Here is a 54,978-nt window from a genome sequence, read left to right as displayed (position 1 = left end):
GCCGGGGAGTGGTAGGTCGCCGCCGTTCAGGGCGTAGAGGCGATAAAGAGGGGCCGTCAGGGCGGTTCCCAGGCCGGTGGCCCCGAGGGAGGTGAGCCGGCCGTGCAGCGGCTGGCCCGAGCGGTGCGCGCCCACCACGGCGAGCACCACCCGCGCTTCGGGGGTGTGGGCGGGGAGCGTGGCCGGTCGAGCCTCCGGAGCGTTTGCGGCCGCCGGTTGAGCGTTCGGGTCGGAGCTGGCTGCCGGCTGAGTGTTCGGTACGGAGGTGGTCGTCGGCTGTGTGTCCGGGACGGGGATCGCGGGGCCGCCGGTCAGGGCGTGGAAGGCGGCGCCGAGACCGGCGAGGAGCCCGTCGGAGCCCGCCGGTCCCAGGAAGGTGACGCCGTGCGGGCGGCCGGTGGCCGTCGTCCCGGCGGGCACGGAGATCCCGGCGAGGTCGAGGAGGTTGGTGAAGGTGGTGTAGTGGCCGAGGATCGCGTTGCGCTCGATCGGGCTTTCGAGCATCTCCGCGACGGTGAAGGTGGTGGGCACGGTCGGGACCGCGAGGACGTCCATCGAGGCCCACGCCTCCCGGGTCTCCGCGTCCAGCGCGCGCAGGCGGTACAGCCCCTCGAAGGCGTCCACCGCGCTGAGCGCGCCGCCGCCGGACAGCACCTTCAGGGTGACCGGGTGGACCTCTCCGGGGTTGCGGGCCACGAAGTCGCCGACCGCGGCGAGCCGCTCGGCGAGCCACGGCCCCTCGTACAGCAACCGTCCCGCGGCGAGGAACGGGTCGAGGTCGACGGGGACGAGCGTTTGGCCGAGGCCGGTGAGCCGTTCCGCGGCCTCGGCGAAGGCCGTCTCGGCGGCGGTGTCGCCGAAGAACTCCGGGGCGCGCGGCACCCCGATCCGCAGGGAGTACGCGGAGGGCGGCACCGGACCGGGGACGGGAAGTGCCCGTGACCAGGGGTCGGCGGGTTCGAAGGTCGCGATGACCGACAGGACGGCCAGGCCGTCGGCGGCCAAGCGGGCGAAGACGCTCGGGCAGTCCAGCGACGCGCACGCGGGCACCACGCCGAGCGTGCTGACCAGGCCCCGGCTCGGCTTGACGCCGACGGTGCCGGTGAGCGCGGCGGGCACCCGTCCGGAGCCGGCCGTGTCGGTGCCGATCGCGAACGAGACCAGGTCCGCGGCCACCGCCACCGCGGAGCCCGAGCTGGACCCGCCGGAGATCAGGCCCGGCAGCAGCGGCGACTCGCACGCGCCGTACGGGCTGCGGGTGCCCGACAGGCCGGTGGCGAACTGGTCCAGGTTCGTCTTGCCGACGAGGAGGGCGCCGGCCGCGAGCAGCCGCTCCACCAGCGGCGCGTCGCGTTCCGGGACGTGGGAGTAGGCGGGGCAGGCCGCGGTGGTGGGCAGCCCGGCCACGTCCACGTTGTCCTTGACCGCGAACGGTACGCCGTAGAGCGGCGGGCGGGTGTCCGGGTCCGGCCAGCGGCGGGCCAGCCCGGCCGCGTCGCCGAGCAGGTCCGCCGCCGGGCGCAGGGTGATCCACACGTGGTCGTCACCGCGCGCCGCGATCCGCGCGAGCACCTCCCCGGCGACGTCGGCGGGGCGTGCCGTCCCGGAGCGGTAGAGGCGGGCGAGACTCCCCAGGTCCAGGCGAAGCGGACTGTCCATGCTGTTCAGGGTGGGATGCGGCATATGCCTTTCCTGTGGGTACGTGGTTCCGGTGCCTGACGGGCAGGCACCGGTGCGCGGGCCGGCTCACGAGGGACGGCGTACGGCGTGCCCCGCGAGCCGGTGCGGACCGGTGCCCGGCCGGTGCGGCCGTGCGGCCGGTTCGCGGGGCGGCGCTCACGAGGTGGCGGGGGCCGCCGACGGATCCGCGGTGGCCGGTCTCGCGGCGGCCGGCTCGGGTTCGCCGGCGGCGACCGGCGTCTCGTCCGACGGCTTGGGCTTGAGGAGGATGAAGGCGAGCAGGATCAGTCCCGCGAGGAGGTAGCCCAGGGAGACCTGGCCGTTGGCGTTCCACTCGACCCGTTCACCGTGGATCAGCCCGACGAAGGCGAGGGCCGCGCCGGCGAAGGCGTACCCGGCGGCCCACAGGAACGACCGGTCGATGACGAAGGCCGTGATCGAGCCGAGCACCAGGCCGGCGAGCACGGCGCCCCCGCCGAGCAGGGCCGTTCCCTCGTAGACCGTCCCGCTCCGCGCGATCGTGTCGTACCCGACCTCCCGCGCGCTGGTGCCCGCGGCGGCGAGCGCGTTGTCCATGTAGCCCTGCGCCCAGGAGGCGATGTTGGGGATGATCGCGATCACCACGGCCACCGCGTGCGCCTTCGGCACCGACTGGAAGGCCTGGGCGCCGATGAGCAGCCCGATGTAGAGCAGGATCGGCACGATCGCGGGCGTCGGCAGCACCGCGCCCAGCAGCGCGAACATGCCGAGGAAGCAGAACAGCGCGATCACGACGCCGCTCGCCATCGAGTAGCTCGTACGCCCGCCCGCGGACTTCCACCCCGGGTGGCCGATGTAGACGGCGGGCGGGAACGGCGAGCCCAGCATCGAGCCGACCACCGCGCCCGCGCCGTCGGCCAGCAGCACCGAGCGCAGGTTGTAGGAGTCGCCTGCGGCGGCGGCGCTCTCCACGTTGCTCATGCCCTCGGTGAAGTTGTAGATGCCGAGGGGGATCGCGGTGGCGAGCAGCGGCGAGACCTGGCCGAGCCCTTCGAGGAGGCGGTCGATGTTCAGCGACGGCAGGCTCACCGCGATGTTCTCGGCGGCGGCGCCCACGTCGGCGGGGTTCATGTAGCCGCCGATCCAGGCGATCGCGGTACCGGCCAGGAGCGCGGCGAGCCCGACGGGGATGTTGCCAGGCAGCCTCAGGTCGGTGAAGAAGCCGACCATGATGATCACCAGCACCGGCAGCGCGATCCAGGCCGCCTCCCACATCTGCGCGGCGGGCCGCATCGAGATGAAGGCGATCGAGATGCCCGCCAGGGTGCCGAGCATCGCCGCCCTGGGGGTGAGGCGGCGGATGTACGGGCCCACGAAGGCGCCGATCAGCACGATGACGCCGATGATGAAGCACCAGGCCAGCCCTGCCACCCAGGCCTGCAGGGGGTTCCTCGTGGCCAGGTAGGTCGGCAGCATGATCACGAACACGACGATGAACATGTGCGGGACGCTGGGGCCGTACGGCATCGCGCACACGTCGGTGCGGTTCTCGCGGCGTGCCAGCCGCCGGGCGAGGTAGGTGTAGTAGACGTTGCCGATCAGGAGCTGGATGCCCATCGCCGGGAGGATGACGCCGAAGACGTCGGAGCCGGGCAGGTGGACGACCCCGAGGCAGAGGCCGCTCAGCACCAGCACGTTGACCATCACGTTGAAGCCGAGGCCGAAGAAGGCGTTGGTGTCCCCGCCGACCCACCAGGGGAGTTCGAGTCGGGTGGGGCCGGTTGTCGTGGTCATCGGTCAGCTCCGCGTCTCGAGTGCCTTGAGATAGCCGCCGGAGGGGGCGACCCAGCCGAAGATGCCGCCCTGGGCGGCGATCATTTCGAGCCCGTACCGCTGGAACTCGGCGAAGTAGGAGCCCACGCAGTCGGACAGGACCAGGCACTCGTAACCCCGGTCGTTCGCCTCGCGGACGGTGGTGTGCACGCACACCTCGGTCGTGACGCCGGTGACGATCAGGCTGCGGATGTCCGCCGCCCGCAGGATCCGGTCCAGGCCGGTGGCGTGGAAGGAGCCCTTGCCGGGCTTGTCGACGACGAGCTCGCCCTCGGCGGGGGCGAGCTCGTCGATGATGTCGTGGCCGTACTCGCCGCGGATCAGGATCCGTCCCCCCGGACCCGGATCGCCGATGCGCAGCGAAGGCGCGCCGCGGTTGAGCTTGGCGGACGGGCAGTCGGACAGGTCGGGCAGGTGCCCCTCGCGGGTGTGGATGACGGTCATCCCCGCCGCGCGGGTGGCGGCCAGCACCTCCTGGAGCGGCGGGATGACCCGCCGCAGCATGGACACGTCGTTGCCCAAGGTCTCCCCGAAGCCCCCGGGCTCGACGAAGTCCCGTTGCATGTCGATGAGCAGCAGCGCTGTGTGTCGCGGGTCGAACCCGTATGCGTACGGCTCGGCCTCGACGAGAAGCGGATCGGACACGTTGACTCCGTTCCTCGGATCCTCCTTTTGTCGATTGTCGACAAGATTGTGTCGGCGGTTTTCCCGCCCGGTTACGCTTCTGTTAGCGGATCGGCTCGGAGCGTGAGGAGACCCCGGCCGGGACGGTCAGCCGATGTAGGTGCGCGCCCCGTGCCGGGACAGGGCCTCCAGCGCGGTGGCCGGGTCGCCGGAGGCGATGGCGTCGAAGAGCCGCCGGTGCCGCTCCACCCCCTCCGACGGGGCCCGCTGCTCGGCCTCCCTGCGCAGGTTCGCGGCCATGTAGAGCTGCAGCTTCAGGATGACGGGCTCGTACGCCATCAGCAGCTGGCGGTGGCCCGCCAGCGCGACGAGCGCGACGTGGAAGCGCCGGTGCGCCTCGTTCTCGCCGAGCGGGTCGTCCAGCCGCACAGCCGACGCCATACCCTCCAGGGCCTCGGCCAGCGCGGTCATGCCGTGCGCGTCGGGGAGCGGCAGCGCGGTCTCGACCGCGTAGCGTTCGAGCACGTCGCGCAGCCCGAACAGCTCGTCCACGTCCTCCCCGGTCAGCTCTGTGACGCGGGCTCCCCGCCGGGGGAGGTGCTCCACCAGCCCCTGCTGCCCGAGCGACCGCAGCGCCTCGCGCAGCGGTGCCCGGCTGATGCCGAACCGCTGGGTGAGCTGCTCCTCGATCAGCCGCTCGCCCGGCGCGAGGGCACCGGAGAGGATCTCGTGACGGAGCCGTCGCATCGAAAGCTCGACCAGGCTGGGGTGTCTCAGCTCCCCATCGGGTTCCACCCGTCCATCTCCCCTTGACTCTCGGCGTGTGGAACAAACTCTCTCAGAGATCGGCCGGATTCCCGCGCGCGGGACGGCGGCGCGACCGGGGACGCCGGTCGCGCGCTCGCCGGGGGTGTGTCACTCCCGCAGGGCTCTCAAAGCTCGGGCAGGGTCTGCCCGCTCGCCCAGTCGAGCAGGCGCGTCGCGCTCTGGAAGCGCCGGTCGGCGTTGGACTCGCCGAGGATGACGCCCACGAGGCGATGGCCGTCACGGTCGGCGGCGAACGACAGGCAGTATCCGGCGGCACGGGTGTAGCCGGTCTTCAGGCCCATGACCCCCGGCGTCTTGCCGAGCAGCTTGTTGGAGTTGGTCCAGGAGTGGGCCCGGTGCACCTTGGACTTCGCCACGACGTGGCGCCTGGTGGAGGCGATGGCCCGCAGCAGCGGGTCGCGGAGCGCGAGATCGGCCAGCTTCGCCTGGTCCAGGGCGGTGGAGTAACCGGGGCTCGGCTTCGGCAGGCCGTCGGCGTTGGCGTAACGGGTGTCGACCAGCCCCATCGAGCGGGCCGTGGCGTTCATCTTCGCCACGAACTTCGTGTCGCCGGGACCGTAGACGCGGGCCAGGGCGTGGGAGGCGTCCGCCCCGGAGGGGAGCATGACGGCGTAGAGCAGGTCCCTGACGGTCAGCCGCTCCCCGGCGCGCAGGGAGGCGTGGGTCGCGCCGTTCGCCGCCGCGTGCCGCACGTCCGCGGCCTGGATCGTGACGGTGTCGCCCAGTTTCGCCTGTCTGAGGACGACGTACGCCGTCATGACCTTGGTCAGGCTGGCCACCGGCATCCGCTTGCCCGCCTGCTTGCTCAGGTGGACCGTTCCCGTGCTCGCGTCGTAGAGGTACGCGGCCCGCCCCGGCACCGAGGGCACGGAGACGCGCCGCTCCGCGACGGGCGCGGCGGTGGCCGGGACTCGCACCGGAGACCTGTCGAACAGTGCCGGTGCCGGGGCCGTCGCGGCCGGTGCGGGCACCGGGGACACGGTGACCAGGGCGACCGCGGTGACCGCGGTGACCAGCGCGGCGCGGACTGTGAGGCGTGTTCCCCCGTGATGCATGCGAGCCATGCTGACAGAGGTCACCGTTGATATGCGGAAGTTGACGGTTTGGCTATGGAAAAGTTGACATCGGTGCCGTGGGGGGACGCGAAGGGATGATCGCGGCGATGCTCCCGCCCGACATATCCGGATATACGTTGACCTGCGGATCAGGCGGCGGTCAGTCTCTCCGCCTCGCGGCGGGCGGCGCGGCGGCGGCGCCAGCGGACGAACCCGACGACCGCCGCGACCGCCACCAGCGCGGCCAGGCCCGCCAGGAGCGGCGAGCGCGCGGCCAGCCCCAGCCAGCCCCAGATCACCGAGTACAGGCCGAACGAGGTCACCGGCACCCAGGTCAGGCAGCCGAGCGCGCTGGCCACGACGTACCAGGGATAGGAGATCCGCAGCACCCCGGCCACCCAGGGCAGCGTGTGGCGCAGCCCCGGCACCCAGAAGCAGGCGTAGACGGCGAGCGCGCCCCACTTCCTGACGACGTTCTCGACCCGGGTGATGTTCTCCTGGCCGATCCTGGCGCCCAGGCGCGAGGTGTAGAGCCTGGAGCCCAGGACGTGGCCGATCCAGTAGTAGGCCTGGAACGCGCCGAACAGGGCCACGCCGCCGACGATCACCCAGAGCCACAGGGGCATGCCCAGGAAGGACGCGGAGGCCGGGTCGGGGATGCCCGCCACAACAGGTCGCACTCTGAACATCACCACCACGGTCGTTCCCGTTACCTGACTTGATATTAGGGCAGGCTTACCTGCGCCGGCATGGCGGAGCCCCTCTGACGTCCCGGCTGCAAGCGGACGTCAACTCCAAGGCAAGAACCGTGGCGTACACCTTGGGAGTAACGAAGAAAGGTGTCTGTCATGAGTCCGCGTAGCAGTGTGGCGCCGGTGGTGGCGAGTGGGACCGCGAGCGCCGTCAAGCTGCTCATCGCCACCCTCGCCTTCGCCGGAGCCTACCTGGGGGTGGAGGCCACCTACGGCACCCCGGCCCCGGCCCCGACCGGCGCGGCGGCGCAGGCGCAGGCGCCGGTACGGACGGTGGAGCTGTCATCGCGGTCGATGCAGGCCACCGAGCAGGTCCCGGCCGCCACCGAGCGCGTCCCGGCCGTCGCGGAGCGCGCCTCGGCCGTCACCGAGCGGGTCTCCGCCTCGGGCAGGCTTCCTGCCTCGGGTAAGGCTCCCGCCTCGGACGAGGTCACGGCCTCCGGTACCGTCCTCGCCTCCGGCACGGTCTCCGTCAGCGCGATCGACGCGCTCGGCCCCTGCGACAGGCCCTACCAGGTCCGCAGCGTCATCGACAACGACGACCCCCGGGCCACCGTCTCCTACGGCTGGCGCCTGGAGCGCTGGAGCCCGGGCACCCGCCGCTGGCAGGCCTACCTGGGCACCGGGTCCGGCTTCTCCGGCGGGAGCCAGACCGTCGAGTGGCAGCCCAGGGTCGTCAACAACCCCGGCTGGTACCGGGTCGTGCTGTCGGTCCCCGGCGACGCCCCGCTGCGCAGCGAGAAGTTCCTCGTCAGCTGCTGATCCACCGGCCCCCGGCCCTCCCGGGGTGACGCCACGAGAAGGCGCCGCCCCGGAGAAGCGTCACTCCCGGAAGGCGCCACCCCGGGGAAGCCACTCTCTGGAAATCACCCTCCGGAGAAGCACTCCCCGGAAATCACCCTCGAAGAAGCGCTCCTGGAAAGCGCACCCTCCGGGGAAGTACCTTCTGGAGAAGCGCCCCCGGAAAGCACCCTCCCGGAAAGCGCCCGGGGAAGTCTCAGCCGCCGAGGGAGCGCCGGGCCGCCTCCACCCACCGCTCCACGCCGACCCGTTCGGCCACCGCGAGGGCGTTCTCGTAGTGCGGCCTCACCGCGTCGGCGAAGCCCAGCCGCAGCGCCAGGTCGCCCAGGGTCAGGGCGACCGGCCAGAGGGCGACCACCCCGGTCCCGGCGCCCGCGATCCGGTCGGCGAACGGCTTCAGCGTGTCGTACGCCTCGATCATCCGCTCCCGGTCGTCCAGCAGCATGCCCGCCAGGGCCCGCCAGATCATCGCCAGCTCGTAGAGGAAGTCGGGCCGCACGGGCGTCTTCACCGCGATCACGGCCCTGGCGTCGCGGTGGTGGCCCGCCGAGGCGAGGGCCACCGCGTAGGCGTCGAGGGTCCACTTGGCCCCGCGCTGGTGCGCCTCGGCCAGCGGCTCGACCATCTCGGCGGCCTGCCCGTTCACCAGGTGCAGGCAGAACGTGGTGATCAGAGGCAGGTCCTGGCGGCCCTCCAGCATCCCGGCCTTGGCGGTGAGCCGGGCGGCGTCGCGGTAGGCGCGCTCGGCCCCGGCGAAGTCACCGGCGATCATCAGGCGCTGCCCGGCGTACCAGGCGACCACGGCGGCCGGCGCGGACAGGCCGTACTGCCTGGCCATCTTCTCGGCGGCGGCCACGTGCGCGTCGGCCTCGGCGAACGCGCCCGAGGCGGCCGCGCACTCCATCAGCACCAGGTGGGCGAGGGCCTGCACCGAGATCTGCCCGGTCGTCTTGCCGACCTCCAGCAGCTCCCTGCCGATGACCTCGCGCTCGCCCACCGGGGTGATGCCGTACGACTGGCGCAGCCGCCCGCTCAGCGCGGTCGCCAGCAGGGCGGGGTCACCGGAGCGCCGGGCCAGTTCCTCGGCCTCCAGCGAGGCCTGCTCGCCCCGGGGGGTGGCCGAGCCCTCCAGCTCCAGGGCGAGCGTGGCCAGCAGGCTCGCCCGCAGCGACTGCTCACCGGCTGGCAGCTCGACCAGCGCCTGCTCGGCGACGTCGACGATCTCCCAGGCGGTACGGGTGAAGTCACGGGCCATGCCCTTGTGCGGCACCGCCAGCGAGGCGGCCACCCGGGCGGTGAGCTCCAGGTTGCCCAGCGGCAGCGCCGCGTCCATCGCCTCGCGCCGCCGCCTGCGGGCCGCGGCCATGTCGCCGCAGAGCGCCAGCGCCTTGATCAGCCGCAGGGTGAGCAGCAGCCGCTCCCTGGTGCTGTCGGGCGTGTGGGTGATGCCCGACCTGTCGAAGGCGGCGATGGCCTGCTCCCACAGGGTGGCCGCCTCGCGGTGGGCGAAGCGCCGCTCGGCCTGCTCGGCGGCGAGCCCGGCGTAGTGCACAGTCTTGCCGGCGGTCTCGCTGGTGCCCGCCGAGTCGTAGTGGTGGGCCAGCGCGGCCACGTCGCCGGGGTTCCTGCGCTCGATCACCGAGGCCACCGCGGCGTGCAGCCGCGAGCGGCGCAGCCGGGAGGCGTCGGAGTACAGGGTGTCGCGGACCAGGTCGTGGTCGAAGCGGAGCATGCCGGGCCCCGGCTCGGTGACCAGGCCGGCGAGCAGCGCCGCCTCCACCGCGTCGACCACGGCCTCCTCGTCGCCCGAGACGTCGACCAGCACGTCCACGTCGACGTCGCGGCCGATCACCGCGGCCTGCAGCAGGATCTGCTGGGCGATCGTGGGCAGCCGGGAGATCCGCCTGCGCAGCACGTCGCGGACGCCGGAGGGCACGCCGGAGATCACCTCGGCGGCCGTCGCGCGGTCGCTCACCGCCTCGGCGTCGAGCAGGCGGACCGTCTCGCGGACGAAGAAGGGGTTGCCGCCGGTGCGCTCGACGATGCTGTTGACCGCGTCCTCGTCGACCTCGCGCACGCAGGTCGCCCTGACCAGCTCGGCCACCGCCTTGGTGTCGAGCCCGGTGAGGCCGACCCGGACCGGACCGAGCCTGGCCAGCGCGGCCAGCACGTCGGCCTGCTGTTCGCTCAGCTCGCTGTCGCGGCAGGTCACCACGAGCAGCACCCGGCTGGTGGCGAGCAGGCTCGGCAGCGCGCGCAGCAGCGCGAGCGTCTGGTCGTCGGCCCAGTGCAGGTCCTCCAGGGTGAGCAGGATCGGCGTCTCCTTGGCGACGGCGGCGAGGTAGCCGCCCACCGCCCGGTGCAGCCGGAATCCGCCGGAGGCCTGGTCGTCGTCGGGCTCGGGGGCCGCGTCGTCGAGGAGCGGGGCGAGCAGCGAGGCGTACTCGCCGGGCCCGGCCGCGTTCACCAGGGTGCGCAGGATCTCCACCCAGGCCCAGCCGGGAGGCGTGGCACTGCTGTCGGGGCAGGCGCCGGAGGAGATGCCCCACCCGTCGTCGGACAGCCGCCTGATGAGCTGGCGTACCAGCGTGGTCTTGCCCGCGCCCGCGTCGCCGCTGATGACCGCGACGGTGAAGCGGCCGGTCCTGGCCGCGGCGGTGGTGAGCCTGCCCAGTTCGGCGTCGCGGCCGACGAACGGCTCCGGCTCCAGCGGGGGCAGCTCCACCTGGGCCACCGTGGGCCTGGGCGGCCAGGTCTCCGCGGCCACCTGCTGGCGCTGCCTGGACGGCGGCGGGGTGGCGAGCTGCAGGCCGGGGTCCTGGGACAGGATGTCGGACTCCAGCTTGCGCAGCGCCGGGCCCGGGTCGATGCCCAGCTCGTCGGAGAGGATCGTGCGCGCCCGGCGCAGCGCCGCCAGCGCGTCGCCCTGCCGCCCGCAGCGGTACAGGCCCAGGGCGAGCAGCCGCCAGCCCTCCTCGCGCAGCGGGTGCTCGGTGGTCAGCGCCTCCAGATCGGGCACCGCCTCGGCGGGCATGCCCATCCGCAGGCCGCTGTTGGCGTGCCGCTCGCGGGCCACCAGGCGCAGCTCGGTGAGCCGGTTGACCTCGGCCTCGGCCCACGGCTGGTCGGCGAAGTCGGAGTACGGGGTGCCGCGCCACATGCCCAGGGCCTTCTCCAGGCGGGCCTGGGCGGAGGCGGGGTCGTCGCCCTCAAGGTGCTCCCCGGCGGTGCGGACCAGCGTCTCGAAGCGGAGCGCGTCGACCTGGTCGGGAGCGGCGCGCAGCGCGTAGCCCGAGGCCACGGTCACCAGCAGCCGGTTGGGCCCGCCGCGCGGACGGCCCGGCTCCAGCACCCTGCGCAGCCGGGAGATGTAGACCTGAAGGCCCGACTGGGCGCCCTTGGCCGCGTCGTCGTCCCACAGGTCGTACAGCAGGGAGTCGACGGGGACGACCTGCCCGCGCGCGACGAGCAGGCGTGCCAGGACCGCACGTTGACGAAGCCCGCCCAGGTCGAGCTCGTCATCACCGGAATGCGCCTCGACCGGGCCGAGAACTCGGAAAGCCACCATGTCAGCCGCCACGCTATGTGGGCCTTCCAATCGCATACAAGGTATTTCCCAATCTAGCGACTGATCGACTCCTTTTCAGGAGCCGATGCGGCGTTCTCGCGCCTGCGCAGGAACGTCCACGCACCCAGCGCCAGCCCGCCGAAGGGGATTTCGACAGTGTAGGTCCAGAACCCGAACAGCAGGGCGGCGGCGGTGGCGGAGTCCAGCGGAGCCCCGAAGAAGACCAGCGCGCCGATGGTTCCGGCCTCCATTATCCCCGTACCGCTGGGAGTCACCAAAGCCGTGGTCAGCACCCGGGACAGCGCGAAGGCGGCGATCGACTGCGCCAGGCCGGGATAGGCGCCGGTCGCGTGCAGGCAGACGACGAGGATGAGCCACTGGAAGCCGAGGAAGAAGACCATGCCCAGCGTCAGCCCGGCCCAGCGGCTCCGCACGATCTCGGAGGTGTCGGCCCGCAGTTTGGTCAGCGCCTCGGAGGCGGCGCGCTCGCCGGGACGGATCCGGCGGGGGAGCACACGGGCCAGGGCGTCGAGGCCGCGGCCCAGGACGCCGGCGGCGCGGTCCCAGTAGAGGGCGACGGTCACCACGGCGACCAGCACCAGGATGGACAGCACCCCCACCCAGCCCGCCCTGGTCACCGAGGGGCTGAGCGGCTGCCCGCTGAACAGCAGGGCCACGATGCCCGCCGCGGGCAGCAGGAACCGGAACAGGGTGTTCCAGATGCCGGTGGTCAGCGTGGAGACCACCACCGCCCGGGTCTGGAACCCCCAGCTCCTGGTCATCGCGAACGTCATCGCCACCCCGGCCGCGCCGCCGAAGGGGAGCAGGTTGCTCACCGCGCTGCCGCTCGCGTTCAGCGTCAGGGCCTGCAGGTGGGTCAGCCCGGGAAGGGAGGCGGTCAGCACGAACGTGTACGCGAGCAGGCTGAGCAGCCAGACGGCGGCCATCAGCGCGACCTCCCCGCCACCCAGCGCGGCGAACTGCGCGCCGATCTGCGCCCAGGAGACGTGCTTGCCCGTCAGCGCCGCCACGACCTGGGGCATGAAGAACACGAGCGTGGCGGCGAGTGCCAGGGACACCACCGACAGCCCGACCTGGAACAACCTGCTCTTCATGCGACCCGCCCGCTCCTCATCCGGCATCCCCGGTCAAGTCTGCCGGTCCCGTTCTCATCCTTTGGGAGGAACTTCGAAGGGGTGCCTCAGCCGGGATCCCAGGGGGGCGTCCCGGCGGACGTACCACTCGGTGCCGAAGACGAGGCGGTACAGGGGCTGAGGGATCTTGAGCATCACCCCGAGCGTGCGGGTGTCGGCCCCGGTGGCCTGGGAGGCGTGGGCGGCCATGCTCGCCCGCTTCTGGCGGGCGAAGCGCCGCACCGGGACCCGGTGGGTGATCACCTCGCCGGGGGAGTACGCCCGCTCGAAGGCCCGGATGTCGAGCTGCGGGTAGAACCTCCTGACGAGCCGCAGCCCCCGCAGCAGGGGGTCGCGGTTGACGGTGGCCTCCAGCACGATCGGGGTCCGCGCGATCTCGGCGGCCCGGCCGCCGACCCGGTGCACCTGGACGTGATCGGGGTGGCCGTAGCCGCCCGCCGGGTCGTAGGTCGTCAGCAGGTCGGCCCTCTCCTCGGTGAGGATGGCGGCGAGCCGCCGGGCGGCCTCCTCGGCGTCGGCGTCGATGAAGGCGTCGTCGGGCCGGTCGTCGGCGACCCCGCCGCCGGGCGCGAGCCCGGAGTCGCCGTAGCCGAGGTTCACCACGCGGGCGCAGCCGAGCGCCGCCGCCGATTCGTACAGCTCGGCCATGCGGGCGGCGCCCAGCGCCTCGCCGGGTTCGAGGTCGGCCTGGCCCCGCTCTCCCGAGGTCGCCACGACGAGCACCACCCGGTGCCCCTCGGAGGCGAGCATCGCCATGGTGCCCGCGGTCAGCAGGGCCTCGTCGTCGGGATGGGCATGGAAGAACACTGCTGTCTTGACGCTGCTGATCAGGCTCACTCCGTTCGCGCGACTCGGACGCGCCCTCGCGGGCACGCAGGCATGATCTCACGCGGGTCTACGCTGGCACGGTGAGGATCCTCCACATCAGTGACTGTTACCTGCCGCGTCTCGGCGGGATCGAGGTGCAGGTCGCCGATCTGATCCGGGCGCAGCGGGAGGCGGGCCACGAGGTCGAGGTGGCGACCGCGACCCCGGGGGAGAGCCTTCCCGGGGTGCGCAGGATCGTCGCGAGACTCCCCTTCGACCTGCCGGTCCACCCGTTCGGGACGGGCCACCTGCTCCGCCTGCTGAGAGCGCGGCGCCCCGACGTGGTGCACGTGCACACGGGCGCGGTGTCGCCGTTCGCCTGGATGGGCGTGCGGGCGGCGGCCCGCGCGGGCCTGCCCGTGGTCGTCACCGTGCACAGCATGTGGGACCCGGTCACGCGGGCGGTCTACCGGGGGTTGCGGCTGCTGTTCGGATGGCACCGCTGGGGGCTGGTGGGCACCGCGGTGAGCGAGGCCGCCGCCCTGCCGATCCGCGCGGTGGCCGGGCCCGGCGTGCCGGTGCACGTGGTCTCCAACGGCCTCGACCTCTCCGGCTGGCGCTCGGCGCCTCTTTCCCCGCCCCCTCCGCCGTCCCCCGCCGATTCTGTACGGCCCGAGCCGGTGCACGTCGTCGCGGTGGGACGGCTCGCGCCCCGCAAGCAGCCGGTCCGGTTGCTGAGGCTGCTGAGGGAGGCCCGAGCCCAGGTGCCGCGGGAGACGCCGATGCGGGCGACCGTCGTCGGCGACGGCCCGGCCCGGTCGCAGATGGAGCGCTACCTGAGGGCCAACGGCATGACCGGCTGGGTCTCGCTCCCCGGCCGCTACAGCCGCGAGCAGATCCGCGAGCTGCTCGTCTCGACGGACGTGTTCGTCGCCCCCGCGCCCCGCGAGTCCTTCGGGCTGGCGGCGCTGGAGGCGAGGGCGGCGGGCGTACCGGTGGTGGCGCGCGCGCAGAGCGGGGTGGCCGACTTCGTACGGCCGGGCAAGGAGGGGCTGCTCGGCGGGAGCTTCGACGAGCTGGTCGCGTCGGTGGCCAGGCTGGTCCGCGACCGCGAGCTGCGCGAGTCGATCGCGGCGAACAACCGGGAGACCGAGCCCGTCCGCAGCTCCTGGCCCGCGGTGCTCGAAGGCTTCGAACGCTGCTACGAGCAGGCCCGCGCCGCGCGGTCGAGGTGAGGCGGACGGTGCCGCGGCCAGGGGGGAGACGCGCGAGGCCCCTGCCGTGCGGTGGCAGGGGCCTCGATGGAACTCGGTGGAACTCGGTGGAACTCGGTGGAACTCGGTGGAGATGTTCGGTACGGCCGCCGCGCCGCACTGCCCCCCGCAGGCGGGGCGGCGGCCGTACCCGGAATGCCTCCTGTCACCAGGAGGCGCGAGTCCGGATGACGGGTTCGTCCAGGAGCGGGCGCCTAGGCGCAGGCCGCGGCGAGCTTGGTGCTCGCCTCCTGGACCTTCGTCGCCAGCGATCCCGCGGCCGCGGCGGCCGCGGCCGGATCGTTCGGGTCGATCTTGACCGACTCGAACGAGGTGGCGAGGTCGGTGAGGGCGGTGGCCACCTTGCCATCGGCCGTGCCCGCCAGCGCCTTGAGATCGGCGGCGAGCTTGGCGGTGGCGTCGTTGTACTTGTTGAGGTCACCGGCGCTCGCCGCCGCAGCGGTGGTGAAGTCGGCGAAGGGCTTCGACCAGGCGGCCTCGTTGCAGACCGCGCTGTTGGCGGACGACGCGCCGCAGGCGGCGGTCATCGATATGAGAGCGACTCCCGCGGCGGCGACGGCGAGGCGGCGGGGAGAGAGGGCGCGGAACATTTCTGCCTTTCCTTGCATTTCGTGACAGTTGGAACTGTAGGCAGGGTTCCTTGCGGATCACTTTCATGGCGCTTACAACAGTGGCTCGTGTGACCTGACGTGATTTCGCCCCCGCCGTGGGTAAGGGCGGGGTATGGCTGAGGCGATCGTCGATCCCGGTTCCGGTCAGCACTCGCTCAAGCGGGTCATCGGGCGCAAGGTCCTCCTTCTCTTCGTGGTGGGCGACATCCTCGGGGCGGGGATCTACGCCCTGGTGGGGAAAGTCTCCGGGCACGTCGGCGGAGCGCTGTGGGTGCCCTTCCTCGTGGCCTTCGTGCTGGCGGCGCTGACGGCGACCGCCTACGCCGAACTTGTCGGCAAATATCCGCAAGCAGCAGGCGCCGCACTTTATGCGAATAAAGCGTTCAATATTCCCTTCGTCACTTTTATCGTGGCGTTCGCGGTGCTGATGAGCGGGATCACCTCGGCGAGCGCGGCCGCGCGGGCCTTCGGCGGCGACTACCTCGGGGAGTTCGTCACGCTGCCGGTCGTCGTCGGCGCGTTCATCTTCCTCGGCCTGGTCGCGCTGGTGAACTTCGCCGGGATCTCCGAGTCCGTCAAGGTCAACGTGGTGCTGACGATCATCGAGGCGTTCGGCCTGCTGGTCGTCATCGCGATCGGGATCTTCGCCCTGCTCTCCGGTGACGGCGACCCGTCGCGGGCCCTGGAGTTCCACCCGGCCAACGGCGCCTTCCTCGGCGTCCTGGGCGGTACGGCCCTCGCCTTCTACGCGCTGCTCGGCTTCGAGGACTCGGTCAACCTCGCGGAGGAGACCAGGGACCCGCAGCGGGACTTCCCCCGCGCGCTCTTCGGCGGCCTGGCCATCGCGGCGATCATCTACCTGGCGGTCGCGTTCACGGCGACCATGCTGGTCGACACCAAGACGCTGACGAACTCGTCAGGCCCGCTGCTGGAGGTCGTCAAGGTCGCCGGGCTGGCGTTCCCGCCCAAGCTGTTCGCCCTGATCGCGCTGCTCGCGGTGGGCAACACCGCGCTGATCAACATGCTGATGGCCTCGCGCCTGGTCTACGGCATGGCGCGTGAGGGAATCGTGCCGCGGGTCTTCGCGGCGGTCCATCCGACGAGGTCCACCCCGTGGGTGGCCATCGTCTTCACCGTGGGTGTCGCGGCGGTGCTGGTCGCCACCGGCGACGTGGGCGGCCTGGCCGACACCACGGTGCTGTTGCTGCTGTGCGTCTTCACGCTGGTCAACGTGGCCGTGCTGATCCTCCGCAAGGACCGGGTGGAACACGATCACTTCCGGGCGCCGAGCTGGATGCCGGCCCTGGGGGCGGTGGTCTGTTTCGTCCTGGTGCTTCCGGTCACCGGCAGGAGCGTGGACGTCTACGTCCGCGCGGGAGTGCTGCTCGTGATCGGGGTGGCTCTCTGGTTCGTCAACCGGTTGTTCCTCTCAGAAGGGCAGCGCCCGTCCTGAGGGGGTACGGAGGTCCAGGGCGATGGGTTTCCGGGGCGGCCGGGGCTTTTGGAGGATAAGAACCTTTTTCATGTGATACTCCCTCTTTGTTGGAGTTTGAGAGAGACTACGTCACCTGACCGACTTTTTCACGGATTTTTTACCAAGCACGTGCAGGTCTGGGGTGGGATCAGGGGTCGTAGGGGTTACCAGAGTGTGCGGAGGTCTGACCTCTGGCGTCCCAGCCGTGTCATCGAGGGCTCTGTCATGGCGTTTGGGGGGTAATGGTGGGCCGTGTCCGCACAGTAAGCGGCCCGTGTTTCCGGCGAGGACACCGCGTGTTCCAAATCCGCGTCCTCGACGCCGCACACGGTACGGCGGGGCGGTTACGCGGCCGGGCGGAGACGCCGCCCGTGTCAGGTGTGCCGGCCGCGTCCGGCGTGCCTGCCGGGCTGAGGGCCGGGGGCGACCTCGGCGAGGCCGGGGCCGGGTCGGCGACCGGGTCAGCGGCGGAGCATGAAGGCCTTCTGGTCGTCGCCGACCCCCACCGAGCCCACCGCCCACAGCGTGCCGCCGCCCGGCACCCGGGTCAGGCCGGTGCCGCCGACGTCGTCGGTCTCGTCGTACTGCTGGGTGGAGGTGTAGGCGCGGAACAGCGGGCCGTACTCGCGGGACCAGGTGGTGCCGTCGAAGTGGAGGATGAGCACCTGTCCGGCGTGATCGGCGTCGACGCCGCTGATCCACAGGTCGCCGGGGCCGGAGGCGGTGACCCCGTGCAGGCTCCCCCGGGAGAGCGGCACCTCGACGTTCGTCCAGCGGGTCCCGTCCCAGCGCATGACGAGCGGTCGCGTCTCCGCCCGGGCGCCGGACCCGATCTCGCCCTCCGAAGGGGCCGACGGGGCCGATGGTGGCGCGATGATCTGCCCGACCGCCCACACCTCCGACGGCGACACCTGCCAGACCCCGCTGAGACGGCCGCCGGGGATCGGAGGCGTCTCCAGGCTCTCCCATGATCCGGCCGTGCCGTGCCAGACCAGCGGGGTCCGGGTCTCGCTCGTCCCCACCGCCCACACGTGCCCCTTCCCGGAGGTGATCGCCTCGAAGGCGCCCCCGGTGCTCAGCGCGTTGCGGAACTCGCCGCCCGCCCACTCCAGGACGACCGCGCCGGAGGGGCCGTTCGCGGCGAACCACGCGTCGCCGCCGCTCGTCGCGACGTCCGCCAGCCGGTAGTCCTCGGCCACCCCGAAGGGCCGGTGCGGGGCCCAGGCCCGCCCGTTCCAGTGCGCGGCGAACGCGCCCGGCCCGTTGCCGACCACCCACACGTCGTCGGGTCCGGCCGCGCCGACCCCCTCCAGGCGCTGGGCGCCTGCCTCCGCGCCCAGGGACACCTCCCGCCAGCGGCTCCCGTCCCAGCGGAGGACGGCGGGCGTGCCCTCCCGGTCCTCCGCGCTGTCCTGGTATCCGACGGCCCAGGCGTCACGGGGCCCGGTCGCCGCCACGTCGAGCAGCGCCGTGCCGCCCGGCAGCTTCGCGTCTCCCACGGCCGCCCACTCGGCGGACGCGGCGACCGCCCCGGTCGCCACCGGGCTCGCCGAGGGGCTCGGGGAGGCGGAATTCGGGGGGAGGGGGCTGTGCGAGGCCGTACCACCCGGCGCCGGGGTCGCCGGGAGCGCCGGGGTCGCCGGGGGCACCGGGGGCACGGCCGGAGCCGCGCCGCACGCGGCGATCAGGAGCGTTCCGACGACCAGGACCGCCACCGGGCGCGTTTCGACCATGTCACCATTGTTCCGCATGCCTTCGTCGTCCGGCCGTGCTCGCGATGATTAGAACCGCCTGGCTGGGGCACCGGGGACGTAGGCGGGAGAGGATGCCGATGTCGAAGGCTGAGGAGGACGCGAGATTCCGCGTTCGAGCCGACAAGCACAGCCAGTTCACCGCCCTGCACGCGGTGGGGGCACTGGACTACGGGTCCTCCCCCCTGCTGAAGGAGCAGGCCGACGTCGCGCTGGGGGCGATGGACCACCCGCGCCTGGTGATCGACCTCACCGGGGTCACCTTCTGCGACTCCACCGGGTACGGCGTGCTCATGTACGCGCTCACCCGCGTCCGCCGGCTCGCGGGATCGCTGGTCCTCGTCGGCCTCTCCGCCGTGATGAGGCAACGGCTGAGGCGCCTGGGGGTGGCCGAGCTGTTCGACACCCGGCGTACGGTCGAAGAGGCGGTGGAGGCGTTTCCCGAGACGACGTGAACAGCCGTGCTTCTCCGCACCGGGGCGATTCGCGCCGTATGAGACAGTTATGGTTGCTTGGGCAGAGGGTCGGTCAGAGGGTTGGTCATGTTCGTGGGAGATGAGCCGGAGTCGGTTTTTACCGCCACCTCCGGACTGCACGGTACGACGCTCGTCGTACGGGCGAGCGGAGAGCTTGACCATTACCACACGTCGGTGCTGCGCGAGGAGATGGGCAGGGCATGGGATTCCCTGCCCACGCCGATGCTGATCCTCGACGTGTCCGACCTGACCTTCTGTGACTCCTCCGGGATCGGGGAGCTGCTCCAGGTGCGCCACCAGGGCCTGAACAGGGGGGTCCGGGTCATCCTCACCGGCGTCCAGGGCAACCTGGCCAGGCGGCTCCACCTGGCCGGCCTGATCCAGGTCTTCGAGGTGTTCCCCTCCGTGGCCGACGCCCTTGAGGTGGCCTGAGGTCCCCCGCCGGACGGCTCCCCGCCGGACGGCTCCCCGCCGGACGGCTCCCCGCCGGACGGCTCCCCGCCGGACGGCCCCTTCGCGGCGATCAGGCCGTCCGCAATGATCTTCGAGGAGTTCCCGCCGGGTCAGGCGGCGGCGTGGGTGGCGTGCTCCTGGCGCAGCCGGACGCCGGTGACGCGTCCCTCGCGCTCGCGGAGGATGGTGCGGAGCACCCGCAGCCCGTCGCGGACGGCGTGCAGGTTGCTGGCGCCGTGGATGCGGCTGCGCTCGTGGCTGGGGACCTCGCGGATGACGAGGCCGGCCTGGGCGGCGCGGATGTTCATCAGGGTCTCGATCTCGAAGCCGTCGCAGTCGAGGTCGAGGGCGTCGAGGTGACGGGCCCAGAAGGCGTTGTAGCCGTAGCACAGGTCGGTGTAGCGGGTGCCGTACAGCCGGTTGGTCATCTTGGTCAGCATCGCGTTGCCGAGCGAGCGGATCGGGCTGATGTCGTCCGAGCCTCCGCCGGGGGCGCAGCGGGACCCCTTGGCGAAGTCGGCGCCCTCGACCAGCGCGGTCACGAAGGCGTGGATCTCCCGGCCGTCGGTGGACCCGTCGGCGTCGATCATGACGATGATGTCACCGGTGGCGGCGGCGAACCCCTCGGTGAGAGCGTTGCCCTTTCCCTTGCGGGTCTGCCTGACGACGCGCAGTCCCGGGCGCAGGGCCTTGGCCACGGCCACCGTGTCGTCGGTGGAGTTGCCGTCGACCAGGATCACCTCGTCGATCCAGGACGGCAGGGTCGCGAAGACGTGGGGGAGGTTCTCCGCCTCGTTCATGGCGGGGACGACCACGCTGACACTGAAGGCGAAAGGGGCGCTTTTCATGGTCACAAGGTCTACCGAACCGCCTGCAGAACACTTGAAAGCCTCTTGCAACCCCGTATACGACGGAGAATCCGCCCCCTGACCTCCCCTTTAGGGTGGAGAGAGCGTCAGAAGGGGAGCGTGCGACCCGAGGGGCTGCGCAGATCGAGCGGCACCGGCTTGCGGGGCGGACGCGGACGTTGCATGACCAGGATCCTTTTCATGGTGCCGCTCCATTCTGGGCTTGATCACCGGGTGTTACCCATGCCAGGCCCAAGAATCACCTATCTCCGTATCACATGAAGAACACTGGCCACACGCTCCGCGGCCGTCGCGACGTCCTCCGCGTGGCCGATGCGTCCCGCCCAGGACAGCCAGAACCACCACTCGCCGTCCTCCTCGTGGGCGGCGAGCACGTCCTCGGTCCTGGCGGGGGCCATGGGGTTGATCACATGGAGCCGTGGATAAAGCCCCGCGGTCGACCTCAGGCGTACCTGGAAGGCGTGCGCCTCCAACTGGGCGGCCAACCGACGCAGGTGGTCGATGCCCTCGCCGCGCTCTGCCATCATCCGGATCACTCCTGGCGGACACTCGTGACTTGCCTCTCTGCAGAGTGCGGTTTCGCGGCAGATGAGGCAATCGGTCCCTCCGCAATCCGTCCAAGGATCAGTGGAATAGACCGGAAAGTCGCTGATGTTCCGTGGAGAAACCGCGAATAAACGAAGCGTCATGCACAGCCGCGTTTACGCTGAGGTGCGTGTTTGTTAATGTCATGTAAACAGCGACCGGGAGGGGCGCCGTGGCCCGAGGTGAGCATTCACCCGCGTGCGCGCGACGGTGGCGGGAGCAGGCGGCCCCCAGGCAGTGGACCCACTGGCAGACCACGCAGGCCATCCACGGCTGCTGCGGGGTGAGCCTGCTCAAGGCACACCGCCTGGCCAGGGGATGGTCGGCCAGGCAGTCGGTGCAGGAGCTGGAGGAGCTCTGCGAGCGCCAGGACCTGGGCGAGGCGCGGGCCAGCATCGACCTGCTCAACGCCTGGGAGAACAACCGGGCACGGCCGCGCCCGCAGACCATCGACCTGCTGGCCCGACTCTACCGCGCGAACGCGGTGCGGCTGGGCCTGGCCGGAGACTACTGCGAGGACGGCGAGGGCGCCAAGGTCGTGGTCGTCTCCGGTGGAGAGGCCCGCGCTCCGTACCAGACGGAGGAGCGGGAACGGTCCGAGGACGACATCGAGCGGCGGGCGCTGTTCCACCACGCCCTGCTCGGCTCGGGGGCCGCGATGAGCGGCCGGCTGCTGGCCGAGGTCGAGCGGACCCGCCAGGACCTGGACCGCACGCTCGCCGTCGCCACCGTCTCCGAGGAGCAGCTCGACCGGCTCGACGAGCAGGTGCTGCGCTACCGGCGCGAGTACATCAGCAGCGCGCCGGTGCCGATGCTCTACCGGCTCATGCTGGAGCTGTCGGACGTCCGGACGCTCTCGCTGGCCCGCCAGCCCGCGATGGCCCAGCGCCGCCTGCTCAACGCCACCGTCATGCTGGCGCTGCTGTCGGCCGACGCGCTGATGAAGCTCGGCGACACCCGCCAGGCCCACGCCTGGTACGGCACCGCGCGCAACGCCTCCGACGACATGGGCGACGTGCGGCTGCGCGCCCTCGTCCGGGCGCAGCAGGCGATGCTCCCCTACTACTACGGCGACCTGGCCGAGACCGTGCGGCTCGCCCGCGAGGCCAGGATGCTCGCCGGCAGCGCGCCCAGTTCCCCGGCGGCGCTCGGCGCGGCGGCGGAGGCGCGGGCGCTGGCCCGGATGGGCGAGCACAAGGCCGCCCGGGTCGCGCTGGCCGAGGCCGAGCGGATCTTCGCCAGGATGCCGCCCGAGGGCCACGACCACCTGGCGTTCCGCTTCTCCGAGCGGCGGCTGCAGTTCTACCGGATCGGCACCCTGATCGAGCTCGGCGAGGACGTCGACTGGAACCCCGGTCCCGCCGGGCCCTCGGTGCCGTACGCCATCGACCCGGTCCTGCTGCTGCTCGACCAGGCCGCGCACCTGGTCCGCGACGGCAAGGTCGACGACGCCTGCCACCTGGCGGAGAAGGCGCTGCTCCAGGTCCCGCCGGAGCACCGCACCTCCATCGTGCTCAACCGCGCGCGGGCGCTGCTGTCGGAGGTGCCGCAGACCAGGCACAGGGCGGCGGCGGTGCGACGCCTGAACGACCTGGTCACCGCCGCGGCACCGGCCAGCTGATGAACTCGCTCGCCGAGGAGGCGTTCACCGTCCTGCGGGAGGTCTGCGAGGACCTCGGCATCGACCACAGGGACGCGGAGCTGCTGCGGGTGCGCAGCAACGCCGTCTTCAAGCTGCGCGGCGAGATCGTGGTCAGGATCGCCACCGCCCCCAACGCGCTGACCCGGCTGCCGCTGGTCCTGGCGGTGGCGCGCTGGCTCGCCGAGCAGGGGTTCCCCGCGGTGCGCCCGGCCGACGAGATCTCCGAGCAGCCGGTGGTGCACGAGGGCAGGGTCGTCACCTTCTGGCAGTACGTCCCGGCGAGCGGCCGTCCCACCACCACCGAGCTCGGCGAGATCCTGCGCAGCCTGCACCTGCTGCCGGTGCCGCCGGTGGCGTTGCGGCGTTTCGCCGACCCGCTGTGCGAGGTGCGCCGCGCCGTGGACCGGTCCGAGGAGCTCACCCCCGGCCAGCGGGCCTGGCTGCGCGACCGCATCGCGGAGCTGACGGAGCGCTGGTCGGACCTCGGCATGGACGACGCGCCGGTGCTGCTGCACGGCGACGCGTGGATCGACAACCTGCTGCGCTGCACGGACGGGCACGTGGTGCTCTGCGACTGGGACGGCGTCGCGGTCGGCCCCCGCGAGTGGGACCTGGTCCACACCTACCACGGCCAGCGGCGCTTCGGCCTCACCGCCGCCGACGTGGACGCCTTCGCCGACGCGTACGGCAGCGACCTGCGTTCCTGGCCGGGATACTCCACCCTCATGGAGGTGAGGGACATCTACGCCGTGGGCATCCACATCCGCAACGCCGCCGCCGACCCGTTCTCCCGGCGCGAGCTTCCCCGCAGGCTGGATTCCCTCACCCGAGGTGAGCAACATGCCCGCTGGTACATGGCCGAACCCGTTACTGTCTCCCAGTAAAGATCTTCAAACGGGGGCATGGTATGCCAAAGGTCACACTGCGTAATACCTTCCACGTCCGCAACACCCCGGAGGCGCTGCGCGCCCATCTGAGCCAGCCGCAGAGCTACGTGGGGCTCTCCCCGATGGTGGTCGCGGTCAAGAACGTCGAGCGGGGCGAGTCCGAGACCCGCTACACCTCGGTCGAGCGGTTCAGGTTCTTCGGTTTCGTCAAGTACGACAACATGATCAAGGTGACGCTGCGGAGCACGCCGCGGACCGTCGAGGGCGAGGTCGACAGCCCCGGCGGGGTGCGCATGGACTACCGGTTCACCCTCAGCGAGAAGGGCGGGGGCACCGAGGTCGAGGACATCCTGGTGGTGCACGCCTGGATCAGGCCGCTGCTGGGCTACGCCGCGAGGAAGGCCCGCGAGGTGCAACTGGCCCGCGCCGGGATCCTGGCCGCCCGGCTGGGTTCCGCTCCCTGAGCTCCCGTCACGGCAGGCGGGCCAGGACCTAGGCTGGGGCGCGTGAGGGCGCCCACGGTCACCGGGAAGGTCATGGCCATCCTCGGCGCGTTCCTGCCGGGAGACGTGCGGCTGACGCTCACCGAGATCTGCCGCCGGGCCGAGCTGCCGCCCGCCACCGGCCACCGGCTGGTCAGGGAGCTGGTGGAGGGCGGGTTCGTGGAGCGGCTCCCCGACGGCTCCTACCGGGTCGGGATGCTCCTGTGGCAGATCGGCGCCCAGGCCGCGGAGCCGAGGGAGCTGCGCGAGCTCGCCCTGCCGTACATGGAGGACCTCTACGTCGCCACCCGCGCGAACGTGCAGCTCGCGGTGCTCCGCGACGACCGGGCGCTGTACGTCGAGCGGCTGCGCGGGCTCACCTCCGTGCCGGTCGTCTCGCGGGTGGCCGGGGAGCTGCCGCTGCACGCGACCGGGGTCGGCAAGGTCCTGCTGGCCTTCGCGGACGCGGAGACGGTGGAGCGGGTGCTCGCCCGGGAGCTCACCCCGCACGCGCCGAACACGGTGGTGGACCCGGCGCGGCTCCGCGGCGAGCTGGAGGAGGTCCGCAGGACCGGGATCGCCCGTACGGACGAGGAGATGTCGGTGGGCACCCGCTCGGTCGCGGTGCCGGTGCGGGGGGCGGGCGGCCGGGTGGTGGCGGCGCTGTCGCTGGTGACCTGGCGGCACACCGCCGACTCGCGACGGCTGGCACCGGCGGTGCTGTCCGCCGCGGCGGCCCTGTCCCGGGACCTCGCCGCCGCCCCCGGCTGAGCGCTCCCGGCCGTTTCGTGCCGTTCGTGCCGCCGGTTTCCGCTGAGCGGAAGGGCGCGCTGTACGGGGGCGGACGGTACGCGATGCTCGGTGCATGCGAACTCAGGTCGGGATCGTCGGCGCGGGACCCGCCGGGCTGCTCCTCTCCCATCTGCTCCACCTGCGGGGCATCGACTCGGTGGTCCTGGAGGCACGGAGCAGGGAGTACGTCGAGCAGCGCGTCCGGGCCGGGGTGCTGGAGCAGGGCACCGTGGACGTGCTCGACGAGGCGGGCGTCGGCGACCGGATGCGCGCGGAGGGGCTGCCGCACCACGGCATCGAGCTGCGCTACGGCGGGGCCGGGCACCGGGTGGCCTTCGAGAAGCTGGTCCCCGGGCGGGCCATCACCGTCTACGGCCAGCAGGAGGTCGTCAAGGACCTCATCGCCCGGCGGCTGGCCGACGGCGGGAAGATCCTCTTCGACGTCCCCGACGTCGCGCTGCACTCGCTGGAGAAGAACCCCTACCTCACCTTTCAGGGCGAGCGCCTCGACTGCGACGTCATCGCCGGGTGCGACGGCTTCCACGGCGTCTCGCGGCCGTCGATCCCCGAGGGGGTCCTGTCGGTCTTCCAGCGCGACTACCCGTTCGCCTGGCTCGGCATCCTCGCGCGGGTCCCGCCGTCGTCGGAGGAGCTGATCTACTCCCGCGGCGACCGGGGCTTCGCGCTGCACAGCATGCGCTCCCCGGAGATCAGCCGCTTCTACCTCCAGGTCCCCCCGGACACCTCGCTCGACGACTGGCCGGACGAGCGGATCTGGGCCGAGCTGCGGGCCCGCCTGGAGACGGTCCCGGGGTTCGCGCTGGCCGAGGGGCCGATCATCTCCAGGGACCTGTCGGCGATGCGCTCGTTCGTCGCCGAGCCCATGCGCCACGGCAACCTCTACCTCGCCGGGGACGCCGCCCACATCGTGCCGCCCACCGGCGCCAAGGGGCTCAACCTGGCCGTCGCGGACGTCCGGCTGCTGACCGCGGCCCTGGCGGAGTTCTACGCGACGGGCTCCACCGGGCTGCTGGACACCTACTCCGCCAGCTGTCTCAGGCGCGTCTGGCGCGCCCAGCACTTCTCCTGGTGGATGACCACGCTGCTGCACACCTTCGACGAGGACGACCCCTACGAGCGGCGCCTGCAGACCTCCCACCTCGACTACGTCACCTCCTCCGAGGCCGCGGCGACGACGCTCGCGGAGAACTACGTCGGCCTGCCCTTCGACTCCTGAACCCACCCGCGCGCGGGCCCCACCCCCGAGGGGCGCGGCACCGGAGCGCCGTGCCGCGGGCGCCGCGGGCGAGCCGGTCCGCGGGCCCCACCCCGGGGGGCGGAACCCTGATGGGGACAGCCCTACCATCAGGGGCTTTTTCCCAGCTCAGAGGGATATAGCGGGAAATGTCCCCGGAGGGTGGGCGCCACCCTGTCCCGAGGGTCATCCGGGATCGTTCAGGGGCGGCCGGGGGCTGTCTCCGATACTCCGTGATCTTGCTCGTCGCCATCGTTGAGGCATGGGAAGCCAGGCGTTCACGCGGCACACGATGATCCTCGGCGGCTACGCGGCGATCGGCGCGGGAGCCGTCACGATGCTCGGACTGCACGTGGTCACCGGCCTCGATCCGGTGCACACCGTGATCAGCGAGTACGCGTTCGAGGCGGACGGCTGGCTGCTGCCCCTGTCGCTCACGCTCTTCTCCGTCGCGGCGACGATCATCGGGGCGATGCTGGCCCGCCGGGGAGAGGACCGCGCGGTGGCCCTGCTGGTCGGGGTCTGGGGCCTGTGCATGCTGCTGATCGGCGCCTTCCCGACCGACGAGCCCGGCGTGCCGCTGTCGATGTCCGGCGGCATCCACAGGTACGCGGCGTTCGTGGCCTTCCTGACGATGCCGATCGCCGGGCTGCTCCTCGCCAGGCGGTACGCGACCAGCCCGTACGCCCGCCCGGTCCGGCTGCTCAGCCTCGCCGCCCTGGGGGTGCTCGTCCTGGTGGTCCTCCCGTACGTGGTGCGGATGTTCGGCGTGGACCTGACCAACGACGACATCCCCGCCGGGGTGGTCCAGCGGCTGGTGGTGGGCTTCGAGGTGGCGGTGCTGGCCATGCTGGGACTGGTCGCCGGGGCCAGGCACGGCGGCCGCGTCCACCGCCCGCTCCCGGCGGCCGCCCGCGCCTGACCGCTTACCGGGGACGGGTCGCCCCGCGTGGCCGGTTGACGGTCCGGGTGGCCCGGCCTACCTTCGCAGGAAGCGACCGCTCGGTACGTCATCGCCGCCAGGTCGGACCAGCTACCGGAGGACACGCATGCCGGTCGTGAACACCGTCAGAGGACCCGTCGACGTCGCCGACCTGGGCCAGACCCTCATGCACGAGCACGTCTTCGTCCTCTCCCCCGAACACCTCGACAGCTACGGCAGGGGCGCGTGGTGGGACGAGGAGCACCGGGTGGCCGACGCCGTCACCAAGCTCAGGGCGGTGGCGGCGATGGGCGTGCGGACCATCGTCGACCCGACCGTGTGGGGGCTGGGCCGCTACATCCCGCGCGTGCGGCGGGTGGCCGACCAGGTGCCGGAGCTGAACATCGTCGTCGCCTCCGGGATCTACTCCTTCGACGAGATCCCGCACCAGTACGAGTACCGGGGCCCCGGCCTGATGATGGACGTGCCCGAGCCGATGGTCGAGGACTTCTCCCGCGACATCGTCGAGGGCATCGCCGACACCGGGGTCAAGGCCGCGTTCCTGAAGTGCGTGGTCGAGAGCAGGGGGCTCACCCCCGGCGTCGAGCGGATCTGCCGGGCGGTGGCCCAGACCCACCTGCGGACCGGCGTGCCGATCACGGTGCACACCAACCCCTCCGCCGGGAGCGGGCTGCTCGTCCTGGACCTGTTCGCCAAGGAGGGGGTCGACCCGGCCAAGGTCGTGCTCGGGCACTCGGGCGACTCCAACGACCTCGACCACCTGATGCGGCTCGCCGACACCGGCGCGACGCTCGGCATGGACCGCTTCGGGCTGGACGCCTACAACTCCACGGCCTCGCGGATCGCCACCGTCGTCGCGCTCTGCGAGCGCGGCTACGCCGACCGGATGGTGCTCAGCCACGACAGCGCTTGCTTCATGGACTACTTCGGCGACGCCTGGGACGAGGGCATCCCGCTCGCCGCGCCGAACTGGAACTTCGGCCACATCCACAACGACGTGCTCCCGGCCCTGCGGGCGGCCGGGGTGAGCGACGCGCAGGTGGACCAGATGCTGGTCGACAATCCTCGCCGCTACTTTTCCTGACTTTTCGTTATTTGTCGTACGGCTGCCCTACGCTCCCGGAAAGTCGATCGATCGAGAAGGTGGAGCATGGCCGCGCGGAGCACTTACCTGGAACTGTCCGAGGACGGCGGGAGCTCGCACAAGTTCTACGAGGTCGTGGTCGACGGGACCGAGGTGACGATCAGGTACGGTCGCATCGGCGAGTCGGGGCAGTCCAAGGCGTCGGCGTTCGCCAGCGAGGCGAAGGCCGAGGCGGCCGCCGCGAAGAAGATCAGCGAGAAGGTCCGCAGGGGGTACGCCCCCGCCGTCCAGGGAGTGCGCCAGCGCCGCGCGGTCACCCGGCGCAGCGTGGAGAGCAGCCGCTCCACCGCGACCCAGGCGCCGGTGCTCTGGCGCTTCGCCAGCGGCGCGGCGGCGTTCGGCATCTTCGTCGACTCCGAGCGCTGCTGGGTCGGCAACCAGCGCGGCGACGTCTACACCGTCACCCACGGCGGCACCGTCACCGGCCGCTTCAAGCTGCCCGACGGGGTCAAGTGCATCGTCGGCGACGACTTCTGGATCTACGCGGGCGCCGACGACGGCAAGGTCTACGACCTCGGCGGCAAGGTTCCCCGGGTCGCGTACGAGATCGCCGAGGACGTCGACATCTACTGGCTGGACATCCACGACGGCGTGCTGGGCGTGTCCGACCGGGCCGGGCGGATCACCACCATCGACCACGAGGACGAGTTCCAGTGGGCGCGCAAGGGCAGGGGCGACTCGGCCTGGATGGTCCGCTGCGACGACGAGGCCGTCTACCACGGGCACTCCACCGGGGTGGCCCGCTACGACGCCGCCGACGGCACGCCGGTCTGGGAGACGCCGCTCACCGGCGCGGTGCTGTTCGGCTGGCAGGAGGAGGACTCCGTCTACGCCGGAACCTCGCGCTCGGCCGTGCACCGCCTGCGCAAGTCGGACGGCGCCTCCCAGGCGGTCTACCGCTGCGACGCCACGGTCTTCTCCTGCGCCACCGCCCCCGGCGGCCGGTACGTCTTCGCCGGTGACAACCACTCCTCGATCTACTGCTTCGACCAGAGCGGCGAGCGCCTGTGGAAGCTGGCCACCGGCTGCGGCTCGGCCTTCTCCATGCAGTATCTCGACGACCGCCTCTACATCGTGACCACCGACGGCACCCTGGCCTGCATCGACGCCACCGAGCAGGCGATCAGGGCGGCCCAGGAGGGCACCGTTCCCGAGGTGGTCGACGTCAAGGCGTCCGCCGGGCTGGCGGTGGTGGAGCCCACCACCACGCTGGAGACCGTGGTGCTCGACACCGTCCCCGACACCGGCGACGGCGTGGTGGTGGAGTGCTTCCGCGAGGGCGAGCGGCTCCGGGTGCGGGTGGTCAGCGAGGGCTACGACGTGCGGCGCAACGTGCAGTTCCCCAAGGGCGTGCGCGAGGCGGGGGCCCGCTACCTCGTCGAGGGCGTCCGCTTCTCCGAGCGGGGCGGTTTCTACCGCGCGTACGGCGACATCAGGCGCCTGCTCTGATCTCCCATCGGGTGACCACCGGCGAAAGTGACGAGATTTTGTCAAATACTGTCGCTTTCTGACCTCTCTCCCGCGTGGATGTCCTAGCGTCCGATACATGGTGCACGACTACCGCGACTTGGTCCCGGCGAGGGCGGGGGAGAACCCCGCAGGTGAAGGCCCGGCGCGCGAGGGATCCGCGCGGCGGGGCCCGGGGCGCGGCGGGGAGGGCGGCGCGGAGGGCGCGGTCGCCGTCGTCGCGGAACTGAACGTTTTCCCGCTCAAAAGCGCGGGCGGCACCCCCCTCGCCGGTGCCGAGCTGACGGAGACCGGGCTGCGGCACGACCGTGAGTTCATGCTCGTCCGGCCTGACCTGCGGCACCTGTCACAGCGGGAGCTGCCCCGGCTGGCGACGCTGCGGCCCGCGTACGACGGGGGGAAACTCGTCGTGGGCGCGCCCGGGACGGTGACGCCCCTGGTCCACGAGCCGGTGGACGGGCCCGTGCTTGAGGTGACCGTGCACGGGAAGCCCTGCCGGGGCGTCGACCAGGGGGAGGAGGCCGCCGCGTGGTTCTCGGACCTCCTCGGGGCGCCCTGCCGCCTGGTCCGCTTCACCGGCACCCGGCCCACCTCGCGGGGCGGCGGCACGCTGGCGTTCGCCGACGCCCACCCGGTCTCCGTGCTGTCGCGCGAGTCCCTCGACGACCTGAACCGGCGGGTGGACGGCCCGCTGCCGATGAACCGGTTCCGGCCCAACATCGTGCTGGAGGGCCTCGGCCCCTACGGCGAGGACGCGGTGTCCACGCTGCGGATCGGCGCCGTCGAGATCGAGATCGTCAAGCCCTCCGCGCGCTGCGCCATCATCAACGTCGACCAGGACTCCGCGCGCAGGAACGGCGAGCCCCTGCGGGTGCTGGCGGGCTACCGGACCCAGGTCTTCGACGGCGACCGCGGCGTCATGTTCGGCCGGCTCGGCGTCCCGCGCGCCCTCGGCACGATCGCGGTCGGTGACACGGTCACCGTGTCGTGAGCGGCGGCGAACGGGAGAAGCCCGTCAGTGGCGAGGGACGGGAAGGGCCCGTCAGTGGCCGAGGGACGGGAAGGGCCCGTCGCGGGCCGGAACCGAGGGTGGGGGTTCCGGCCCGAGACGGGCCCGGGTAATGCCTGGTCAGGTGGAGGCGGGCCGGGTCAGGCCGGGGCGTTCCACTTCTGGTTGGCGGTGCCGGTGCACTCCCAGATCTGCAGGCGGGTGCCGTTGGCGCTGGACTGGCCGGTGGCGTCCAGGCACTTGTTGGCGGCCGGGTTCACCAGATCCCGGGCCGAGGAGTTGTAGGCCCACCGCTGGGCGGCGGTGCCGTTGCAGTCGTAGAGCTGGATCTGCGCCCCGTTGGCGGTGGAGGCGGCGGTGACGTCCAGGCACTTGCCCAGGGCGCGCACGGTGCCGTCGGTGCCCAGGGTCCACTGCTGTGCGGCGGTGCCGTTGCAGTCGTACAGCTGGACGGGGGTGCCGTTGGCGCTGCTCGCCGCGGCGACGTCGACGCACTTGCCGCCGATACCGGTGATCTGTCCCGTACGGCCGCCGCCGGTGGGCGGGGCGTAGACACGGACGTAGTCGACGGTGAGCTGCTGCGGGAAGGTGGTCGAGGCGTCGGGCGAGCCGGGCCAGTTACCGCCGACGGCGAGGTTGAGGATCATGAAGAACGGGTGGTCGTAGACCCAGGGGTTGCCCCGCGTGTCGGCGGGGGTCTTCCTGGAGAACTGGACGCCGTCGACGTACCAGGTCACCGCGCCGGGCTCCCAGTCGACGGCGAAGGTGTGGAAGGCGTCGGCGAAGGCCTGGCCCGCGGGGAGGTTGTAGCTGCCGCTCAGCGGGCTGCCCCCCGAGTAGCCGGGGCCGTGGAGGCTGCCGAGCACCTGCCCGGGGACGGTGCCGACGTTCTCCATGATGTCGATCTCGCCGTTGGCGGGCCAGCCGGCCCCTCCGGTGCCGAGCATCCAGAACGCGGGCCACATGCCCTTGCCCCGGGGGAGCTTCATCCGCGCCTCGAAGCGGCCGTAGGCGCGGGTGAAGGTCGCGGCGGTGGTCAGCTTGCCCGAGGTGTACTCGCACGAGCCGTACCAGCAGCCGAGTCCCGCGGGGTTGCCCTTGCGCGCGGTGATGACCAGGTTGCCCGCGCCGTCGTGGGCGATGTTCTCGTTGCCCGCCGTGTAGTACTGCCGCTCGTTGTTCCCCCAGCCGCCGCCACCGACGTCCCGGCGCCACTTGGTGGTGTCGGGGCCGGTGCCGGAGGCGGCGTTGAACTCGTCCGACCACACGAGGGGGCCGGGCGCGGGGGCGGCGAGGGCGGTCTTCTGTACGGCCGCGGTCTGGGCGCCCGCCTGGGCGGGGACGAGCGTGGCGGGGCCGAGGGCGAGGAGCGTCGCGGCCAGGAGGCCGCCGATCCGGGCGAGCCGCGTCCGCGGGCGGCTCCGAGAGTGGCGTGGGCCGGGAAGGGCCGCCGGGCTGGTGGAGATCATCGGCTGTTCCTTTCGAGCCGGTGTCCGCTGGAAGGGGGGGCCACGTGCTAGAAGCCGGCCGTGATGCGGGTGAACTCCCAGTTGGGCTGGGAGATGCCGCTGCACTCGGAGCCCGCGTCGCCGCCGGGGCAGGGACGGTCGCGGTTGACCGCCCAGTAGGCCAGGCGGGTCAGGCCCTTGGACTTGGCCCAGTCACGGATCTGGGTCCAGGCCTGCGTGGTGGTCAGCTCGCCCTGGTCGGACAGGCCGTTCATGCCGGAGATGCCCATCCGGGCGTACGCCTGGGCGTCGGTCCAGCCGTTGGCGGCCTTGAGGGCGTTCTTCAGGCCCTCGGAGGAGCTGACGGTGGCGTTGTAGATGTTGGAGGCGCCGAAGTTGAACGGCATGATCGTGTAGTTGTCGATCGGCACGGCCAGCGCCTTGGCCTGGTTGATCAGGCGGATGCCGGTCGAGCTGGGGCCGTTGATCCCGGTGCCGATGGTGACGGCGATCTTGACGTTCGGGTTGTTCTGCTTGACGATCTTCAGGCCGTTGAGGATGCGGTCCTGGACGGTGAAGTTCTCGAACTCGTCGGTGTTCTCGATGTCGAAGTCGACGACCGCGGGGCCGACGGCGTTGATGACCTGCTGCACCGCGCCGGCGTAGGCGGCCGGGGTGGAGCAGTTCGGGCCGAGCTTGTTGCCCGACCAGCCGCCGAAGGAGACCTGCACGCTGCCGCCCGCGGCCTTGATCTGGTTGATCGCGGCCTGGTCGGTGCCGCCGGTGAGCGGCCTGGAGCCGTCCCAGCGCGGGGTGCAGCCGCCGCCGGACAGGATGAACGCCATGGTGAAGGACCTGATACCGGTGGTGTTCATGATCGTCGTCGGGCTCGGCGGGTTGCCCCAGCCCATGTAGAGGTAGGGGGCCGCGGCCATCTTGCCGGCGGGCGGGGGGTCGGTGGGCGGGTTGCCGCCGTCGCTCGGGGCGTTCCACTTCTGGTTGGCGGTGCCGGTGCAGGTCCAGATCTGCAGGCGGGTGCCGTTGGCGCTGGACTGGCCGGTGGCGTCCAGGCACTTGTTGGCGGCCGGGTTCACCAGGTCGTTCGCGGCGCTGTAGGTCCACTGCTGCGCGGCGGTGCCGTTGCAGTCGTAGAGCTGGATCTGCGCCCCGTTGGCGGTGGAGGCGGCGGTGACGTCCAGGCACTTGCCCAGGGCGCGCACGGTGCCGTCGCCGTTGCGGGTCCACTGCTGCGCCGAGCTGCCGTTGCAGTCGTACAGCTGGACGGCGGTGCCGTTGGCGCTGCTGGCCGCGGCGACGTCGACGCACTTGCCGCCGATGCCGGTGATCTGCCCGGTGGCGGCGGCGGCCGGGGACGCGGTCGTCACGCCGGCGAGGGCGAGGACGACGACGGTGAACATCCCACCGAGGGTGGTGGGGAGCTGCATACGACGGCGCCGGCGAGGCGACTGTCGGGTGTCCATGCGCGGACTTCCTTCCGTCTTAGGGAGGTGGCGCACGGGTGCCGCCACGCCCCGGACGGGGGCGCGGCACGCGCGTGACGCCACGACCCGTATCAGGGGGTGACATGCGGGTGGTGCCGAACGCGGCGAGCGTCCTTCCGCGAGCGGCCGCGCGGTGGCCCGGGAACGGGCCCGCCACACGGCGGCACGCGCTGCTCGGCGCGTCCCGGACCCTGCCGCGACGGATACGGCAGGGAGGACCGGGGGCCTTCACGGGCGGGAGGCGGCCAGCGCGCCTCCCGTCCGCTACGGGGTGGGTCAGGGTGGTGGGGCGGGCGTGGTCACCACGCCCACCGCCATCCGGCGTAGGGGGAGCGAGTCATGGGGGGTCCCTTCGCGGCAAGGTCTCGCTTGCCCGGGACCCTAGGCCAGCCTTCGTTCTCAAGTCAACGCAAGAAGTAAAAAAAGTGTCGGACCCTTCGGGGCCGTGCCCGCGCGAAACACCGTGGACCGGCGATGGACAGGAAAGTTTACTTACGGTCGAAGCCCTGAAGGGAACGGTCCATGAAGCGGTGCTGTCAGGGTCTCCTGTCAGGATCTTCGGCGGGAAATCTCCGGGCCGGTGGCGGGACCCCGGATCGGCGGCCGGGGGTCTCCGGGGCGGCAGCGGGAGGTCCCGGGCCGACGGCCGGGGAAGCGGGAGACCCGGTGCGGCGGTGGGGCGCTGCGAGGCCACGGGTGCCGTCCGTGGGTCGTCCGGGGGGCACTGCGAGGCCACGGTGCTCTCGTGGGCCGGCCGGGGCGTCGTATGGTCCGTGCCGCGCGTGTGGTTCCGGGTGTGTGGTTCCACCCCACGTGACAGGATGCCGTCAAGATCACCTGTGGGGTGGCGTTATTCATTGTCCTTCCCGACTTTTCGTATGGTGTGATGTCCGGGAAGTGGCGAGCCCTCCCGCGCGCCGCCCGGCGATCGACAGTGGAGTTTCGCTCATGCTTCGTGGAGACAGGGTTCTGCTCAGGGCCATCACCAAGGAGGACGCGGTCTCGCTCCACCGGTTGAACGAGGAGGTGGAGACGGCGGCCGGAGCCACGACGTCGCCCTGGGTCCCCGAGACGGTCGACCAGGTGGTCGCCTACTACGAGGGGCGCAAGCCCGACCCGGCCAACGTCGGCTTCGCCGTCCAGGCCATCTCCTCCGGGGACCTGCTCGGGACCGGCAGCGTCTGGGGGATCGACACCCTCAACCGCAACGGGCACCTGGGCATCTCGCTGCTCCCCGAGGCGCGCGGCCACGGGTACGCCCCCGACGCGCTCAGGCTGCTGTGCGACTACGCCTTCCGCATCCGGGGCCTGCACCGGCTTGGCCTGGAGACGCTGGTCACCAACAGCGCGATGATCGCCGCTGCCGAGAAGACCGGCTTCCGGCGCGAGGGCACGCTCCGCGCCCACGCCTGGGTGGCCGGGTCCTTCGTCGACGAGGCGCTGTTCGGCCTCCTCGCCTCCGAGTTCCACGACCCGCGCACCACGAAGGAGCTGTGAGTGATGAGGACCTGGCTTCCGGTCGGCCTCGGCGTCCTGCTCGTCCTGGCGGGCGGCGTCTGGGCCCTGCAGGGCCTCGGTTACGTGGGCGGCAGCTCCATGAGCGGCGCGCGGGAGTGGTTCTGGATCGGCCTGGCCACCGTCGCCGTCGGCCTCGTCCTGGCCCTCTCCGCCCTCCGCCGGGGCCGCCGCCCCCGGTAGGTCGTTCTCGCACCGGGTAACGGCACGGCCACCGCAGAGAAGGCGGTGGCCGTGCCGGTCGCGGGGCGGATGCTCAGCGTTTGCCGCCGGAGCCGTCGAGTCCGGCGCGGCGCAGCGCGTCGGCCATCGCGCCGCTCGGCGCGTTGCGCTGCCGGTCGCCGCCACCCTGACGCTGCCGGTCGCCGCGCCCCTGACCGCCACCTTGGCCGCCCTGGCCGCCGCCCTGTCCGCCGCGTCCCTGCCCGCCGCCCTGGCCACCGCGCCTGCCGCCGCCGTCGCCCTGCCGCTGTCCGCCGCCCTGCTGGTCGCGCTGGTCGCGCGGCCCGCGGGGTCCCGAGGGCTTGACGTCGTCCTCCAGCCGGAGGGTGAGCGAGATGCGCTTGCGCGGGATGTCGACGTCGAGCACCTTCACCCGGACGATGTCACCGGGCTTGACCACCTCGCGCGGGTCCTTGACGAAGTTGTGCGACAGCGCCGACACGTGGACCAGGCCGTCCTGGTGCACGCCGACGTCGACGAACGCGCCGAAGGCGGCGACGTTGGTGACCACGCCCTCCAGCAGCATGCCGGGCGTGAGGTCGGAGAGCTTCTCCACGCCCTCCTTGAAGGTCGCGGTCTTGAAGGCGGGACGCGGGTCGCGGCCCGGCTTCTCCAGCTCGGCGAGGATGTCGGTGACGGTCGGCAGGCCGAAGGTGTCGTCCACGAACTCCTGCGGGCGCAGCGCCCTCAGCGCCGTACCGTTGCCGATCAGGGACGCGAGGTCGCCGCCGGTGCTCTTCAGGATGCGCCGCACCACAGGGTACGACTCCGGGTGCACGCTGGAGGTGTCGAGCGGGTCGTCGCCGTCGCGGATGCGCAGGAAGCCCGCGCACTGCTCGAAGGCCTTCGGGCCGAGCCGGGGCACCTCCTTCAGCGCCTTGCGGGAGCGGAACGGGCCGTTGGCGTCGCGGTGCTGGACGATGTTCTCCGCGAGCCCGGAGCCGATGCCGGAGACCCGGGTGAGCAGCGGAGCCGAGGCGGTGTTGACGTCGACGCCGACCGCGTTCACGCAGTCCTCCACCACGGCGTCGAGCGAGCGGGAGAGCTTGGTCTCGGCGAGGTCGTGCTGGTACTGGCCGACGCCGATCGACTTGGGGTCGATCTTGACCAGCTCGGCCAGCGGGTCCTGCAGCCGCCTGGCGATCGACACGGCGCCGCGCAGCGACACGTCCATGCCGGGCAGCTCCTGCGAGGCGAACGCGGAGGCGGAGTAGACAGAGGCCCCGGCCTCGGACACCACGATCTTGGTCAGCCCGGGGACCAGCTTCACCAGCTCGCCCGCGAGCTTGTCGGTCTCGCGGGAGGCGGTGCCGTTGCCGATGGAGACGAGCTCCACGTCGTGCTTCTTCGCCAGCGCGGCGAGGGTGGCCAGCGACTGGTCCCACTGGCGGCGCGGCTCGTGGGGGTAGATCGTGTCGGTGGCCAGCACCTTGCCGGTCGCGTCGACCACCGCGACCTTCACGCCGGTGCGCAGACCGGGGTCCAGGCCCATGGTCGCGCGGCTCCCGGCGGGCGCGGCGAGCAGCAGGTCGCGCAGGTTGGCGGCGAACACGCGCACCGCCTCCTCCTCGGCGGCCTGCCACATGCGCATCCGCAGGTCGATGCCGAGGTGGACGAGGACGCGGGTGCGCCAGGCCCAGCGGACGGTGTCGGCGAGCCACGCGTCGGCGGGCCGCCCCTGGTCGGAGATGCCGAAGTGGTGCGCGATGCGGCCCTCGTAGGTGCCGGTGGGCTCCGGCTCGGGCTCCAGCGTGAGGGTGAGGACCTCCTCCTTCTCGCCGCGGAACATCGCCAGGATCCGGTGGGAGGGCAGCTTGGTGAACGGCTCGGCGAAGTCGAAGTAGTCGGAGAACTTGGCGCCCCCCTCCTCCTTGCCCTCGCGGACCGCCGCGACCAGGCGGCCCTTCGTCCACATCCGCTCGCGCAGCTCGCCGACCAGGTCGGCGTCCTCGCCGAACCGCTCGACCAGGATCGCGCGGGCACCCTCCAGCGCGGCGGCCGCGTCGGCCACCCCCTCGCCGACGAACGCCTCCGCCGCGGCCCGCGGATCGACCGACGGGTCGGCGAGCAGGCCGTCGGCGAGCGGTTCGAGCCCCGCCTCCCTGGCGATCTGCGCCTTGGTCCGCCGCTTGGGCTTGTACGGAAGGTAGATGTCCTCCAGGCGGGCCTTGGAGTCGGCCGCCAGGATCTGCGCCCGCAGGGCGTCGTCGAGCTTGCCCTGGCCCTGGATCGACTCCAGGATCGCGGTGCGTCGCTCCTCCAGCTCCCGCAGGTAACGCAGCCGCTCCTCCAGCGTGCGCAGCTGCGTGTCGTCGAGCATCTCGGTGGCTTCCTTGCGGTAGCGGGCGATGAACGGCACGGTGGCTCCGCCGTCGAGCAGGTCCACCGCCGCACTCACCTGTCGCTCGCGCACACCCAGCTCTTCGGCGATCCGCTGATGAATAGACGTGGTCACGATCTCTCTTCCTCTGTGATGGCGGTCTCCAAGCTACCGCCTCACCCCCCTGGCGGGCCGGGGAGCCGGAGGGACGAATCACACGAGAGCCGGAAAAGAAGAACGTGGCCGTACCGGGATGGGGACGGTCAGGGCAGCACCTCGAGGTTGGGGGTGAGCCGGGTCCACTCGACGGTGGCCCCGGCCGCGTTGCCGCCGGGGGTGCCGGTCACCCAGTGCGTGAGCTGCGGGTTCTCCCTGCTGTCCTGGACGACCCAGGTCGCCCCGGTGTCGGCGCCGTCCCTGAACAGGCGGGCCGTCCCGGCGCTGTCCACCCGTACCGTCCAGGTCGCCGTCCGGCCCGCCGTGTCCAGCGAGTGGACCTTCTCCCAGACGGCGGACCCCTTGCGCATCGTCCAGACCCCGCTCCGCTGCACGGTCAGCATGAGCCGCCTGGCGCCGTTGGCCACCTTCACGCCGAGGCAGACCCCGTTGCCGGTACGCGGGTCGAGCGCGCTGTCGTCGTCCACCCGGCCGCGGAACTCCAGGGTGAAGTCGCATCCCTTCGAGGCGTCGAGGGGGAAGGAGGCCCGGCACGCCGCGGTGCCGGTGCTCCTGAGCCGCAGCCCGCCACCGGCGCCCCCGGCGCCACTGACGACCCGCGCGCCGCCGCCCAGCGTCCAGCCCCTCGCGTTCGCGCCGGTGGTCCAGTCGCCCGCGGCGAGGGGCGCGCCGGAGACGGGACGGGTGATGTCGAGCCTGGCGACCTTGATGTTGGTCTGGTTGTGCTCCCAGACGACGAAGAACCGGCCGGGTTCGTACTCGTCGGCGCTGGGGTAGACGTCCCATCCCCGGGCCGCGCCCTTCGTCAGCCGGGGGCTGTCGGCGAAGAGCCGCGCCGGCTCCCACGGCTCGCCGGGCCGCCTGACCTTGTAGTAGAGCACCTCCCGGTACTGGTCGGGCTTGCTCGCCGAGGAGCCGGTGAACGGCCCGGCCAGCGTGTTGAAGATGGCCAGGTGGCGGCCCGCCGAGTCGCGCGTGAAGAACGTCTTGACGTAGTAGTTGGGCAGGTCCGGGTCCAGCCTCAGCGGCGACCACGTCAGCCCGCCGTCGGTGCTGGTCGCCGTGGCGCTGTGGGCGGCGCCGGTGCGGTAGCGGGCGTCGCGCGCCGCCGCCGAGGTGCCGCTCCGCAGGTCCAGGGCGCGCGTCACCATCACGAGCGTCCCTGTGTCGTCCCGGGCGGGCGCGATCTGCGGCTCCTCGATCGCCACCCCCGGAGGGTTCTCCGCGATCGCGCCGGAGGTCCAGTTCACCAGGTCGGCCGAGCGCAGCACGCCCGCCCTGTTCGTGCCGCCCGCGTGCCGCCAGTACGGCACCAGCCACACGCCGCCGTGCCGCAGCGGCCTGCCCGCGACGACCACGCCCCTGCCGTTGTCCGGCACGTCGACGGTGACGGGGAAGGCGGTCCACGTACGGCCGCCGTCGGTGCTCCTTTTGACGACCAGCGAGGTGGGGAAGCCGTCGACGTCGCCCTCCCGGTCGCGGTCGCGCTCGACGGAGATCTGGCCGAGCAGCGCGTACAGCGTGCCCGCGTCGTTGAGGAAGATCACGTAGTGGTAGCGGGTCGTGGCGGTGGCGGCGGCCAGCGTTCCCGTCGTCCAGGTCAGGCCGCCGTCCTGCGAGCGGGCGTACAGGATGGAGCCCTGGTCGGTCGGGGCCGGGTCCCGCGCGTCCGCGACCCCGGCCCGCCAGGCGACCACCAGCCGCCGCTCGTCCAGGGCGACGATGTCGGGAACCCGGTTGCCCTCGTGGGCGAGCTCCCCGTCGGGACTCCTGTCCACCGTGCCGTACACGGTGACGGGACGGCTGACGTCCGATCCGACGATCTCGGTTTCCGGCCACGGCATGGATCACAGCGAACAGGGGGCGGATGGACGGGAGGTTACCGGGGGGTGAAACCCGCCCGGCCTTCGTCCTCCCGGATCCCGTCCGGTCAAGGGCTTGGGACGGGAATGTCCGGCGAATGAAAACCGTTATCGTCTGCATCGTGTGATCCCCGACCCGGGAATCGCGTGATCCCCGACCCGAGAGGAGCCGACCGTGGCCAGGAACGAGGTGCGCTCAGTGATCAGGCTGAGGTCCACCGCGGGCACCGGTTTCACCTACGTGACCCGCAAGAACCGGCGTAACGACCCCGACCGGCTCACCCTCGCCAAGTACGACCCGATCATCCGCCGGCACGTCTCTTTCCGAGAGGACAGATAGTTATGAAGAAGGACATCCACCCCGACTACCACCCGGTCGTCTTCCGCGACCCGAGTGCCGGGTTCGCCTTCCTGACCCGTTCGACCGTCACCAGCCGCAAGACCGTCGAGTGGGAGGACGGCAACGTCTACCCGCTGGTCGACGTCGACGTCTCCTCGGCGAGCCACCCCTTCTACACCGGGCGCAGCCGGGTCGTCGACACGGCGGGGCGCGTCGAGCGCTTCAAGCAGCGCTACGGGAAGGGCTGACGCCGGCCGGTCCGGTTTTGATCAGGCCGGGCCGGTTCTCTCTAGCCGCAGGTGATCTCTGTGAAGGTCGGGGGAGTGGCGGCGGCCCCCACGAAGCCGATGTCGGAGACGGTCTCCCCCGGCGGCAGCGACGGCTTCTCCGGGGGAGCGTGCAGCATCGCGACGGGGCCGCTCTGCATGTGGGTGCCGTTCCAGGACTGCCTGAAGGTCGCCTCGATGGGCTGCATCCACTGGATGTACCAGCCGTGCATCGGCTTGCCGGTGGTGTTGCTGATCGTCGCGGTTCCCCGGTAGCCGCCCGGCCACGACTCGACCAGGGTGACCGTCGCCCGGCACCTCTTGGATGCCGGCAGGGGGCTCGAGTGGGCGGTTCCACCGGCGAGCGGGGAGGCCGGGGGTGCCGAGGCGTCCTCGCGGACGGACGGGGTCGCCAGGGCCGCCGGAGCCGCCGGGGTCGTGCGGTGGGAGGGCGGGTGCGCTGCCGCGTGCCCGCCCTCCGGCGTCCGCCCGGCGCAGGCCACCACGATCAGGGCCGCCGCCGCTCCGAGCGGGACGAGGCCCAGCAGCCGCGCGATCTTCGTGGTGGGGGGCACGGGACTCCCTTCCGCCCTTCACGAGGGCGCGCCGGTGGTGGGCGGGACGGGCGAGATGGGGACGGGCGCGGGTCGGTCCCCGCCGGGTGTGCGGTACCGGCGGGGACCGCGTCCCGCTAGGGGCTGGTACAGGTGACGGACGGGGAACCGCTGGTGCCCGTGCCGGTGAATCCGAAGGTGGTCGAGGCGCCGCCCGCTATCGTGCGGTTCCATTCGGCGGGCTTGGCCGTGACGGTGGACCCGGACGTGGTGTGCGTGGCGCTCCACAGGCTGTTCACCGCGCTGCCGCTGTTGAGCGTCCAGCTCGCCGTCCAGCCGTTGATGGCGGCCGTGCCCGTGTTCCTCACGGTCACCTCGGCCTGGAAGCCGCCCGACCAGGAGCTGATGGTCCGGTAGGCGGCGGTGCACGCCCCGCCGGGGCCGGGCGTCGGCGTCACGGTCGGGGTGGGAGTCGGGGTCGGGGTCGGGTCGTTGCCGCCCGTCCGGCCGAGACCGGTCACCTCGCCGTTACCACCGTCGAAGACGACGTCGGAGCAGTTGTAGAACGTCTCCGCGCTGTCCGAGCGCTTCCACACCGAGTAGATGATGTGGCGGCCGGACTTGCCCGACGGGAGCCTGGCGTTCCAGTAGTAGTGGGCGTCGTTGGTACCCGGCGAGCCGACGCTCTGCGGGTGGTCGGCCGTGTGGAAGGGCTCGCTCTCCAGGTCGTCCCAGGTGAGCGCCCGGTTGGGGTTCCAGCCGTCCTTGGTGATGTAGAGGTAGAACCAGCCGGGGTGCGCGGCCCACTTGTTGTACGTGAACTGGATGTTCGCGCCCGAGGTCAGGTGCGTCACCGGCCAGTTGGCGCTCGGCAGGTCGTACCCGCTGTAGCCGGGGTTGCCGCCGCTGCAGGCCTGGCCGTCGGGGATGAACCCGCGCGTCCGCCCGGCACCGTCGGAGCGCAGCAGGCTGAACCAGTTGTACAGCGAATTGGCCCCGCTCTGGGCCACCGCCGCCGAGCACGCCTGGTTGATGGGCACGATGTTCCCCTGCGGGGAGAGGCCGTCCTTCCAACAGAAGAAGGTCCGGCTGCCGGGCGTCATCATGGCGCCGTGCGCCGAGGCCGGCAGGGGGACGAGGACGACGGCAAGTAGCGCGGTCATGAACGTGACCACACCGGCGACGGCCATACTTCGCCATTTACTCACAGAATTACCCTCCCTTTCGAGGGGTGACGAGTCGCTGATCAATGGCGGTGAGGCGCTCACGCGAGACGGACTCTAGGTCGCCGATCCCGGGGTGTAAACGGAGTGCCTTTCCCGCGACGTGTCAGCGGCTCGTCGTACCAGCTCAGGGAGGGGGTACGGCGGTTTTGCGAGATGAAAGGTTCACGGCCGGAGCATGGCCCCGTGAGGTTTTCCGGGGCGGTCTTCCCGGGTGGTCTTCGCGGGAGGTGGGAGAACGCCGCACGGCGGGACGGAAGGCCGGCCGGAGGGGTTTCCGGCCGGTCCTCGCCGTGGAATCGGGCCCGGTACGGTCATGGTGTTTCCCGCGACGGTCGAGGCGTGTTCCTCGCGACGGTCAGAGGGTGTTCCCCGCCGCGGCCTTCTCCAGGGCGGGGCCGGAGAGCCGGTACCTGTCCCACTCGCCGAGCGGTTCCGCGCCGATCGCCCGGTAGAAGTCGATGGCCGGGGTGTTCCAGTCGAGCACCGACCACTCGAAACGGCCATAGCCGCGCTCCACGCAGATGCCCGCCAGCGTGGCGAGCAGCTTCTTGCCGTACCCGCCACCCCGGTGGTCGGGGTGGACGAAGAGGTCCTCCAGGTAGATCCCGTGGGTGCCGAGCCAGGTCGAGTAGGAGACGAACCAGATCGCGAACCCGGCGACCTCCTCCCCGTCGGCGGCGATGTGGCAGAACACGCTGGGGGAGGGGCCGAAGAGCGTCTCGTGGAGCATGTCGGGGGTGTTCACGACCTCGTCCAGCGCTCTCTCGTACTCCGCGAGTCCACGGATCATGTCGATGATCGCCGGGACGTCGTCCGGCGTTGCGGGGCGAATCATGCTCGAAGTCTAGGCGCGGGCGGAGATCGGCTCGGTTCGAAAAAAGGACTTTTGGTGATAAAAGCTGTTATATGGGGCCGCTTGGCTGGACAGAGGGCTCCTCCCGTAGGTTGTCTGCTGATCGAAGTGCGGGTCGTTGAGAGAGGTGGGGCAGCATGTCGACAGAGCCCAACGGGGATCGGCTGGTGGAGCTCAGGCAGGCGTTCGCGGCCATCGACACCGATGGCGACGGGTTCATCACGGAGCGGGAGTTCGCGGAGCACTTCCCCGCCCTGCCCGCCGAGGCCATCGGGTCGCTGAACCAGAGCGGTGACTCCGACGGCGACGGCCGGTTCTCGTTCGAGGAGTTCGTCCGCCTGGTCTCCCGCGACTGACCCGCCCCCGCTCCCGGAACCGGCCTCCTCGCGCGCAGCCGGAACAGGCGGCCCCTTCCGGGAGCGGGAGCGGGGTCAGCGCGGGACGGGGACGACCCCGTCGGAGATCTCGCGCAGCGACTCCTCGACGGTGGAGTCGATGGGGAACGCCTCCCGCAGCCTGGTCAGGTCGAGCAGGCGGCCGAGGAATCCGTGCACGCCGACGAGGCGCAGCCAGCCTTTCCGTTCGTAGGCGCGCCGCAGGCTCGTCAGCAGCACCCAGATGCCCGTGGAGTCGCAGAATCCCAGCCCTGTCGTGTCGACGACCAGGCAGACGTGGCCGCGTCTCATGAAATCCGCGAGCCTCTCCTCCAGCAGGGGTGCCGAGGACTTGTCCAGATCGCCATTCAGAGTCACCACGGAGAAGTGGGGACGCGCGTCCACAGTGACGGAAAGTCGAGTCATATCGCCCCGCTGTCTACGGCAGTTGGAGACAGCGCCCTGTCGGGAGCCGTACGAAGGACGGGTGCCATTGGCCCCACCGTACGCCCGTGGCTCATGACAGTACAACAAGCGATTGCGAACCGCCGCCGGTCAGGAAGCCCGGTGACCGGCCGCCGGGAACCCGGCCCGGGACGCCCCCGCCCCAGGTCGTCGCGGCCGGACGCCCCGCCCCGGAGGCCCGCGCGGAGCGGCGGACGACGGCCGCCACGACGCGCCGTTTGTCCCACCCGGCCCCGGGCACGCCAGGGGGATGGGAACCACTGACCGGGCGGTGCTCACCGTCAACGCGGGATCGTCGAGCCTCCAACTCCACCTCGTCCGGGACGGCGAGGTCCTGCGCACCGAGCACAGCGAGCGGAGCCCCGACCCCGAGACGGCCGGACGGGCGATCGCGGACTTCCTCGACGCCGCCCCCGGCGCGGACCTCGCCGCGGTCGGCCACCGCCTCGTCCACGGAGGCGAGGCCGTACGGGAGCCGACGGTCGTGGACGACGGCGTGCTGGAGGCGGTGCGGGAGTACGCCGACCTCGCCCCGCTGCACGTGCCGCCCGCCCTCGCGCTCGTCGAGGCCGCCCGGCGCGAGCTGCCCGACGTCCCGCACGTGCTCTGCCCCGACACCGCCTTCCACGCCGGGCTTCCCGACAGCGCCGCCACCTACGCGCTGCCCGCGGAGTGGAGGAGCCGCTACGGCCTGCGCCGCTACGGCTTCCACGGTTTGTCGTACGCCTGGGCGCTGGAACGGGCCGCGAAGTTGCTCGACCGGCCCGCCGCGACCCTCCAGGTCGTCCTGGCCCACCTCGGCGGGGGTTCCTCGGTGTGCGCCGTCCGCGAGGGCCGCAGCGTGGACACCTCGATGGGGTTCACCCCGCTGGAGGGGGTCCCGATGAGCAAGCGGTCGGGGAGCGTCGATCCCGGCATGCTGCTGTGGCTGCTGTCCGGTTCCCGGCTCACGCTCGACGAGTTGCGCGACGGCCTGGAACAGCGGTCGGGGCTGCTCGGGCTCTCGGGCGGGAAGTCGGGCGACACCAGGGAACTGGTCGCCTCCGGGGATCCCGCGGCCGCGCTGGCGCTGGAGGTGTTCGAGCACCGGGTGAGCCGGGAGATCGCCGCCGCCGCGACGAGCCTGGACCGGCTCGACGCGCTCGTGTTCACCGGGGAGATCGGCTGGGACCAGCCGGAGGTCCGCGAGGCCGTCTGCCGCGGGCTCTCGCTGCTCGGTGTCGAGCCGCCCGCCCGTACCGGCCTCGACGCCGACGGCGCGGTCAGCGCGCCCGGCGCGTCCGTGCCCGTGCTGGTGGTCCGGCCGAGAGAGGAACTGCAACTCGCCCGCGAGACCCTCGGTGCCATCAGCGCGTCCGGCGCGTCCGGCGTGTCCGGCACGCCCGGCTGACGTCCGCGGGGCGGCCCGCCCCTTCCGTGTCCCTGCCGGGAGGGGACGGGGCGGGCCGTCACGCTGATCGCGGAGACGATGGACCGGTGTGTCCCGCCACGGGGATCCCGTCCTGCGAGCGGTCGCCGAGATACTAGGAGGCGGCCACCGAGGCCGAGACCGGCTGCCCGGCCGAGAGCGTCTGCCGCATCGGCTTGCCGACGGTACGCGCCGCGCCGGGGCTCTCCGGTGCCTCCTGGACGTCCGCGGGGTTGATCCGGCCGCCGTGCTCGTCGTGGTGGTCCGCGTCCGCGTCGTCGAACCACACGCCGCCGTCCGCGAGGTAGCGGAAGCGGATGGGCTGCCGTGCGGGGACCATCAGGCTCACCTGGTAGGTGCCGTCGTCCCTGCGTTGCATGGGATGGGCGTAGGGGTCCCAGTCGTTGAAGTCGCCGACCAGCGAGACCCCTCCGACGGTAGGGCTCTCCGCTATGCTGAAAGTCAGCTTGACCTGGCCGTTCTTGGTCGGCTTACCGCGCTTGATCACTGAAATCCTCCTGACATCACTGTCTCCGTGCGTAACGTGCCGTGATCTTGGTTGCGGAAAGACGTGAAGATCACGCCAACTACCGGATCGCGCCGACATGGACGTGACGCGACCAGGAGGCCGACGCCCAGTCACGGCCGAGCCGTCGATCCATATGGATCGTTACCGCCTGTAGCGGCAGGACAACCCGGACAGACCGATATTTGATCGGCATCACGTCCGACCTTGACCCGGCCATGATGGTTGACCGGCCCTGTCCGGGGACGGGCGCGCGTCGGCCAGGATGGTGGGGTGAACATACGGCCGATCTCCCCGTCGTCGCTGGTGGAGGAACTCGCTGACCGGGTCACCGCGAACCCCCGGGACTCCTGGGTGCGCGTCGCGCTCGACGGGGCTCCGGCGGCGCGGCCGGAGGACCTCGCCGCCGCGCTGGCCGACCCGCTCCGGCTCCGCGGCCGGGAGGTGCTCCACGTCTCCACCGCCGACTTCCTGCGCCCGGCCTCGCTCCGCTTCGAGTACGGCCGGACCGACCCCGACTCCTTCTACGCCGACTGGTTCGACTACGGGGGACTGGCCAGGGAGGTCCTGAGACCGCTCGACCCCGGCCGGTCGGGGAAGGTGCTGCCCACGCTGTGGGACAGCGCCGTCGACAGGGCCACCCGCGCCCCCTACGTCACGGTCCCGCCTGGCGGGGTGCTGCTGCTGTCCGGGCCCCTGCTGCTGGGCCGGGACCTGCCGTTCGAGCTGACCGTGCACCTGAGGCTCTCGCCGGGCGCGCTCGCCCGGCGCACCCCGCAGGAGCGGCGCTGGACGCTGCCCGCCTACGCGCGCTACGAGGAGGAGGTGACCCCGGCGGAGGTCGCGGACGTGGTCGTCCGCGTCGACGACCCGAGACATCCGGCCCTGGTCACACCGTCATGACCCCTCTCAGGACGGGCCGGGCGAGGGGATGAGCGAACGCCGAAGCGGGGCGCGTCCCCCGGACACGCCCTGCCTCCGATCGCCCGGCGGTGGCGCTAGATCCCCGCGCGCGAGGGCATCCTGCCCTCGGAGTACGAGCCGCTGAACGACTCCTGCTCGATGGAGGACCGCATCTCCTCGCGGGTCTCCTCCATGCGCAGCGCGATTCCCATCGCGAAGAAGGTCGGCGCCCACTCGCCGATGAAGATCCCCCAGCGGTCCGCCCGGTCGACCCCCGCGCTCTCCTTCGAGTTCGACGTGAACCACACCGCGACCGACGCGCCGATCGAGGCGAGCCCGGCGACGTACATCATGCTGGACTTCACGCCCATTTTGTGAAGCATATTGATCATTTCATCCCCCTGATGATGGTTCGTTCTTATGGTTACCCCGGGAGGTCATGGATAACCGAATGTGACGAACCGCAGGTGGTGGGCCCTGTGGATGTGAGGGCCCCGCCGCCCTATGTCGTCCCGCGGGGGTGCACGCCGTTCCGCTCGTCCCCCTCGCCGAGGCGTTCGAGGAGGTCCCGGCGCCTGGCTTCGAGCTCGCCGACGAGGTTCTCCTGCTCGTCGGCCTGGTTGATCATCATCGACCGCTCGGTGGAGTCGGTGGGGCCGATCTCCCCGACCTGCCGGCGCAACTCGGCGACCTCGGCACGCAGTCTTTCCAGGTCCTCGTCAACCTGCCGTAGTTCATCCTGAAGGCTCATTGACTGTCCATACCCCTGCTTCCGGCCTCGACTCCACGGGCCCGGCCGTACCCCGTCCGCCCGGTGGCGGGAACCCGGTGGGCCCGGCCGGTGTACCTCCCGCATGAGACGAATCCTTCTCCTTCTGGCGCTCGTCGTCCCCCTGCTGGCCCTCGGCGCCCCGGCGCGGGCGGGGGGCTGGGCGCTCACCGTGATGGACCCGGTCCCGGAGACGAGCCCGGACACGACGTACACCCTCGGCTTCTGGCTCCTCCAGCACGGCACCCACCCGTACGTGGGCGACGACCTTAGGGAGGTCGCGCTGAGGTTCACCGACGGCGAGAAGAGCCTCAAGGTCACCGGCGTGGAGCTGAAGGAACCCGCCCACTACGCCGCCGCGATCTCCCTGCCCAAGGGCACCTGGGAGGTGGAGGCGATCCAGGGCTGGTTCGGGACCTACCCGATCGGCACCCTGACCGTGCCCGGCCGGCTGAAGGTCGCCCCGGTTCCCAAGGAGTTCAGGCAGATGATCGCCAACCAGCCGCCGAGGAAGGATCCCTGGGGCGCGATCCGCCCGCCGAGCGTCCCCCTCGGCGACGTCACTCCCGGCGTCCCGCCCTCCAGGGCCGCCGACCCCACGCCCGTCGCCACTCCGGCGGCGGCGCCCGCCGGAGGCTCACCGGGGGAGACGACCACCGTCGCGATCGTGGACCAGGGATCCTGGTGGCGGCCCTCGTACGCGGTGGTGGCGCTTCTGGGGGTCGCCGTTCTCACGGGTCTCGCCTACCGGGTACGGCGTCGCTGACCGCCGGGGCGGGTGCGGCGAGGCCGATCGCCGGGGCGGTGGGTCCTGCGCGTGCTTAGGGTCACCCGTGCTTCGGGTCGGTGGAGCGTCAGCGGAGCAGGGATCTCGCCGTCGGCGTCAGGTTCAGCCGCTCGGGAGGAGCGATCAGTCGCGCCGACAGCGCGGGGAGGACCTCCCGCGTCCACGTCGCCGAACGTGCGAGCCGTTCGGCGTGCTCGTCGTACCGTTCCCGGTTCGCGAAGGCGGAGAACCACACGAAGACGTCCTCGCCGGTCCGTACCGGAAGGGTGGGGTAGGTGTTCTCGGCGTGTTCGGTCCGCAGGCGGGCCAGCGGGGTGGCGCCCGTCCCCGCCAGCAGCGGCGCCACCCTGTCGTCGAAGAACCGGGCGAACTCGTCGCCGGAGGTGTTCGGATGACAGACGGCCGCGGTGAACAGCGGCTCGCCCGCCGGGGGAGCACCGCCCGCCGGAGGGCGGACGGCGTCAGAGAGGTCGAAGCCCGCTCCCGGGTCCGCCGGGCGCAGCAGCAGGACGTCGTCCGAGTCGATCATCGTCCCGTTGGCCTCGTCGCGGTGGGCCTTCCACACCGGTCCCCCGTAGAAGGCCGCCAGCGCCTCGGCCCGCGACTCCATGTCGCGGAAGCCGCGCAGCCAGACGAACCCGTCCGGGTCGTCCCGGTCGTGGAACTGGCCGAGGACGCGCATGCCCACGGCCTCCTGGGACTCGACGAACTCCCTGTCGAACAGGGTGACCAGGTCGTCCCTCCTGCCGGGGCGCAGCGTGTATCGCCTCAGTTCGAGGATCGGGCAGCAGGTCTTCCCCGCCTGCCCGTGACGGGCGTCGTTCTTCACCGTGGTCGGTCCTTCCCGGAACTGCTCAGTGGTGCCCGCATGCTGGGAGCGGGTCACTGACACCGCGTGTCAGTGACCCGCTCCCGTGGCGGGGCCGCCACCGCCGTGTCCGGTGTGTCCGGTGTGTCCGGTGTGTTCGGCCGGTCGGAGCACGAAGCCCGTGACACGCGAGGTGTCACGGGCTCCCTGCCGATACTCCTGACTCCTGTGGATGTCAGTCGTCGTCCTGGCCGTCCTGGCCGTCCTGGCCGTCCTGGCCGTCCTGGTCGTTCTGGTCGTCGGCGTCGTCATCGGTGTCGTTGGCGTCATCGGCGGCGTCGGCGGCCCGCTCGGCGGCGGTCTCGGTCTCCTGGTCCTGCTCCAGGATCGCGCCGCTGGTGGCGTCGATGTCGAACTCGTGCTCGACGTCACCCTGGAGCAGCTCGACCTCCCAGCTGGTGGGGGTCTCGTCGCCGTCGAACTCGGCCTTGACGAGCTTGGCGCCGGGCACCTTGTCCTGAGCGATCTTGATGGCCGCGTCCCGCTTGACCTTGGCCTCCGCCTCGCCGGGTGCGGGGGTCGCGGGAGCGGTCCGGGTCCCGGGCGTCTCGTTCACCGGTGCGGGGGTGGTGGCCGTACCGCTGGGTGCCGGGGTGGGCGTCGCGGTTCCGGCGAAGGCTACCGCGCCACCCCCGGAGACGACGGCGAGGAGTCCGGCGGCGGCGATGGTGAGTTTCGTCGTGTTTCGCATGTCCCCAAGCTTGCCGAGCCTCCCGTTAGGGGCACGCTGCGGAAACCCTAAAGGCAGGTTAAGGCCGCCGGGCCCCGTCTCTTCGCCCTCGCCGGCATCCGAAGGGCGACCGCGAGAACATCGCGAATGGGGTCTTGTCGAAGCGCGGCCGGAGGATCACTGTCGGAGGCAGGGGGGTTCCAACCCTGGAGGATCGCCATGACTGAAGTCACCCGGTCCCACCCGCTCGGAGTCAGCCGCCCGGATCTCGCCGTGGCGGACCTGCCGGAGCCCGAGGAGGTCTTCGGAGTCTCCCGGCTCGGCAAGAAGGAGCTGTTCAAGTACGCCGTCGGTCCCAGCCTCATCGCGCTCGGCATCTCCATCGGCAGCGGCGAGTGGCTGCTGGGGCCGCAGGCCGTCGGCCAGTACGGGTTCGTCGGGGTGGGCTGGGTCATCCTGGTCTCGGCCGTCCTGCAGACCTTCTACAACGTCGAGTGCTCGCGCTACGTCCTGGCCACCGGTGAGTCGCCGGTGGTCGGCTGGGGGCGGGTCCCGCCCGGGTTCAAGCTCTGGGTGCCGCTCTCGGTCTTCGTCGTCGTCTTCGCGTTCATCGCCGGGGGCTGGGCCGCCTCCGCCGGGCAGGGCGTCTACGCGCTCGTCCACGGGGAGGTCGCGCCCGCCGGGGCCGAGGAGCCCCGGCTGTGGGCGATCGGCCTGCTCCTGCTCGTCTTCCTCATCACCGCCGCCGCCCGCAGGATCAGCCGGGCCCTGGAACTCGCCAACTGGGGCATGGTCGGCGCGATCCTGGTCGGGCTGCTGGTCATCGACCTGTTCGTGGTGCCGTTCGAGATCTGGTGGGACGCGATCCGCGGCTTCGTCACCCCCGCGGCGCCACCCGCGGGGATCACCGCCACCCAGCTCGGCGCGCTGGCCGGGTTCACCGCGCTCGCCTCCGGGCTGAACTGGTACGTCATGGGCCACTACCGTGACAAGGGCTACGGCATGGGCTACCGGACCGGGTTCATCGCCGGGATGCGCGGGCCGAGGAGCGAGTTGCTGGCCAGCGGCGTGACCTTCCCGGACGACGAGGCCAACGCGGGCCGCTGGCGCCGCTGGTACCGCCTACTGATGATCGACATGTGGGGCGTCTTCTTCGTCGGGGCCGTCCTCGGGATGCTGCTGCCCACCATCCTGATGTCCAGGGCGGTCGAGCTGTCCGGCGAGCGGCCGACCCAGGAGAACGTCCCGACGTTCGTGGCCAGCGCCCTGGGCGACGAGTACGGCCAGGCCATGTTCGTCGGCGCGCTGATCCTGGGCGTGCTGATCCTCTTCTCCACGCAGCTCGGCATCTTCGAGGCGATGGTCAGGGTGGTGACCGACGCCGCCCACGCCACCAGCCCCCGGCTGCGGGTGCTCATCGAGGGCGACCCCCGCAGGTTCTACTACCCGTTCATGTTCGGGCTGCTGGTGGTCATCGCCGTCGTGCTGCACCTGGCGCTCCCGGTGAGCCTGGTGCAGTGGTCGGCCAACATGTCCAACCTGGGCGCGCTGATCTATCCGTTCATGCTCATGTACCTCAACGCCAGGTTGCCCCGCCCGGCGCGTCCCCGCTGGTGGCACTACGTGATCCTGGCACTGAACTTCCTGTTCTTCGGGTTCTTCTTCGTCAACTTCATCGCCGACTTCATCGGAGACCCGCTGGTCACCTTCTGACACCCCTGTTCTCGCGCCCCCGTGCCGGACCTCCGGCCCGGGGGCGCGGCGCGCCTGTGAGGAGAGAGCCGGGTGAACCCGGCCCGCCGGTCCTGCGTACCTGCCGGTGAAAGCGACCTCGAACCGGTGGCGCGAGGCCGGGCCCGAGCCGTGGTCCGGCTCGCGGCCGGGCGCGAGCCGCCGTCGTGCCCGCACGCCCTCGTGCCCGTACGTCCTCGATGACGCGGATCTCCACGCTGGAAGGATTGGGATGGACGACATCACGGCCTCCGTCGGGACTCTTCGCCCCCGCTCCGAAGCCTCGCACCCCCCGCCCCCCTCGTGTCCCTCGTGGTGCGAGCGCGAGCACTCCACCATGTACGTCACCCACGCGGCCGACGTCGCCGAGCTGCGCAACCCCGACGGGTCCACGGTGACCGTCACGCTCTCCCAGCACGTCCAGCCGGGGTACGTGGGGGAGCGGGTGGTGCGTGTCTACACCTGCCTCGGTGATGAGACCGGCATCGCCGACCTGTCGCCGGACTCCGCCGAGTCGGTCGGGCGTTCGATCGTCGGCTTCTCCCCCGACGGGCCCATGCGCGCGTACGGCCTCGCCCTGCAACGGGCCGCCGCCTACCTGCTGCTCTCCGGGCTGGAGGTGTCCCGCGACGGGGAGGACGCGGCGAGGCCGGTCAGGGAGCCCGGCGAGTCCTCAGCCGAGTCGCTCTCGCAGGAGAGGCTGTTCAGGATCGCGTTCCTGTCCGGCTACCTCAACGTGACGAGGGCGCCGGAACCGTTGAGCGGGGGCATGGTCGAGCGCCGTCTCAGCCGCGTGCTGTCGCCGAGGGAGACGAGCGAGCTGTGCGACATCGTGCGCGGCATGCTGTCGCGCCGCGCCGCCGCGAGCCGGGGAACCCTCCACGACGACACTCACGGGGACACTCACGGGGACACTCACGGGGACACTCACGGGGACACTCACGGGGACACTCACGGGGACACTCACGGGGACACTCACGGTGACGCGCGCAGGGATGTTCACGGCGACGCGTACGACCTCGCGTCCGGACTGTAGCCCCCAGGGGTTTCGGACACGGTCTGCCGGGCGGGAAAGCAGCGACAAAGGAGATTTGTGTCGATCTGCACTTGCGGTTGCAAGTGCAGAAGCAAGTGCGTGCGTGGCGGAGCTGTGCGAAACGCGTCGTATATGTGAAACTGTGGCACCGTAGGAAAGGTGCGACAGGGAGCCCACATGGCCGGACAGACCGCGGAAGACAGCGGTGAGCAAGGCGGCGTCCTCACACACACGCGCGGTGGCGGCCCCACCATCCTGCGGATTCTCCTGGGTGCCCAGCTGCGGAGGCTGCGCGTCGCCAAGGACATCACCCGCGAGCAGGCCGGCTACGCCATCCGCGCCTCCCACGCCAAGATCAGCCGGTTGGAGCTCGGAAGGGTCGGCTTCAAGGAACGCGATGTCGCGGACCTGCTGACGATGTACGGGGTGACCGATACCCGGGAAAGGGCTCCGCTGCTCACGCTGGCCCGCCAGGCCAACGCCCCCGGCTGGTGGCACAAGTACGGGGACCTGCTGCCCGACTGGTTCCAGGTCTACGTCGGGCTCGAAGAGGCCGCCTCGATCGTCCGGACCTACGAGGTGCAGTTCATTCCCGGCCTCCTGCAGAGTCCCGAGTACGCACGGGCCGTCATCATGCTCGTGCACGGCTCCGCCACCGCGGACGAGGTCGACCGCCGCGTCGCGCTCCGCATGGCCCGCCAGGAGCGCCTGACCAGGCCGGACGCCCCGACGCTCTGGGCCGTGATGGACGAGGCCGTGCTGCGGAGGCCCATCGGCGGGCCCCGGGTGCTGCGCGCGCAGATCGACCACCTGCTCGACGTCGTCGAGAGGCCCAACGTCAGGCTGCAGATCATGCCGTTCGAGCGGGGTGGCCACGCCGCGGCCGGTGGCCCGTTCTCCATCCTGCGCTTCCCCGAGCGGGACCTGCCCGACGTGGTCTACCTGGAGCAGCTGACGAGCGCCCTCTACGTGGACAAGCTCGAGGAGACCGACCACTACATGCAGGTCATGGACCGTCTGTGCATCCAGGCGTACTCCGTCTCCGAGAGCAAGCGGTTCCTGAGCGAGCTCCGCGGGGAGCTTCCTGACTGACCAGGCCTGGCGGGGTCTCAGGGGGAATCGTGATGTCCGGCGACGGGGAGTTTCCTTGTCCGGTTAATAGACGAAATATCGGTTCATGATCTGAAAGCACTGATCGCTCGTCTACCATGCGGGAAAGACGTGGTGAAGGCGAGGATATGACTGAGCACGAGCAGGCTCCGCCGGGAATCGACCCTACGGTCCCGAGTGTGGCTCGTATGTACGACTACTACCTGGGGGGTAAGGACAACTTCGCCTCCGACCGGATCGCCGGTGAGAAGATCGTCGAGCTGGTCCCCAATGTCAAGGACGTCGCGCGCTCCAACCGCGCCTTCCTCGGGCGCACCGTGCGGCATCTCGCCGCCGCGGGGATCCGCCAGTTCATCGACATCGGCACGGGCCTGCCGACGCAGGAGAACGTGCACCAGGTCGTCCTGCGCGAGGCGCCCGACTCCCGGATCGTGTACGTCGACAACGACCCCATCGTGCTCGTCCACGCCCGCGCGCTGCTCGCCGACAACGCGCAGACCGTCGTGATCCCCGGTGACCTGCGGGAGCCTGAGGCGATCCTCGACCACCCGGACGTCCGTGAGCGCATCGACTTCGACCAGCCGGTCGCCGTCCTCATGGTGTCCATCCTGCACTTCGTCGCCGACGACGAGGAGGTCTCCGGCATCGCGGCCTCCTTCGGGAAGCGGCTGGTCTCCGGCAGCCACGTGGTGATCTCCCACGTCACCTCGGGCGACCTCACCGAGGAGCAGGTGCGCCAGGGCCGCGGCGTCTACGGTACGACCACCGCGGGCGGCATCTTCCCCCGTACCCTCACCCAGATCCGAGGTCTGTTCGACGGGCTGGAGATGCTCGAACCCGGCCTGGTGCCCGTCTACGACTGGCGGCCCGAATCCGGCGACGTCGTCATCCCCCCGGGAGCCGGAGCCGTCACCGTGGGAGCCGTCGGGCGCGTCCCGTAGGGATCGATCGCCTTACTCCGTCCGCGTTTCTCCCCGGGAGCGCGGGCGGGGATCTTCCGGACGCCGTCCGGGTCTCTCCAGGTCTTTCCGGGTCTCTCCGGGCGCCTTCGGCCGACACCGGGCCGGGGAACGGTGAACCCGCCCGAGCCGGTGAGCGTATCTGAAGGATGTTGACACATTCGTGCCGGACCGGTGTCGCCAGGAACGCCCGGGCGGTCGCCACGGTGATCCTCGCCCTGTCCTTCTCCGTCGCCTGCAGCGCGGACCAGCCCCCGGCCGCTCCCGCCGCCGCGGCCGGAGCCGCCGCCCCCGCGGGCCCGCCTCCGACCGTCGAGCAGCTCGCCAAGAAGGTCGACTGCAAGCCCAAGATCCAGGTCGACGCGGTCGACATCCGGACGGGAGCCTGCAAGACCCCTGTCGGGCAGTTCTTCATCAGCACCTTCGTCACCCAGTCCGGCAAGGACCAGTGGATGGACCAGGCGCCGGAGTACAACCCCCACCTGGTCGGGGAGCTGTGGACCGTCCTCGGCGCCAGGAAGGTCCTGGACGAGCTGCGCGTGACGCTCGGCGGGGACCTGCACCTGACCGACCACCGGGTCACCCCGACCCCTACGCCACCCGCCGGGTGACCCCGCCTCCCCACGCCATCCACGGGGTGATTCCGACCTCCATGTCACCCATCGGGTGACCCCGACCTCCATGTCACCCATCGGGTGACCCCGACCCCCACGTCACCCGCAGGGTGATTCCTCCGCCGGGCCGTCCGCGGGGTGATTCCTCCCCGACGCCGCCCGCGAGGTGACGAGCGCGGTCGGGGCGCGGCCCGCTCTTCGCACATCTCCTTGGCGCCGGGGCGGCCCGCGCCGGCGGGGAGGAGGGGGGGCCGGGCCCCCCGCCCCCCCCCACCCCC

The 54,978-nt window shown here is 71.6% G+C and carries 53 protein-coding genes (1 of these 53 only partly in view); 27 read left to right on the top strand and 26 right to left on the bottom strand.

The features are described 5' to 3' along the window. The 6 genes from atzF to ACFYWM_RS17675 form a co-directional block, all read right to left on the bottom strand. On the bottom strand, positions 1-1,659 hold the 5' portion of the coding sequence (gene atzF, locus ACFYWM_RS17700) for an allophanate hydrolase (protein ID WP_389915697.1). The gene continues 240 nt to the left of window position 1, outside the view; 1,659 of the gene's 1,899 nt are visible here — the first part of the coding sequence; it begins with the start codon at positions 1,657-1,659; the stop codon falls past the left edge of the window. Between the two features lie 177 nt (positions 1,660-1,836). Further along, on the bottom strand, positions 1,837-3,453 hold the full coding sequence (locus ACFYWM_RS17695; RefSeq protein WP_389915694.1) for a hypothetical protein: 1,617 nt from the start codon (positions 3,451-3,453) through the stop codon (positions 1,837-1,839). A gap of 3 nt (positions 3,454-3,456) precedes the next feature. After that, positions 3,457-4,137: a cysteine hydrolase family protein gene (locus tag ACFYWM_RS17690; RefSeq protein ID WP_389915692.1), complete on the bottom strand. Its 681-nt coding sequence runs from the start codon at positions 4,135-4,137 to the stop codon at positions 3,457-3,459. A gap of 126 nt (positions 4,138-4,263) precedes the next feature. Beyond that, the gene (locus tag ACFYWM_RS17685; RefSeq protein WP_389915689.1) at positions 4,264-4,911 is read right to left on the bottom strand and encodes a GntR family transcriptional regulator; all 648 of its coding nucleotides are present in this window, start codon (positions 4,909-4,911) and stop codon (positions 4,264-4,266) included. A 137-nt stretch (positions 4,912-5,048) separates the two neighbouring features. Further along, the gene (locus tag ACFYWM_RS17680) at positions 5,049-5,999 is read right to left on the bottom strand and encodes a D-alanyl-D-alanine carboxypeptidase family protein (RefSeq protein ID WP_389915686.1); all 951 of its coding nucleotides are present in this window, start codon (positions 5,997-5,999) and stop codon (positions 5,049-5,051) included. 149 nt (positions 6,000-6,148) lie between these two features. Then, complete coding sequence (locus tag ACFYWM_RS17675) at positions 6,149-6,688, bottom strand: DedA family protein (RefSeq protein ID WP_389915683.1); 540 nt, start codon at positions 6,686-6,688, stop codon at positions 6,149-6,151. Between the two features lie 159 nt (positions 6,689-6,847). Here ACFYWM_RS17675 and ACFYWM_RS17670 point away from each other — a divergent pair, with 159 nt between their 5' ends. Continuing rightward, positions 6,848-7,513, top strand: a complete 666-nt coding sequence (locus tag ACFYWM_RS17670) for a hypothetical protein (protein WP_389915680.1) — start codon at positions 6,848-6,850, stop codon at positions 7,511-7,513. A 235-nt stretch (positions 7,514-7,748) separates the two neighbouring features. On the opposite strand, the gene ACFYWM_RS17665 is transcribed toward ACFYWM_RS17670, so the two are convergent. From ACFYWM_RS17665 to ACFYWM_RS17655, 3 genes are read right to left on the bottom strand one after another with little or no spacing between them, the layout of a single operon-like run. Beyond that, positions 7,749-11,120: a BTAD domain-containing putative transcriptional regulator gene (locus tag ACFYWM_RS17665; protein ID WP_389915678.1), complete on the bottom strand. Its 3,372-nt coding sequence runs from the start codon at positions 11,118-11,120 to the stop codon at positions 7,749-7,751. A gap of 53 nt (positions 11,121-11,173) precedes the next feature. Further along, the gene (locus ACFYWM_RS17660) at positions 11,174-12,235 is read right to left on the bottom strand and encodes a lysylphosphatidylglycerol synthase domain-containing protein (protein ID WP_389915675.1); all 1,062 of its coding nucleotides are present in this window, start codon (positions 12,233-12,235) and stop codon (positions 11,174-11,176) included. A 54-nt stretch (positions 12,236-12,289) separates the two neighbouring features. Beyond that, positions 12,290-13,111, bottom strand: coding sequence for a PIG-L deacetylase family protein (locus ACFYWM_RS17655; protein WP_389915672.1), 822 nt, complete (start codon positions 13,109-13,111; stop codon positions 12,290-12,292). A gap of 71 nt (positions 13,112-13,182) precedes the next feature. Here ACFYWM_RS17655 and ACFYWM_RS17650 point away from each other — a divergent pair, with 71 nt between their 5' ends. Next, positions 13,183-14,316 carry a glycosyltransferase family 4 protein gene (locus ACFYWM_RS17650; protein ID WP_389915669.1) on the top strand — a complete coding sequence of 378 codons (1,134 nt, stop codon included), beginning with the start codon at positions 13,183-13,185 and terminating at the stop codon, positions 14,314-14,316. Positions 14,317-14,549: 233 nt separating this feature from the next. Here the strand turns inward: ACFYWM_RS17650 and ACFYWM_RS17645 are convergent, their stop codons facing one another. Continuing rightward, positions 14,550-14,945, bottom strand: a complete 396-nt coding sequence (locus ACFYWM_RS17645; RefSeq protein ID WP_389915666.1) for a hypothetical protein — start codon at positions 14,943-14,945, stop codon at positions 14,550-14,552. Between the two features lie 133 nt (positions 14,946-15,078). Between ACFYWM_RS17645 and ACFYWM_RS17640 the strand changes: the two genes are divergently transcribed. After that, on the top strand, positions 15,079-16,419 hold the full coding sequence (locus ACFYWM_RS17640; RefSeq protein ID WP_389915663.1) for an APC family permease: 1,341 nt from the start codon (positions 15,079-15,081) through the stop codon (positions 16,417-16,419). Positions 16,420-16,901: 482 nt separating this feature from the next. On the opposite strand, the gene ACFYWM_RS17635 is transcribed toward ACFYWM_RS17640, so the two are convergent. Beyond that, a complete protein-coding gene (locus ACFYWM_RS17635; protein WP_389915661.1) occupies positions 16,902-18,173 on the bottom strand; it encodes a hypothetical protein in 1,272 nt (423 codons plus the stop codon). A 98-nt stretch (positions 18,174-18,271) separates the two neighbouring features. Here ACFYWM_RS17635 and ACFYWM_RS17630 point away from each other — a divergent pair, with 98 nt between their 5' ends. Together ACFYWM_RS17630 and ACFYWM_RS17625 are read left to right on the top strand one after the other, a co-directional pair. Continuing rightward, entirely contained in the window at positions 18,272-18,646 is a 375-nt protein-coding gene (locus ACFYWM_RS17630) for an STAS domain-containing protein (protein ID WP_389915658.1), read from the top strand. An 87-nt stretch (positions 18,647-18,733) separates the two neighbouring features. Next, positions 18,734-19,099, top strand: a complete 366-nt coding sequence (locus ACFYWM_RS17625; protein WP_389915656.1) for an STAS domain-containing protein — start codon at positions 18,734-18,736, stop codon at positions 19,097-19,099. A 131-nt stretch (positions 19,100-19,230) separates the two neighbouring features. Here the strand turns inward: ACFYWM_RS17625 and ACFYWM_RS17620 are convergent, their stop codons facing one another. Together ACFYWM_RS17620 and ACFYWM_RS17615 are read right to left on the bottom strand one after the other, a co-directional pair. Continuing rightward, the gene (locus ACFYWM_RS17620) at positions 19,231-19,968 is read right to left on the bottom strand and encodes a glycosyltransferase family 2 protein (RefSeq protein ID WP_389915653.1); all 738 of its coding nucleotides are present in this window, start codon (positions 19,966-19,968) and stop codon (positions 19,231-19,233) included. Between the two features lie 263 nt (positions 19,969-20,231). Next, positions 20,232-20,513, bottom strand: coding sequence for a hypothetical protein (locus tag ACFYWM_RS17615; protein ID WP_389915651.1), 282 nt, complete (start codon positions 20,511-20,513; stop codon positions 20,232-20,234). A 233-nt stretch (positions 20,514-20,746) separates the two neighbouring features. Between ACFYWM_RS17615 and ACFYWM_RS17610 the strand changes: the two genes are divergently transcribed. The 9 genes from ACFYWM_RS17610 to ACFYWM_RS17570 all read left to right on the top strand — a co-directional run bounded on the left by ACFYWM_RS17610 (position 20,747) and on the right by ACFYWM_RS17570 (position 30,177). Then, a complete protein-coding gene (locus tag ACFYWM_RS17610) occupies positions 20,747-22,195 on the top strand; it encodes a helix-turn-helix domain-containing protein (protein ID WP_389915648.1) in 1,449 nt (482 codons plus the stop codon). Further along, a complete protein-coding gene (locus tag ACFYWM_RS17605; protein WP_389915645.1) occupies positions 22,195-23,100 on the top strand; it encodes a phosphotransferase enzyme family protein in 906 nt (301 codons plus the stop codon). The genes ACFYWM_RS17610 and ACFYWM_RS17605 overlap by 1 nt, the downstream gene beginning before the upstream one ends. A gap of 23 nt (positions 23,101-23,123) precedes the next feature. Then, a complete protein-coding gene (locus ACFYWM_RS17600) occupies positions 23,124-23,567 on the top strand; it encodes an SRPBCC family protein (RefSeq protein ID WP_389915642.1) in 444 nt (147 codons plus the stop codon). Between the two features lie 42 nt (positions 23,568-23,609). Further along, positions 23,610-24,356 (top strand): IclR family transcriptional regulator, encoded by a 747-nt coding sequence (locus tag ACFYWM_RS17595; RefSeq protein ID WP_389915638.1) that lies wholly within the window; start codon positions 23,610-23,612, stop codon positions 24,354-24,356. 94 nt (positions 24,357-24,450) lie between these two features. Continuing rightward, positions 24,451-25,614, top strand: a complete 1,164-nt coding sequence (locus ACFYWM_RS17590) for a 4-hydroxybenzoate 3-monooxygenase (RefSeq protein ID WP_389915635.1) — start codon at positions 24,451-24,453, stop codon at positions 25,612-25,614. 280 nt (positions 25,615-25,894) lie between these two features. Next, positions 25,895-26,554, top strand: a complete 660-nt coding sequence (locus ACFYWM_RS17585) for a DUF998 domain-containing protein (protein WP_389915632.1) — start codon at positions 25,895-25,897, stop codon at positions 26,552-26,554. 127 nt (positions 26,555-26,681) lie between these two features. Next, positions 26,682-27,659: a phosphotriesterase gene (locus tag ACFYWM_RS17580; protein ID WP_389915629.1), complete on the top strand. Its 978-nt coding sequence runs from the start codon at positions 26,682-26,684 to the stop codon at positions 27,657-27,659. A gap of 66 nt (positions 27,660-27,725) precedes the next feature. After that, positions 27,726-29,168, top strand: coding sequence for a WGR domain-containing protein (locus ACFYWM_RS17575; RefSeq protein ID WP_389915626.1), 1,443 nt, complete (start codon positions 27,726-27,728; stop codon positions 29,166-29,168). 97 nt (positions 29,169-29,265) lie between these two features. Next, complete coding sequence (locus ACFYWM_RS17570; RefSeq protein WP_389915623.1) at positions 29,266-30,177, top strand: MOSC domain-containing protein; 912 nt, start codon at positions 29,266-29,268, stop codon at positions 30,175-30,177. 158 nt (positions 30,178-30,335) lie between these two features. Here ACFYWM_RS17570 and ACFYWM_RS17565 read toward each other — a convergent pair whose 3' ends face one another. After that, positions 30,336-31,664: a ricin-type beta-trefoil lectin domain protein gene (locus ACFYWM_RS17565; protein WP_389915620.1), complete on the bottom strand. Its 1,329-nt coding sequence runs from the start codon at positions 31,662-31,664 to the stop codon at positions 30,336-30,338. 47 nt (positions 31,665-31,711) lie between these two features. After that, positions 31,712-33,124 carry a ricin-type beta-trefoil lectin domain protein gene (locus ACFYWM_RS17560; RefSeq protein ID WP_389915617.1) on the bottom strand — a complete coding sequence of 471 codons (1,413 nt, stop codon included), beginning with the start codon at positions 33,122-33,124 and terminating at the stop codon, positions 31,712-31,714. A 969-nt stretch (positions 33,125-34,093) separates the two neighbouring features. Here ACFYWM_RS17560 and ACFYWM_RS17555 point away from each other — a divergent pair. Both ACFYWM_RS17555 and ACFYWM_RS17550 read left to right on the top strand, forming a co-directional pair. Continuing rightward, complete coding sequence (locus ACFYWM_RS17555; RefSeq protein ID WP_389915614.1) at positions 34,094-34,642, top strand: GNAT family N-acetyltransferase; 549 nt, start codon at positions 34,094-34,096, stop codon at positions 34,640-34,642. Between the two features lie 3 nt (positions 34,643-34,645). Next, positions 34,646-34,843: a hypothetical protein gene (locus ACFYWM_RS17550; RefSeq protein ID WP_389915612.1), complete on the top strand. Its 198-nt coding sequence runs from the start codon at positions 34,646-34,648 to the stop codon at positions 34,841-34,843. 73 nt (positions 34,844-34,916) lie between these two features. Here the strand turns inward: ACFYWM_RS17550 and ACFYWM_RS17545 are convergent, their stop codons facing one another. Together ACFYWM_RS17545 and ACFYWM_RS17540 are read right to left on the bottom strand one after the other, a co-directional pair. Beyond that, on the bottom strand, positions 34,917-37,337 hold the full coding sequence (locus ACFYWM_RS17545; protein WP_389915609.1) for a Tex family protein: 2,421 nt from the start codon (positions 37,335-37,337) through the stop codon (positions 34,917-34,919). 128 nt (positions 37,338-37,465) lie between these two features. Then, complete coding sequence (locus ACFYWM_RS17540) at positions 37,466-39,223, bottom strand: sialidase family protein (RefSeq protein WP_389915606.1); 1,758 nt, start codon at positions 39,221-39,223, stop codon at positions 37,466-37,468. Between the two features lie 193 nt (positions 39,224-39,416). Between ACFYWM_RS17540 and rpmG the strand changes: the two genes are divergently transcribed. Further along, complete coding sequence (gene rpmG / locus ACFYWM_RS17535; RefSeq protein WP_389915603.1) at positions 39,417-39,581, top strand: 50S ribosomal protein L33; 165 nt, start codon at positions 39,417-39,419, stop codon at positions 39,579-39,581. Between the two features lie 2 nt (positions 39,582-39,583). Continuing rightward, positions 39,584-39,829 (top strand): type B 50S ribosomal protein L31, encoded by a 246-nt coding sequence (locus tag ACFYWM_RS17530; protein ID WP_389915600.1) that lies wholly within the window; start codon positions 39,584-39,586, stop codon positions 39,827-39,829. A gap of 41 nt (positions 39,830-39,870) precedes the next feature. Here the strand turns inward: ACFYWM_RS17530 and ACFYWM_RS17525 are convergent, their stop codons facing one another. From ACFYWM_RS17525 to ACFYWM_RS17515, 3 genes are all read right to left on the bottom strand, one after another. After that, positions 39,871-40,422 (bottom strand): cellulose binding domain-containing protein, encoded by a 552-nt coding sequence (locus tag ACFYWM_RS17525; protein WP_389915597.1) that lies wholly within the window; start codon positions 40,420-40,422, stop codon positions 39,871-39,873. Between the two features lie 116 nt (positions 40,423-40,538). Continuing rightward, positions 40,539-41,564: a lytic polysaccharide monooxygenase gene (locus ACFYWM_RS17520; RefSeq protein ID WP_389915595.1), complete on the bottom strand. Its 1,026-nt coding sequence runs from the start codon at positions 41,562-41,564 to the stop codon at positions 40,539-40,541. Between the two features lie 418 nt (positions 41,565-41,982). After that, on the bottom strand, positions 41,983-42,462 hold the full coding sequence (locus ACFYWM_RS17515; protein WP_389915591.1) for a GNAT family N-acetyltransferase: 480 nt from the start codon (positions 42,460-42,462) through the stop codon (positions 41,983-41,985). A gap of 155 nt (positions 42,463-42,617) precedes the next feature. On the opposite strand from ACFYWM_RS17515, the gene ACFYWM_RS17510 reads away from it, so the two are divergent. Next, positions 42,618-42,836, top strand: a complete 219-nt coding sequence (locus ACFYWM_RS17510; RefSeq protein ID WP_389915588.1) for an EF-hand domain-containing protein — start codon at positions 42,618-42,620, stop codon at positions 42,834-42,836. A 75-nt stretch (positions 42,837-42,911) separates the two neighbouring features. Here the strand turns inward: ACFYWM_RS17510 and ACFYWM_RS17505 are convergent, their stop codons facing one another. Continuing rightward, positions 42,912-43,280, bottom strand: a complete 369-nt coding sequence (locus tag ACFYWM_RS17505; protein WP_389915585.1) for an STAS domain-containing protein — start codon at positions 43,278-43,280, stop codon at positions 42,912-42,914. Positions 43,281-43,569: 289 nt separating this feature from the next. Here ACFYWM_RS17505 and ACFYWM_RS17500 point away from each other — a divergent pair, with 289 nt between their 5' ends. Further along, positions 43,570-44,709: an acetate/propionate family kinase gene (locus tag ACFYWM_RS17500; protein WP_389915583.1), complete on the top strand. Its 1,140-nt coding sequence runs from the start codon at positions 43,570-43,572 to the stop codon at positions 44,707-44,709. 133 nt (positions 44,710-44,842) lie between these two features. On the opposite strand, the gene ACFYWM_RS17495 is transcribed toward ACFYWM_RS17500, so the two are convergent. Continuing rightward, positions 44,843-45,235, bottom strand: coding sequence for an isoamylase early set domain-containing protein (locus ACFYWM_RS17495; RefSeq protein ID WP_389915580.1), 393 nt, complete (start codon positions 45,233-45,235; stop codon positions 44,843-44,845). A gap of 291 nt (positions 45,236-45,526) precedes the next feature. On the opposite strand from ACFYWM_RS17495, the gene ACFYWM_RS17490 reads away from it, so the two are divergent. After that, on the top strand, positions 45,527-46,156 hold the full coding sequence (locus tag ACFYWM_RS17490) for a uridine kinase (protein ID WP_389915577.1): 630 nt from the start codon (positions 45,527-45,529) through the stop codon (positions 46,154-46,156). 95 nt (positions 46,157-46,251) lie between these two features. On the opposite strand, the gene ACFYWM_RS17485 is transcribed toward ACFYWM_RS17490, so the two are convergent. Both ACFYWM_RS17485 and ACFYWM_RS17480 read right to left on the bottom strand, forming a co-directional pair. Next, a complete protein-coding gene (locus tag ACFYWM_RS17485) occupies positions 46,252-46,527 on the bottom strand; it encodes a hypothetical protein (protein ID WP_389915574.1) in 276 nt (91 codons plus the stop codon). Between the two features lie 131 nt (positions 46,528-46,658). Beyond that, on the bottom strand, positions 46,659-46,907 hold the full coding sequence (locus ACFYWM_RS17480) for a hypothetical protein (RefSeq protein ID WP_389915572.1): 249 nt from the start codon (positions 46,905-46,907) through the stop codon (positions 46,659-46,661). A gap of 103 nt (positions 46,908-47,010) precedes the next feature. Here ACFYWM_RS17480 and ACFYWM_RS17475 point away from each other — a divergent pair, with 103 nt between their 5' ends. Beyond that, entirely contained in the window at positions 47,011-47,691 is a 681-nt protein-coding gene (locus tag ACFYWM_RS17475; protein ID WP_389915569.1) for a hypothetical protein, read from the top strand. Positions 47,692-47,779: 88 nt separating this feature from the next. Here the strand turns inward: ACFYWM_RS17475 and ACFYWM_RS17470 are convergent, their stop codons facing one another. Both ACFYWM_RS17470 and ACFYWM_RS17465 read right to left on the bottom strand, forming a co-directional pair. Continuing rightward, positions 47,780-48,541 carry an NIPSNAP family protein gene (locus ACFYWM_RS17470; protein WP_389915566.1) on the bottom strand — a complete coding sequence of 254 codons (762 nt, stop codon included), beginning with the start codon at positions 48,539-48,541 and terminating at the stop codon, positions 47,780-47,782. Between the two features lie 214 nt (positions 48,542-48,755). Further along, positions 48,756-49,271, bottom strand: coding sequence for a PepSY domain-containing protein (locus tag ACFYWM_RS17465; RefSeq protein ID WP_389915563.1), 516 nt, complete (start codon positions 49,269-49,271; stop codon positions 48,756-48,758). Positions 49,272-49,469: 198 nt separating this feature from the next. On the opposite strand from ACFYWM_RS17465, the gene ACFYWM_RS17460 reads away from it, so the two are divergent. From ACFYWM_RS17460 to ACFYWM_RS17440, 5 genes are all read left to right on the top strand, one after another. Continuing rightward, positions 49,470-50,963 carry an Nramp family divalent metal transporter gene (locus ACFYWM_RS17460; protein WP_389915560.1) on the top strand — a complete coding sequence of 498 codons (1,494 nt, stop codon included), beginning with the start codon at positions 49,470-49,472 and terminating at the stop codon, positions 50,961-50,963. A gap of 250 nt (positions 50,964-51,213) precedes the next feature. Further along, positions 51,214-52,017: a hypothetical protein gene (locus ACFYWM_RS17455; protein ID WP_389915557.1), complete on the top strand. Its 804-nt coding sequence runs from the start codon at positions 51,214-51,216 to the stop codon at positions 52,015-52,017. Positions 52,018-52,194: 177 nt separating this feature from the next. Beyond that, on the top strand, positions 52,195-53,109 hold the full coding sequence (locus ACFYWM_RS17450; RefSeq protein WP_389915554.1) for a helix-turn-helix domain-containing protein: 915 nt from the start codon (positions 52,195-52,197) through the stop codon (positions 53,107-53,109). Between the two features lie 116 nt (positions 53,110-53,225). Then, positions 53,226-54,068 carry an SAM-dependent methyltransferase gene (locus ACFYWM_RS17445; RefSeq protein ID WP_389915551.1) on the top strand — a complete coding sequence of 281 codons (843 nt, stop codon included), beginning with the start codon at positions 53,226-53,228 and terminating at the stop codon, positions 54,066-54,068. A gap of 167 nt (positions 54,069-54,235) precedes the next feature. Further along, on the top strand, positions 54,236-54,697 hold the full coding sequence (locus ACFYWM_RS17440) for a hypothetical protein (protein WP_389915549.1): 462 nt from the start codon (positions 54,236-54,238) through the stop codon (positions 54,695-54,697). Positions 54,698-54,978: the final 281 nt, after the last annotated feature.

The organism is Streptosporangium sp. NPDC002721, from assembly GCF_042888905.1.
GTDB lineage: Bacteria > Actinomycetota > Actinomycetes > Streptosporangiales > Streptosporangiaceae > Streptosporangium.
The sequence above is the reverse complement of the archived record's forward strand: the minus strand, read 5'-3'. Positions and strand labels throughout refer to the sequence as shown.

Coding starts and splice junctions, on each gene's coding strand:
- ACFYWM_RS17630 (WP_389915658.1), top strand. CDS start 18,272: ATGTCGAAGGCTGAGGAGGACGCGAGATTCCGCGTTCGAGCCGACAAG.
- ACFYWM_RS17460 (WP_389915560.1), top strand. CDS start 49,470: ATGACTGAAGTCACCCGGTCCCACCCGCTCGGAGTCAGCCGCCCGGAT.
- ACFYWM_RS17475 (WP_389915569.1), top strand. CDS start 47,011: ATGAGACGAATCCTTCTCCTTCTGGCGCTCGTCGTCCCCCTGCTGGCC.
- ACFYWM_RS17575 (WP_389915626.1), top strand. CDS start 27,726: ATGGCCGCGCGGAGCACTTACCTGGAACTGTCCGAGGACGGCGGGAGC.
- ACFYWM_RS17510 (WP_389915588.1), top strand. CDS start 42,618: ATGTCGACAGAGCCCAACGGGGATCGGCTGGTGGAGCTCAGGCAGGCG.
- ACFYWM_RS17455 (WP_389915557.1), top strand. CDS start 51,214: ATGGACGACATCACGGCCTCCGTCGGGACTCTTCGCCCCCGCTCCGAA.
- ACFYWM_RS17440 (WP_389915549.1), top strand. CDS start 54,236: ATGTTGACACATTCGTGCCGGACCGGTGTCGCCAGGAACGCCCGGGCG.
- ACFYWM_RS17480 (WP_389915572.1), bottom strand. CDS start 46,907: ATGAGCCTTCAGGATGAACTACGGCAGGTTGACGAGGACCTGGAAAGA.
- ACFYWM_RS17450 (WP_389915554.1), top strand. CDS start 52,195: ATGGCCGGACAGACCGCGGAAGACAGCGGTGAGCAAGGCGGCGTCCTC.
- ACFYWM_RS17585 (WP_389915632.1), top strand. CDS start 25,895: ATGGGAAGCCAGGCGTTCACGCGGCACACGATGATCCTCGGCGGCTAC.
- ACFYWM_RS17600 (WP_389915642.1), top strand. CDS start 23,124: ATGCCAAAGGTCACACTGCGTAATACCTTCCACGTCCGCAACACCCCG.
- ACFYWM_RS17670 (WP_389915680.1), top strand. CDS start 6,848: ATGAGTCCGCGTAGCAGTGTGGCGCCGGTGGTGGCGAGTGGGACCGCG.
- ACFYWM_RS17590 (WP_389915635.1), top strand. CDS start 24,451: ATGCGAACTCAGGTCGGGATCGTCGGCGCGGGACCCGCCGGGCTGCTC.
- ACFYWM_RS17695 (WP_389915694.1), bottom strand. CDS start 3,453: ATGACCACGACAACCGGCCCCACCCGACTCGAACTCCCCTGGTGGGTC.
- ACFYWM_RS17555 (WP_389915614.1), top strand. CDS start 34,094: ATGCTTCGTGGAGACAGGGTTCTGCTCAGGGCCATCACCAAGGAGGAC.
- ACFYWM_RS17560 (WP_389915617.1), bottom strand. CDS start 33,124: ATGGACACCCGACAGTCGCCTCGCCGGCGCCGTCGTATGCAGCTCCCC.
- ACFYWM_RS17520 (WP_389915595.1), bottom strand. CDS start 41,564: ATGACCGCGCTACTTGCCGTCGTCCTCGTCCCCCTGCCGGCCTCGGCG.
- ACFYWM_RS17550 (WP_389915612.1), top strand. CDS start 34,646: ATGAGGACCTGGCTTCCGGTCGGCCTCGGCGTCCTGCTCGTCCTGGCG.
- ACFYWM_RS17665 (WP_389915678.1), bottom strand. CDS start 11,120: ATGGTGGCTTTCCGAGTTCTCGGCCCGGTCGAGGCGCATTCCGGTGAT.
- ACFYWM_RS17675 (WP_389915683.1), bottom strand. CDS start 6,688: ATGTTCAGAGTGCGACCTGTTGTGGCGGGCATCCCCGACCCGGCCTCC.
- ACFYWM_RS17500 (WP_389915583.1), top strand. CDS start 43,570: ATGGGAACCACTGACCGGGCGGTGCTCACCGTCAACGCGGGATCGTCG.
- ACFYWM_RS17530 (WP_389915600.1), top strand. CDS start 39,584: ATGAAGAAGGACATCCACCCCGACTACCACCCGGTCGTCTTCCGCGAC.
- ACFYWM_RS17570 (WP_389915623.1), top strand. CDS start 29,266: ATGGTGCACGACTACCGCGACTTGGTCCCGGCGAGGGCGGGGGAGAAC.
- ACFYWM_RS17615 (WP_389915651.1), bottom strand. CDS start 20,513: ATGGCAGAGCGCGGCGAGGGCATCGACCACCTGCGTCGGTTGGCCGCC.
- ACFYWM_RS17465 (WP_389915563.1), bottom strand. CDS start 49,271: ATGCGAAACACGACGAAACTCACCATCGCCGCCGCCGGACTCCTCGCC.
- ACFYWM_RS17540 (WP_389915606.1), bottom strand. CDS start 39,223: ATGCCGTGGCCGGAAACCGAGATCGTCGGATCGGACGTCAGCCGTCCC.
- ACFYWM_RS17505 (WP_389915585.1), bottom strand. CDS start 43,280: ATGACTCGACTTTCCGTCACTGTGGACGCGCGTCCCCACTTCTCCGTG.
- ACFYWM_RS17605 (WP_389915645.1), top strand. CDS start 22,195: ATGAACTCGCTCGCCGAGGAGGCGTTCACCGTCCTGCGGGAGGTCTGC.
- ACFYWM_RS17515 (WP_389915591.1), bottom strand. CDS start 42,462: ATGATTCGCCCCGCAACGCCGGACGACGTCCCGGCGATCATCGACATG.
- ACFYWM_RS17580 (WP_389915629.1), top strand. CDS start 26,682: ATGCCGGTCGTGAACACCGTCAGAGGACCCGTCGACGTCGCCGACCTG.
- ACFYWM_RS17635 (WP_389915661.1), bottom strand. CDS start 18,173: ATGGTCGAAACGCGCCCGGTGGCGGTCCTGGTCGTCGGAACGCTCCTG.
- ACFYWM_RS17640 (WP_389915663.1), top strand. CDS start 15,079: ATGGCTGAGGCGATCGTCGATCCCGGTTCCGGTCAGCACTCGCTCAAG.
- ACFYWM_RS17680 (WP_389915686.1), bottom strand. CDS start 5,999: ATGCATCACGGGGGAACACGCCTCACAGTCCGCGCCGCGCTGGTCACC.
- ACFYWM_RS17660 (WP_389915675.1), bottom strand. CDS start 12,235: ATGAAGAGCAGGTTGTTCCAGGTCGGGCTGTCGGTGGTGTCCCTGGCA.
- ACFYWM_RS17625 (WP_389915656.1), top strand. CDS start 18,734: ATGTTCGTGGGAGATGAGCCGGAGTCGGTTTTTACCGCCACCTCCGGA.
- ACFYWM_RS17620 (WP_389915653.1), bottom strand. CDS start 19,968: ATGAAAAGCGCCCCTTTCGCCTTCAGTGTCAGCGTGGTCGTCCCCGCC.
- ACFYWM_RS17485 (WP_389915574.1), bottom strand. CDS start 46,527: ATGGGCGTGAAGTCCAGCATGATGTACGTCGCCGGGCTCGCCTCGATC.
- ACFYWM_RS17565 (WP_389915620.1), bottom strand. CDS start 31,664: ATGATCTCCACCAGCCCGGCGGCCCTTCCCGGCCCACGCCACTCTCGG.
- ACFYWM_RS17645 (WP_389915666.1), bottom strand. CDS start 14,945: ATGTTCCGCGCCCTCTCTCCCCGCCGCCTCGCCGTCGCCGCCGCGGGA.
- ACFYWM_RS17445 (WP_389915551.1), top strand. CDS start 53,226: ATGCGGGAAAGACGTGGTGAAGGCGAGGATATGACTGAGCACGAGCAG.